General features: G+C 37.9%; 55 protein-coding genes (1 of these 55 only partly in view). 10 read left to right on the forward strand and 45 right to left on the reverse strand.

Annotated elements, in window-relative coordinates:
- The 13 genes from PY093_RS07795 to prfA all read right to left on the reverse strand — a co-directional run.
- A protein-coding gene (locus PY093_RS07795) for an AtpZ/AtpI family protein (protein WP_275645319.1) crosses the window boundary here: on the reverse strand, positions 1-204 show its 5' portion. The gene continues 18 nt to the left of window position 1, outside the view; 204 of the gene's 222 nt are visible here — the first part of the coding sequence; it begins with the start codon at positions 202-204; its stop codon lies off the left edge, out of view.
- Positions 205-616: 412 nt separating this feature from the next.
- On the reverse strand, positions 617-2,863 hold the full coding sequence (locus tag PY093_RS07800) for a S8 family serine peptidase (RefSeq protein ID WP_275645320.1): 2,247 nt from the start codon (positions 2,861-2,863) through the stop codon (positions 617-619).
- A 407-nt stretch (positions 2,864-3,270) separates the two neighbouring features.
- Positions 3,271-3,900, reverse strand: a complete 630-nt coding sequence (upp, locus tag PY093_RS07805; RefSeq protein ID WP_275645321.1) for a uracil phosphoribosyltransferase — start codon at positions 3,898-3,900, stop codon at positions 3,271-3,273.
- Positions 3,901-4,074: 174 nt separating this feature from the next.
- Complete coding sequence (locus PY093_RS07810) at positions 4,075-5,316, reverse strand: serine hydroxymethyltransferase (RefSeq protein WP_275645322.1); 1,242 nt, start codon at positions 5,314-5,316, stop codon at positions 4,075-4,077.
- 409 nt (positions 5,317-5,725) lie between these two features.
- The gene (locus tag PY093_RS07815) at positions 5,726-6,298 is read right to left on the reverse strand and encodes a TIGR01440 family protein (protein ID WP_275645323.1); all 573 of its coding nucleotides are present in this window, start codon (positions 6,296-6,298) and stop codon (positions 5,726-5,728) included.
- Between the two features lie 27 nt (positions 6,299-6,325).
- A complete protein-coding gene (gene rpiB, locus PY093_RS07820; protein WP_275645324.1) occupies positions 6,326-6,769 on the reverse strand; it encodes a ribose 5-phosphate isomerase B in 444 nt (147 codons plus the stop codon).
- Between the two features lie 208 nt (positions 6,770-6,977).
- Positions 6,978-7,430, reverse strand: a complete 453-nt coding sequence (locus tag PY093_RS07825; RefSeq protein ID WP_275645325.1) for a low molecular weight protein arginine phosphatase — start codon at positions 7,428-7,430, stop codon at positions 6,978-6,980.
- A 146-nt stretch (positions 7,431-7,576) separates the two neighbouring features.
- Positions 7,577-8,092, reverse strand: coding sequence for a manganese efflux pump MntP (locus tag PY093_RS07830; RefSeq protein WP_275645410.1), 516 nt, complete (start codon positions 8,090-8,092; stop codon positions 7,577-7,579).
- A gap of 213 nt (positions 8,093-8,305) precedes the next feature.
- Entirely contained in the window at positions 8,306-9,349 is a 1,044-nt protein-coding gene (locus PY093_RS07835; protein ID WP_275645326.1) for an L-threonylcarbamoyladenylate synthase, read from the reverse strand.
- A 240-nt stretch (positions 9,350-9,589) separates the two neighbouring features.
- The gene (locus PY093_RS07840) at positions 9,590-10,039 is read right to left on the reverse strand and encodes a GNAT family N-acetyltransferase (protein ID WP_275645327.1); all 450 of its coding nucleotides are present in this window, start codon (positions 10,037-10,039) and stop codon (positions 9,590-9,592) included.
- A gap of 169 nt (positions 10,040-10,208) precedes the next feature.
- The gene (gene spoIIR, locus PY093_RS07845) at positions 10,209-10,841 is read right to left on the reverse strand and encodes a stage II sporulation protein R (RefSeq protein WP_275645328.1); all 633 of its coding nucleotides are present in this window, start codon (positions 10,839-10,841) and stop codon (positions 10,209-10,211) included.
- 247 nt (positions 10,842-11,088) lie between these two features.
- Positions 11,089-11,958, reverse strand: a complete 870-nt coding sequence (gene prmC, locus PY093_RS07850; protein WP_275645329.1) for a peptide chain release factor N(5)-glutamine methyltransferase — start codon at positions 11,956-11,958, stop codon at positions 11,089-11,091.
- Complete coding sequence (prfA, locus tag PY093_RS07855) at positions 11,958-13,034, reverse strand: peptide chain release factor 1 (protein WP_275645330.1); 1,077 nt, start codon at positions 13,032-13,034, stop codon at positions 11,958-11,960. The genes prmC and prfA overlap by 1 nt, the downstream gene beginning before the upstream one ends.
- Positions 13,035-13,360: 326 nt before the next feature.
- Between prfA and PY093_RS07860 the strand changes: the two genes are divergently transcribed.
- Positions 13,361-13,888, forward strand: coding sequence for a MerR family transcriptional regulator (locus PY093_RS07860; RefSeq protein WP_275645331.1), 528 nt, complete (start codon positions 13,361-13,363; stop codon positions 13,886-13,888).
- Positions 13,889-13,996: 108 nt separating this feature from the next.
- Here the strand turns inward: PY093_RS07860 and PY093_RS07865 are convergent, their stop codons facing one another.
- The gene (locus PY093_RS07865; RefSeq protein ID WP_275645332.1) at positions 13,997-14,449 is read right to left on the reverse strand and encodes a hypothetical protein; all 453 of its coding nucleotides are present in this window, start codon (positions 14,447-14,449) and stop codon (positions 13,997-13,999) included.
- A 233-nt stretch (positions 14,450-14,682) separates the two neighbouring features.
- Here PY093_RS07865 and PY093_RS07870 point away from each other — a divergent pair, with 233 nt between their 5' ends.
- Positions 14,683-15,108 (forward strand): VanZ family protein, encoded by a 426-nt coding sequence (locus PY093_RS07870; protein WP_275645333.1) that lies wholly within the window; start codon positions 14,683-14,685, stop codon positions 15,106-15,108.
- A gap of 109 nt (positions 15,109-15,217) precedes the next feature.
- Here the strand turns inward: PY093_RS07870 and PY093_RS07875 are convergent, their stop codons facing one another.
- The 8 genes from PY093_RS07875 to PY093_RS07910 form a co-directional block, all read right to left on the reverse strand.
- On the reverse strand, positions 15,218-15,841 hold the full coding sequence (locus PY093_RS07875) for a thymidine kinase (RefSeq protein WP_275645334.1): 624 nt from the start codon (positions 15,839-15,841) through the stop codon (positions 15,218-15,220).
- 238 nt (positions 15,842-16,079) lie between these two features.
- Positions 16,080-16,280 (reverse strand): 50S ribosomal protein L31, encoded by a 201-nt coding sequence (rpmE, locus tag PY093_RS07880; RefSeq protein WP_275645335.1) that lies wholly within the window; start codon positions 16,278-16,280, stop codon positions 16,080-16,082.
- A gap of 172 nt (positions 16,281-16,452) precedes the next feature.
- Positions 16,453-17,739, reverse strand: coding sequence for a transcription termination factor Rho (gene rho / locus PY093_RS07885; protein ID WP_275645336.1), 1,287 nt, complete (start codon positions 17,737-17,739; stop codon positions 16,453-16,455).
- Between the two features lie 472 nt (positions 17,740-18,211).
- Positions 18,212-19,174: a class II fructose-bisphosphatase gene (gene glpX / locus PY093_RS07890; RefSeq protein WP_275645337.1), complete on the reverse strand. Its 963-nt coding sequence runs from the start codon at positions 19,172-19,174 to the stop codon at positions 18,212-18,214.
- A gap of 220 nt (positions 19,175-19,394) precedes the next feature.
- Positions 19,395-20,681: a UDP-N-acetylglucosamine 1-carboxyvinyltransferase gene (locus PY093_RS07895; RefSeq protein WP_275645338.1), complete on the reverse strand. Its 1,287-nt coding sequence runs from the start codon at positions 20,679-20,681 to the stop codon at positions 19,395-19,397.
- Positions 20,682-20,959: 278 nt separating this feature from the next.
- Entirely contained in the window at positions 20,960-21,604 is a 645-nt protein-coding gene (gene fsa / locus PY093_RS07900; protein ID WP_275645339.1) for a fructose-6-phosphate aldolase, read from the reverse strand.
- A 209-nt stretch (positions 21,605-21,813) separates the two neighbouring features.
- Positions 21,814-22,677: a class II fructose-bisphosphate aldolase gene (locus PY093_RS07905; RefSeq protein ID WP_275645340.1), complete on the reverse strand. Its 864-nt coding sequence runs from the start codon at positions 22,675-22,677 to the stop codon at positions 21,814-21,816.
- Positions 22,678-23,040: 363 nt separating this feature from the next.
- On the reverse strand, positions 23,041-23,409 hold the full coding sequence (locus PY093_RS07910; RefSeq protein WP_275645341.1) for a response regulator: 369 nt from the start codon (positions 23,407-23,409) through the stop codon (positions 23,041-23,043).
- 192 nt (positions 23,410-23,601) lie between these two features.
- Between PY093_RS07910 and PY093_RS07915 the strand changes: the two genes are divergently transcribed.
- A complete protein-coding gene (locus tag PY093_RS07915) occupies positions 23,602-24,150 on the forward strand; it encodes a DUF2529 domain-containing protein (RefSeq protein WP_275645342.1) in 549 nt (182 codons plus the stop codon).
- Between the two features lie 287 nt (positions 24,151-24,437).
- Here PY093_RS07915 and PY093_RS07920 read toward each other — a convergent pair whose 3' ends face one another.
- From PY093_RS07920 to PY093_RS07960, 9 genes are all read right to left on the reverse strand, one after another.
- Complete coding sequence (locus PY093_RS07920; protein ID WP_275645343.1) at positions 24,438-26,045, reverse strand: CTP synthase; 1,608 nt, start codon at positions 26,043-26,045, stop codon at positions 24,438-24,440.
- A gap of 220 nt (positions 26,046-26,265) precedes the next feature.
- Positions 26,266-26,853 (reverse strand): DNA-directed RNA polymerase subunit delta, encoded by a 588-nt coding sequence (gene rpoE, locus PY093_RS07925; RefSeq protein WP_275645344.1) that lies wholly within the window; start codon positions 26,851-26,853, stop codon positions 26,266-26,268.
- A 588-nt stretch (positions 26,854-27,441) separates the two neighbouring features.
- A complete protein-coding gene (gene icmF / locus PY093_RS07930; protein ID WP_275645345.1) occupies positions 27,442-30,702 on the reverse strand; it encodes a fused isobutyryl-CoA mutase/GTPase IcmF in 3,261 nt (1,086 codons plus the stop codon).
- A 22-nt stretch (positions 30,703-30,724) separates the two neighbouring features.
- Positions 30,725-31,363, reverse strand: coding sequence for a TetR/AcrR family transcriptional regulator (locus PY093_RS07935; RefSeq protein WP_275645346.1), 639 nt, complete (start codon positions 31,361-31,363; stop codon positions 30,725-30,727).
- Between the two features lie 141 nt (positions 31,364-31,504).
- Positions 31,505-32,644, reverse strand: coding sequence for an acyl-CoA dehydrogenase (locus tag PY093_RS07940; protein ID WP_275645347.1), 1,140 nt, complete (start codon positions 32,642-32,644; stop codon positions 31,505-31,507).
- Positions 32,645-32,659: 15 nt separating this feature from the next.
- Positions 32,660-33,799 carry an acyl-CoA dehydrogenase gene (locus tag PY093_RS07945; RefSeq protein ID WP_275645348.1) on the reverse strand — a complete coding sequence of 380 codons (1,140 nt, stop codon included), beginning with the start codon at positions 33,797-33,799 and terminating at the stop codon, positions 32,660-32,662.
- Between the two features lie 57 nt (positions 33,800-33,856).
- Entirely contained in the window at positions 33,857-34,711 is an 855-nt protein-coding gene (locus tag PY093_RS07950; RefSeq protein ID WP_275645349.1) for a 3-hydroxybutyryl-CoA dehydrogenase, read from the reverse strand.
- A gap of 51 nt (positions 34,712-34,762) precedes the next feature.
- Positions 34,763-35,941, reverse strand: a complete 1,179-nt coding sequence (locus PY093_RS07955; protein ID WP_275645350.1) for an acetyl-CoA C-acetyltransferase — start codon at positions 35,939-35,941, stop codon at positions 34,763-34,765.
- A 228-nt stretch (positions 35,942-36,169) separates the two neighbouring features.
- Positions 36,170-38,287: a (Fe-S)-binding protein gene (locus PY093_RS07960; protein WP_275645351.1), complete on the reverse strand. Its 2,118-nt coding sequence runs from the start codon at positions 38,285-38,287 to the stop codon at positions 36,170-36,172.
- Between the two features lie 321 nt (positions 38,288-38,608).
- Here PY093_RS07960 and cls point away from each other — a divergent pair, with 321 nt between their 5' ends.
- Positions 38,609-39,793 carry a cardiolipin synthase gene (gene cls / locus PY093_RS07965; protein WP_275645411.1) on the forward strand — a complete coding sequence of 395 codons (1,185 nt, stop codon included), beginning with the start codon at positions 38,609-38,611 and terminating at the stop codon, positions 39,791-39,793.
- A 60-nt stretch (positions 39,794-39,853) separates the two neighbouring features.
- On the forward strand, positions 39,854-40,807 hold the full coding sequence (gene uvsE, locus PY093_RS07970) for a UV DNA damage repair endonuclease UvsE (RefSeq protein WP_275645352.1): 954 nt from the start codon (positions 39,854-39,856) through the stop codon (positions 40,805-40,807).
- Positions 40,808-41,192: 385 nt separating this feature from the next.
- Here the strand turns inward: uvsE and PY093_RS07975 are convergent, their stop codons facing one another.
- Positions 41,193-41,354, reverse strand: coding sequence for a hypothetical protein (locus tag PY093_RS07975; RefSeq protein ID WP_275645353.1), 162 nt, complete (start codon positions 41,352-41,354; stop codon positions 41,193-41,195).
- Positions 41,355-41,464: 110 nt separating this feature from the next.
- Here PY093_RS07975 and PY093_RS07980 point away from each other — a divergent pair, with 110 nt between their 5' ends.
- Entirely contained in the window at positions 41,465-42,016 is a 552-nt protein-coding gene (locus PY093_RS07980) for a DUF3231 family protein (protein ID WP_275645354.1), read from the forward strand.
- Between the two features lie 58 nt (positions 42,017-42,074).
- Here the strand turns inward: PY093_RS07980 and PY093_RS07985 are convergent, their stop codons facing one another.
- The 5 genes from PY093_RS07985 to speE all read right to left on the reverse strand — a co-directional run bounded on the left by PY093_RS07985 (position 42,075) and on the right by speE (position 46,567).
- On the reverse strand, positions 42,075-42,245 hold the full coding sequence (locus PY093_RS07985) for a XapX domain-containing protein (protein WP_275645355.1): 171 nt from the start codon (positions 42,243-42,245) through the stop codon (positions 42,075-42,077).
- Positions 42,246-42,345: 100 nt separating this feature from the next.
- Entirely contained in the window at positions 42,346-44,010 is a 1,665-nt protein-coding gene (argS, locus tag PY093_RS07990) for an arginine--tRNA ligase (RefSeq protein WP_275645356.1), read from the reverse strand.
- 1 nt (position 44,011) lies between these two features.
- Entirely contained in the window at positions 44,012-44,488 is a 477-nt protein-coding gene (locus PY093_RS07995; RefSeq protein WP_275645357.1) for a YwiB family protein, read from the reverse strand.
- 222 nt (positions 44,489-44,710) lie between these two features.
- On the reverse strand, positions 44,711-45,583 hold the full coding sequence (speB, locus tag PY093_RS08000) for an agmatinase (RefSeq protein ID WP_275645358.1): 873 nt from the start codon (positions 45,581-45,583) through the stop codon (positions 44,711-44,713).
- A gap of 156 nt (positions 45,584-45,739) precedes the next feature.
- On the reverse strand, positions 45,740-46,567 hold the full coding sequence (gene speE / locus PY093_RS08005) for a spermidine synthase (protein WP_275645359.1): 828 nt from the start codon (positions 46,565-46,567) through the stop codon (positions 45,740-45,742).
- Between the two features lie 437 nt (positions 46,568-47,004).
- On the opposite strand from speE, the gene PY093_RS08010 reads away from it, so the two are divergent.
- On the forward strand, positions 47,005-49,080 hold the full coding sequence (locus PY093_RS08010) for a transglycosylase domain-containing protein (protein ID WP_275645360.1): 2,076 nt from the start codon (positions 47,005-47,007) through the stop codon (positions 49,078-49,080).
- 138 nt (positions 49,081-49,218) lie between these two features.
- Here the strand turns inward: PY093_RS08010 and PY093_RS08015 are convergent, their stop codons facing one another.
- The 5 genes from PY093_RS08015 to PY093_RS08035 all read right to left on the reverse strand — a co-directional run bounded on the left by PY093_RS08015 (position 49,219) and on the right by PY093_RS08035 (position 51,525).
- Positions 49,219-49,446: a hypothetical protein gene (locus tag PY093_RS08015; protein WP_275645361.1), complete on the reverse strand. Its 228-nt coding sequence runs from the start codon at positions 49,444-49,446 to the stop codon at positions 49,219-49,221.
- Positions 49,447-49,458: 12 nt separating this feature from the next.
- Positions 49,459-49,701: a hypothetical protein gene (locus PY093_RS08020; RefSeq protein WP_275645362.1), complete on the reverse strand. Its 243-nt coding sequence runs from the start codon at positions 49,699-49,701 to the stop codon at positions 49,459-49,461.
- Positions 49,702-49,728: 27 nt separating this feature from the next.
- Positions 49,729-49,956: a hypothetical protein gene (locus tag PY093_RS08025; RefSeq protein WP_275645363.1), complete on the reverse strand. Its 228-nt coding sequence runs from the start codon at positions 49,954-49,956 to the stop codon at positions 49,729-49,731.
- A gap of 306 nt (positions 49,957-50,262) precedes the next feature.
- Positions 50,263-50,775 carry a YwhD family protein gene (locus PY093_RS08030; protein WP_275645364.1) on the reverse strand — a complete coding sequence of 171 codons (513 nt, stop codon included), beginning with the start codon at positions 50,773-50,775 and terminating at the stop codon, positions 50,263-50,265.
- A 78-nt stretch (positions 50,776-50,853) separates the two neighbouring features.
- Positions 50,854-51,525 carry a site-2 protease family protein gene (locus PY093_RS08035; RefSeq protein WP_275645365.1) on the reverse strand — a complete coding sequence of 224 codons (672 nt, stop codon included), beginning with the start codon at positions 51,523-51,525 and terminating at the stop codon, positions 50,854-50,856.
- Positions 51,526-51,707: 182 nt separating this feature from the next.
- On the opposite strand from PY093_RS08035, the gene PY093_RS08040 reads away from it, so the two are divergent.
- Both PY093_RS08040 and PY093_RS08045 read left to right on the forward strand, forming a co-directional pair.
- Positions 51,708-51,893 (forward strand): 2-hydroxymuconate tautomerase, encoded by a 186-nt coding sequence (locus PY093_RS08040; protein ID WP_275645366.1) that lies wholly within the window; start codon positions 51,708-51,710, stop codon positions 51,891-51,893.
- Between the two features lie 127 nt (positions 51,894-52,020).
- Complete coding sequence (locus tag PY093_RS08045) at positions 52,021-53,322, forward strand: NCS2 family permease (protein WP_275645367.1); 1,302 nt, start codon at positions 52,021-52,023, stop codon at positions 53,320-53,322.
- 481 nt (positions 53,323-53,803) lie between these two features.
- Here PY093_RS08045 and PY093_RS08050 read toward each other — a convergent pair whose 3' ends face one another.
- The 3 genes from PY093_RS08050 to PY093_RS08060 form a co-directional block, all read right to left on the reverse strand.
- The gene (locus PY093_RS08050) at positions 53,804-54,316 is read right to left on the reverse strand and encodes a YwgA family protein (RefSeq protein ID WP_275645368.1); all 513 of its coding nucleotides are present in this window, start codon (positions 54,314-54,316) and stop codon (positions 53,804-53,806) included.
- 63 nt (positions 54,317-54,379) lie between these two features.
- On the reverse strand, positions 54,380-55,684 hold the full coding sequence (locus tag PY093_RS08055; protein ID WP_275645369.1) for an HD domain-containing protein: 1,305 nt from the start codon (positions 55,682-55,684) through the stop codon (positions 54,380-54,382).
- 346 nt (positions 55,685-56,030) lie between these two features.
- Positions 56,031-56,258, reverse strand: a complete 228-nt coding sequence (locus tag PY093_RS08060; RefSeq protein WP_275645370.1) for a YuzB family protein — start codon at positions 56,256-56,258, stop codon at positions 56,031-56,033.
- A gap of 475 nt (positions 56,259-56,733) precedes the next feature.
- Between PY093_RS08060 and PY093_RS08065 the strand changes: the two genes are divergently transcribed.
- A complete protein-coding gene (locus PY093_RS08065; protein WP_275645371.1) occupies positions 56,734-57,399 on the forward strand; it encodes an RsfA family transcriptional regulator in 666 nt (221 codons plus the stop codon).
- Positions 57,400-57,671 lie beyond the last annotated feature (272 nt).

Below are 57,671 nucleotides of genomic sequence, written 5' to 3' on the forward strand. Positions count from 1 at the left end.
GTGTTGAACTAGTCGGAGCATTCCGTAAATCCCAACTGCTAGTCCAAGTAATAGGCCGATAATAAGGAAAAGTGGTTCGGTTTTGATTGTCTGATCCAGCCATCTTCCGAGGAAAATGCCAACGAGTACGGAACCTACCAATTGGGACAGGATACCAGACATAAGCGCGATCGCTTGTAAAGGGTGTTTGTGATTTTGACGCATTCGCTACGTTCCTCGCTTTTGCGTGTGAATGGGTTTTAGGGCTGTATTAGAGAGTATAGCTACTAGTCTTAAATGCATAAGTTTACTTGATAGTTTCCAGATACATTAGCCTTGTTTTAGTTATCAGAAAATACCGAATATAATGGATGATACCGCACTTCGTAGCTCTTTTGAAAACCCTATCATTATACCCTTGACTAGCATACAATAGGCACTTATTAATGTCAATGCGTTTACAGTGAAAAACATCACAAACAATTTCATTGTTTTTATGGTAATATTTTTGGTTAACAAGGTGGAGGCATTGTAAACTCAATATATATTCCACCTTGAGAAACCTAGATACAGATGTAACGCTGTAATTTACAAATTCATCATTCACAATTTGTTCACATTTTACTCGCTTTTTCACTTACCCTGGTAGGTTTATTTCACTATCAATTACAATATCTACCTCTACCGTATCTTCTTGTCCTTCTTTTCTAGCAAAGACAATGGCTTTATAAATTCCTTTAAGCCCAATATCCTCTTGGGTGATTTCTTTTTCTATTACTCCTCTTGGCACATCTTTGGCCCAATCTAAGAAGGTAATAAACCTTAGCGTATCTGGATCATACAGTGCAATACCATATTCTTCAGCACCTCTTGGCAAAAAGAGCTCATATTTGAAGGTATCTGGTTTATCTCCTGCACCAAATTGAAAGCCCATTACTCTTGGATAATCTGGCTCCTCGATCACAAACATATAAGGAATTTCAATTTTATTACTCCCCTCCATTAAAACCAGCCTACCATGATGCAGACCAGCTCCAATTACGCTTGGTGTGATATCTTGTGTTACTGAAATAACTTTTTTCTGCTTTGGACCAACGTATAACGAGTTTGGAAGCTTCCATTGCAAACCATTTTGTTGTTTTGGTAGTTTAAAACGATATTGTTTTGTTTCGGAAGATTGATTGTCAATTGTGACTTTCATACTTCGTTCAGTTCTAATATCCTCTTGATGCAGCATTCCAAATGCAAAGGAGCTTGGATACACTAATGACTCTGCTTCAATTGCTTCCTTCAGTTGAATTCTCCCTGCACCCTGTTCATAGGGTTTGTATTCTTGTTTTTTTTCATCAACAAGTATTTTCGCAGTATTCATTAATGCGGCTTTTACTTGTTCTGGTGTCCAATCAGGATGTGCTTGTTTAATTAGCGCTGCTGCACCTGCAACATGTGGAGCCGCCATACTTGTCCCTTGTAAGGCAAGATAGCCATTTGGGACGGTACTGTCTATCGCAACACCTGGTGCTACGACATCTGGTTTGATATCCCACGTTTGGGTTACAGGACCTCTTGAGCTAAACGCTGCTAGTTCATCGACATGTTCAAGGTATTCTGTACGAATAAAATTATTTTCTGATGATTCAAGTTGCTTACTCAGCCATAGTCCGTCTTCTTTTGAAAGGGAGGCAACCGGAATATCAAGCTCTAATTCTAAACTGCCTGCAAATTCACCTTCAACATTATTATAAATTAAAACCGCTTTTGCTCTGTTTTCCTTTGCATGTAATGCTTTTTCGGTAAAAGTGATCTTACCTCTTTCTAACAGCACAATTTTATCCTTTACATCTACAAACTGTTCTCTTTCACCAATTCCCGCTGGAACTACTTCATATTCACGTTGTAAATCCCAGGGACTTGCATTTTGCATAGGCGTTAGATTGATTTTCCGCGCTTTGGCTCCTATTTGTAAAAAAGGAACCTTAATTGGAGGAGTAGATGCCCCAACTGAAATCGCTTTTGAAGATGTACCCGGTGAGCCCACTGTCCATACTTCTGGACCTGAATTCCCACTCGATGTAACTGCAATAATCCCTTTTTCAACAGCTTTATCTAATGCAATACTCGTTGGCCAATCAGGTCCATTTATTGTGTTTCCTAACGATAAATTGATTATATCGACTTTATCCTTAATTGCCTGTTCGATTGCTGCAATAACCTGTTCTGAAGTACCAACCCCACCAGGACCTAATGCTCGGTAGGCAATAATTTCCGCATCCGGAGCAACACCCTTTAGTTTTCCATCAGCAGCAATGATTCCTGCTACATGTGTTCCATGGAAGGTTTGCAGATCTGCCTGTCCCTTTGTTTCCATTGGATCATTATCACCATCTACTAAATCAAAGCCTCCATGATAATTATTCTTTAAATCAGGATGGTTGTAATCAATCCCTGTATCGATGACACCGACCTTGATTCCTTTACCAGTAATTCGTTCATTGCTTTGATCAAATAAACCTCGAATCTTATCTCCTCCGATAAACGGAACACTTTCATCAAGAGAGACTTTGTAGGTAGATACTGGAAAACTTTGCTCAACACCCGCTTCCTTTTTTAGTTTTTCGATATCTGAACGCTTACCGTAAACAGAAAAACCGTGAAATGCAGTATCGAACACTCTGTTTATTTTGATCAGGGGATAATGACGTGTGGTCGTCTTGACAAGTTTCGATAGATTGGATTCCTCAGTCATAATTATTGAACTAATCTTTTCTGATTGTGAAAAATGAGGAAGCTCCGGTCGCTGCGGAAATATAGCAGCAGCTTCTGCATTGATAGGAATAGTTATCCAAAGTAAACAAAGTAAAAGTAATGTAAATCTATTTTGCATCTAAACACCTCAGTGTTAGCGTCTCTCAAACGATGGTGTTTTATTATTAAGAAATTTGATGGTTCTTTAGTTGAAAATATGTCGCCTATATTCCAATATCTTGAAATACATGTCTATTTTAAATTATAAATTCCTAAACAATAAGAAAAGCGCAGGGCGCCCGCCTTTTGGCGCATCGATTAAAACCCGCCACGTCCTGTGGCGAACATCGACATCAGCACATCCTATGCAAGTCAAGCATAAGACGAGCCCTGACTGAAGGCGTTTTTTACCTTCGGGCAGGGATTGTCTTATGACCTCGGGTCCGATGGCGCCCGGAGCTAGACACTAAAACTAGTTACAAACTTTTATACTTTCTTATCTTTTTAAAAAGGCCTAATCCGCTTTTCGGATTAGACCCTTCATCATTATTTAGTTCCAAATAAACGATCACCCGCGTCCCCTAGTCCTGGGACGATGTAGCCATGGTCATTTAAGTTTTCATCAAGTGCAGCAATATAAATATCGATATCTGGATGCGCCTCTTTAACTGCTTCTACACCCTCTGGCGCTGCAATTAAGCACATGAACTTAATATTTTTCGCACCACGTTTTTTTAGTGAATTTATAGCTTCTACTGCTGATCCGCCCGTTGCAAGCATTGGATCTACAACGATAAAATCACGTTCTTCTACATCAGATGGTAATTTCACATAGTATTCAACCGGCTGTAATGTTTCAGGGTCACGGTATAATCCGATATGACCTACTTTTGCAGCAGGTATTAATTTTAGAATTCCATCAACCATTCCGAGTCCTGCACGTAGAATTGGGATAATTCCAAGTTTTTTACCTGCAAGAACTTTTGATTTTGCAAGTCTAACCGGTGTTTCAACTTCTACTTCTTGAAGAGGCATATCTCGCGTAATTTCAAATGCCATTAAGCTAGCTACTTCATCGACTAATTCACGAAACTCTTTTGTTCCAGTATTAATATCACGTATGTATGTCAGCTTATGCTGAATTAGTGGGTGATCAAACACAAATACTTTTCCCATCCTTGTAACCTCTCCTTTTGGACCATGCTATTCGAACGATTCTTAACACCTCAATAGATTTTACAGAAAAAGTGGTTCATGTTCAAGCCAAGACATTAAATTTGCTAATTTCTACATATTTAAAGACAAAATGAGGGTCAAACAATTGTAGTCTGACCCTCTTAGTGTTGGCTATTATAACTCTTTATATAATGTGAAATCCTTTGTTAAAGCTTCTACACGTTGTTTTGCTTCTGCAAGCTTTGACTCATCTTCAACATTTTGCAATGTAAAAGCAATGATTGAAGCAATTTCATCCATATCTTCTAGACCAAACCCGCGACTAGTAACTGCCGCTGTCCCAATTCGAACACCACTAGTTACAAACGGGCTTTCTGGATCAAATGGAATCGTATTTTTATTTACAGTAATGCCTACTTCATCAAGAACATGCTCAGCTACTTTACCTGTGATGCCCATAGATCGAACATCCACTAACAATAGATGATTATCTGTACCATCTGAAACAAGGTTTAAGCCTTCTTTTTTCAAGCCTTCTGCTAAACGCTTGGCATTGTCGATGATATTTTGTGCGTATAGTTTAAAGTCGTCTTCAAGAGCTTCACCGAATGCTACAGCTTTTGCTGCAATTACATGCATCAGTGGTCCGCCTTGGATTCCAGGGAAGATTGACTTATCGATTTTCTTTGCATATTCTTCCTTACAAAGAATCATCCCACCACGAGGTCCACGAAGTGTTTTATGTGTTGTTGTCGTTACGAAATCTGCATATGGAACCGGGTTTTGATGGAGGCCAGCTGCAACTAGACCTGCGATATGAGCCATATCAACCATCATATATGCTCCAACTTCATCTGCAATTTCTTTAAAACGTTTAAAATCAATTGCACGAGGATACGCGCTTGCACCTGCAACAATTAATTTTGGTTTATGTAATCTTGCTTTTTCAAGCACGTCATCATAATTAATTAGATGTGTCTCTTGATCAACACCATATTCAACGAAGTTGTACTGAATACCACTAAAGTTAACTGGGCTTCCGTGAGTTAAGTGACCACCATGTGATAGATTCATCCCGAGTACCGTATCGCCTTGCTCTAAAATCGTGAAATAAACGGCCATATTCGCTTGTGCACCAGAGTGCGGCTGTACGTTTACATGCTCAGCTCCGAAAATTTCTTTCGCTCTGTTGCGTGCAATGTTTTCAACAACATCAACATACTCACAACCACCATAATAGCGACGACCAGGGTAGCCTTCAGCATATTTATTTGTTAAAACGGATCCTTGTGCCTCCATTACGGCTTCACTAACAAAGTTTTCTGAAGCAATAAGTTCGATCTTCGTGCGTTGTCTCCCTAACTCATCTTGAATAGCTGCAAAAACGCTTTCATCCTGCTGCGATAAATGTTTCATTGGAATCCCCCTTTATATCATTAAGCTTTTAGTGTATCTTTGTACTTTTCCTGCAAATTCTTCTTCATTTTAGCACTTTCCCAAGGTTAGAGGAAGGGATAGTCAGAATTATTTATCGGGATTCGTAGATTACAAAAACGGCTTGGACGAGTATTCTGGTAGTTTTGACTAGTATTTTAGCGATACAGGCTGGTATTTTATGACTATCGGCGAGTATTTTCAAAATTAGACGAGTATTTTGGTGTAATAGGCGAGTATTTCAATTTATTGGAAATAAACTTTCGGAGTTACTGTTGATTTTCACCTCATCTAGGGATAACGATGGTATTTGGTCAATGTATTAGTAACAATCTTGCAGAAAAGAGCCTACATAATAGAAAAAAATCCCCAAGCAAAGTGAGGATTATGTTCAACAAGTATAATTTTCTTCTTTTTCATCATAAACAGCTCTGGCACCACCGATAAGTTTTGGGCGTGTTTTGGCCAATGTGACATGAGCATGGCCAACCTGTTTAACTGTGCTTCTTAATGGCACGGCGACATGTTTTAAATGCATGCCTATAAAGGTATCTCCAATATCGATACCAGCATCAGCTTTAATAAACTCAACGACAACAGGGTCCGTAAAATTGTGATAAGCATGTGTTGCCATTGCTCCTCCTGCAGAACGTACAGGTGTAACCGTTACGATATCATATTTTTTCGCTCTGGCAGTCTCACGTTCAACAATCAATGCTCGGTTTAAATGCTCACAACATTGGAACGCTAGCAGCACACCAGTTTTTTCTTGAAGCACTTTCACTTCGTTAAAAATCATCGCTGCAACTTCCATTGTTCCTGATGTGCCTATTTTTTCACCAATCACTTCACTGGTGCTACATCCAATTACAAATAAATGATCATTTGACAAGGTCGCTTGTTCACTAAAATCCGCGAGTACTTTTTCTAACTGTTGTTTCCACAGTTCTATATCATTAGCCACTCCGCAATCTTCCTTTCACGAAACCTCTTAGCTATTTTTTTCATATGTCATCATTTTATTAACTCGCTTTTCATGTCTGCCACCTTCAAACTCGGTTGTTAGCCAGATTTGCGCAATATCACGTGCTAATCCAGGACCTATTACACGCTCACCCATTGCTAAAACATTGCTATCATTATGTTCACGAGTTGCTTTTGCACTAAATGTATCATGGACAAGCGCACAACGAATGCCTTTAACTTTATTAGCAGCAATGCTCATGCCAATTCCAGTTCCACAAATTAAGATGCCCCGATCCACTTCACCATTTGCAACCTTTTCGGCAACAGGTACAGCATAGTCTGGATAGTCGACCGAGGTATCGCACTCACAACCAAAATCAATATATTCAATTTCCATTTCATCCATTAATTTTTTTATTTCTTCACGAATGTTTAAACCACCATGATCAGAAGCAATAGCTACTTTCATTAAAACACCCTCCGTTTGCACATTTTTACCCATTTTATCATTTCAAGTTCTTAAAAACTATTGTTAATAACGTCTATTTTTGTAGGCTCTTGTAACAATAGGTCTGACCATATAAAAAATGAATTACTTAATTTCTGCCTTGTCATCATTTTTCATATGGTAGAGACATCAATCTTTCTGAAAAAGGCATTACTATTACCCGATTTGTTCATATTTTTTTTAGTTTTATTAGTAATCTTTCAATCAACTGATTAAGCTCCTTATAGGTGTCACGATATATCGGCAACGGACCGCCAAATGGATCGGTAATATCACTATCTAACCCTACTTGTCCATCTCCAACAAGTTCTTTAAGTGTAAACGTTTTACTTAACGCTTGTGGAAAACGCTCTAGAATTAATGTTTTATGACTTGTTGTCATCGTTAAAATATACGTCGCCCAATCGACCTGTTCTCCCGTGAGCAATGAAGACTGATGGTTAATCGGTATTCCTTCCTCAGTTAGGACTTTTTGAGTATTTAAAGAAGCCTCACTAAGGTTATCGGCAAACATGCCTGCTGATTTCGCGGCAATATCAGAGTGTTGTTTACTTTTAAGGATCGCTTCTGCCATTGGGCTCCGACACGTATTTCCTGTACAAACAAATAAAATGTTAGTCATTAGCTTCCTCCTTACTACAATAGCTACCGTTTTATTTTTCCATTTAACCAATATTATAAAACATATAAAAACATATACATAGCGGGAACAGAAATAAAGAGCCGGAAAACATCTCCCGACTCACAAAAATGTCATAAGGTATTATTTTAAAAAGGAAGGAGTAATTTTATCCCAAAAGCTAGTAGAATACTTCCTCCTAATGCCTCGCTATATGACCCAAACCAGTTTTGAGCTCTTCTTCCTAATAATAAGCCAATCCAAGTTAAAAACATACTTACTATACCAAACATAAGAATTGTTATAACCGTGCGTGCACCATATATACCTAAGCTTAAACCAACTGAAAAGCTATCTAAACTTACACTTAAGGCGAAAATAAATAACCCAAACCCCACTGGAGTAATCATTCTTGCTTCTTCTTCTTTAAGTGAAGACCTAATCATTTGAAACCCAAGTAAAAGTAATAAAATACCACCTGCATAGGTTGCAATCATACCAAATTGGTCTGATAAAAATCTTCCTATTATCATCCCTGTTAAGGGCATCCATACATGGAACAATCCAATTATAAGGCCTATGTAAAATATTTGTTTAAGACGTAATTGAATAAGACCCATCCCAAGGCCCACAGAAAAAGCGTCCATTCCTAATGCAAATGCCATTACAAATAAAGTTAAGAATTCTCCCAGAACACTTGCCACCCACTCCTACCTCCTCGGACTCGTCTATTTTCAATTTATGCACGTCCAACTAAAAATAGACTTAGAAAAGAGTTAGGTCTTATTATGGTAGAAAAGTAACAGAGCAAAGAACAGACCAAAATTAAAAATTAGAACAAAAAGGTTGGCGTCAGACTCTGCCTGATACCAACCTCTTTATTCATGAATAACTTCGTTTCCTGCAGCTTTTAACAGGCGGTTCATGATTGCCTGTCCTACACCATCCTGTGGAAAACTTTCGCTATAAATGATATCCACACTTTTTTCATCAAATGTGCGTAATACATCATAGAGCTGACTTGCTACACTCGGTAAATCCGCTCTTAATCCACATACTAGAGTAGTGTCCGCTTGGTAGGAATCCTTGGTTTCCTCTGTAGCAAGTACACCGACTCTTAATCCAGCCATTTTCTGTTTATCAACAAGCCGCTGTAGAAATTGTGGACTACCAAACACAACCGTTAATGGAGACTTTGGTGCATAATGAGTATATTTCATGCCAGGTGACTTAGGTGCTTGTCCCTCTTCAAATAATGAATGGTCAATGGAAACTTGCCCAATTACCGCCTCCAACTGTTCCTTAGTTACACCACCTGGACGTAAAATAACTGGAATGTCCGCAGTACAATCTAATACAGTCGATTCAAGCCCAACTCCAGTTGAGCCTCCATCAATGATAGCTGAAATTCTACCATTTAAATCAGTAATAACATGTTTTGCTACGGTAGGACTAGGTTTACCAGAAAGGTTTGCACTTGGTGCCGCAAGTGGAAGATTTGCAACTTTGATTAAGGCAAGCGCAATTGGATGATCTGGCATTCGAACCGCTATTGTTTCTAATCCAGCAGTTACTTTTTCCCCTACAGCTCCGTTCTTTTTCTTCAAAACAAGTGTTAGCGGACCAGGCCAAAATTCCTTAATTAATACATCAACGAATTCTGGAATATCCACAGCTATGTTAGTAAGTTGTTCTGAATGTGCGATATGCACAATAAGAGGATTGTCACTTGGACGTCCTTTAGCCTCAAAAATCTTAGCAACTGCTTCATCTGAAGATGCATTTGCCCCCAATCCATATACTGTCTCAGTCGGAAATGCGACAACCTCATTATTGGAAAGAAGCTTTGCCGCTTCAATAATCTGTGGATTACTCTCTAACTGTTCATCAAAGTTATTCACAACCCATATTTTTGTATCCATAAAGCTTACCTCCTGTTGAAAAACCGCTTTATAGCGCAATAATGCTAATAATATCACACTTTAACTATCACTGAAGTATAATTTACTGTAGGACGCAAAACAAGCCTTATCCACAAATTGTGGATAAGGACTCGTAAACAGTGGATAACTTTGGGGATTATTGAACTAACTAAGGGAAATTTGTTTTTTATGGCCCTCATCGAAAAAACGGGATAAGCACCGTTTTATAATGTGGATATCTTACCTTAGACTTGTTCTCATGAAGATAGAGTTATCCACATCTCCTAATACATGTTGGAGATGCTGGGACACTTTTAAATGATCTGGCAGCTCGTCCTTACCAATCTGATCAAAGCCAAGCATCGTAAAGAATTCAACTGAAGCTTGTTTATTTGTTGCTAGATAAAGGTTTCTCAGCTCCTTTTGTTTTGCAAGAGATAGAATTCCTTTAAACAAAGCTAGAATCTGAGGCTGCTCTAATTTAGGGCTAATGACTAATGAACGAAGTAGTCCATCTTCATTTACTCTCTCAATTCCTAGTGTTGCTATCAATTTCTGGTCCAAATCTTCCATAAGAATAAAATTATCCACAGTCGGATCAACGCCATCTGAATTCACATTTGCTTGTCCTAAAAAGTCCTTTAGACGGCTTATATCATTTTCATTCGCTATTTTAATTTGCCCTAACACAGGTCCACCTCATTTTTTAGATTTTCTATTATCTAATCTATGAGGGAGGATAAAAAATAGACCATTTTAGAGGTTATTCTTAAAAGATAAGAAAGTTTGTACCTAGTTTTAGTGTCTAGCATCAGGCGCCTTGCGTTTTTCTTAATTTAGTAGATAGACTTGACGTTTATTATCTAAACAATGATGTAAAGAACTCTATGATAAAGAATTTAACCTTCACCTCTTCTTTTTCATCTTCTACTACTAGATTATCGCCATCTTCCTTTTGGTTTTCATTTGCAGGCTGTGTGTCTACTGCCTCGCCGCTTGAGAAGTCTAGGAAACATAATGGTGGGAATAGCACACACCACCAATTTGCACCTTTCCCTTCACCTAAAGTGATTAGAATCGCTTCATATTCACCAGCAGGATAAATAAAGTTTCCATAAAGCTTTGTCGGAAATTCGACATTACTATCAAAATCTACTGTGTAGGTTTGATCAACTTTTTCTTCTACTAATGTTCTTTCTACTACTGCTTCAATATCGCTCAAACGGCTTTTAATTAACTCTCTTGCTGCTTCAAGCGATGTAAGTTCTTCAACCCATTTTGTGATTTCCGCATTAACTTCATCACGAATCTTTCTTTTTAACCTTTGATCTTTTTCAGAGTCACTATTACCAAGAATACGCAAACGGATAGCTTCATCCGGAATGACTACTGGACCACTAGCCTCTGCTGACAGTCGGTCACTATATAAACCTACATTAGTTCCAATAAATAATAATAGAATATAAATGATGATTACGATTTGATTTTTCATTTTACTAGCACCGCCCCTTCACTAAGACAGTCTAGACAAGAGATGCTAATCTTAAACTAGTAAAATCAAAAAAATCTAGTAATCTTTAATTTATCCCATGATTAACGCGCAGTAAAACCCCAATCTCAAACTTAGGGAAGTTTAGGTGGGGGATTGAAGAAAAAACCCACTGATTGAAGGTTCACTTATAGATGATAGAATTGCTTGTAAAAAGGGGGAAAGCGCCTTTAGTTCGATTGACGCTTTACTAAAATCCTATCTCCGCAAACACCATTCGATCCTTCCCATTAATATCATTCATTACTTCAATTGTTGCTAACGGAAAGGTCGCAGCTAGCATATCTGCAACTGCCTGACCCTGGCCAACACCGACTTCAAAGGCCACCACCCCTTTTTCGTTAAGTACCTGGGGAATTTCAATCATAAAGCGGCGATAAAAATCCAATCCATCCTTCCCGCCAACTAATGCACGAATGGGTTCATGATCTTTTACCACTGTGGATAGTGTTTCAATATCTAGATCAGGAATATATGGAGGATTTGATACAACGATGTCAACCTTCTTCTTGCGCATAATCAAAGGCTGTAATAGATCACCTTCATAAAAATGAACTTTTGCATGTAGACGTTCTGCGTTTAGTTTTGCCACTTCAATCGACTCTTTTGCGATATCAACCGTACACATTTCTATAGCAGGATTTTCTAAAGCAAGTGTGACCGCAATTGCACCACTTCCAGTTCCGACATCAACCGCAGATACTGTTTCACCGTCTACATATAACCTTTTTACTCGCTTAAGAACACCTTCAACAAGCTCTTCTGTTTCAGGACGTGGAATAAGAACTTCTGTATTCACCTTAAATGTACGACCATAAAAATCTTCAAAGCCGATGATGTATTGAACAGGTATTCCATCGATATGTTTTTTTACGTCACTAATAAATTGCTCAATAATGCTAGGTTCAATGTCTTCACGCAGGCTTGCCAATAAACTGGAACGAATCATTTTTAAATGATGACTTAGTAACAGTTCGCCAACGTTTTCATCTCGGTTAGAGTTGCGTAAACAAGAAGAAGCCCAGTTTAGGGCTTCATACACTTTTGAGAATTGCTCCATTACTCAGCTTGCTCCATTCGATATGCCTGATCTTCCATGATTAAAGCATTAACCACTTCATCAAGCTTTCCTTGTAAAATTTGATCAAGTTTTTGAATCGTTAAGCCGATTCGGTGGTCAGTTACACGGTTTTGCGGGAAGTTATATGTTCTAATACGTTCAGAACGGTCTCCAGTACCCACTGCTGATTTACGAGTTTGATCATATTCTGCTTGAATTTCACGGTTGATTTTATCATAAACCCGAGCACGCAGTACCTTCATTGCTTTTTCTTTGTTCTTAATTTGAGATTTTTCATCCTGACAAGTTACAACAGTGTTTGTCGGCACATGTGTTAAACGAACAGCAGACATCGTTGTGTTTACACTTTGACCACCAGCTCCACTTGATGCATACGTATCTGTACGGATATCCTTTTCGTGGATTTCAACTTCTACTTCTTCTGCCTCTGGTAAGCAAGCAACTGTTGCAGTAGAAGTATGGATACGACCACCAGATTCTGTTTCAGGTACACGTTGCACCCGATGGGCACCATTTTCAAATTTTAACTTTGAATACGCACCTTTACCACTGATCATGAAAATGATTTCTTTGTACCCACCAACACCTGTTGAGTTGGCATCAATTACCTCTGTTTTCCAGCCTTGTGCCTCAGCAAAACGACTGTACATTCGATATAGATCGCCCGCAAATAATGCAGCTTCATCTCCGCCTGCCGCACCACGAATCTCCATGATAACGTTTTTATCATCATTCGGATCTTTCGGTATCAGAAGTATCCGCAATTTCTCACTAATTACTTCAAGTTGCTCCTGTAATTCTGAAAGTTCTTCCTTAACCATCTCACGCATATCAGCATCTAACTTTTCATCAAACATAGCCTTTGCATCTTCGATTTGTTCCTTAATTGATTTATACTCTCTAAATACTGCTACAGTATCTTGTATATCTGATTGTTCTTTGGAATATTCTCGTAATTTATTATTGTCATTTATGATATCGGGGTCACTTAACAATTGATTTAGTTTTTCATAACGAGCCTCAACAGCTTCTAAACGATCAAACACACTATTCACCTCTAATTTTAGTCCATAACATTCTAATTATAGTATAGGTTATGCAAAGCGTCAAAGCAAATTGTAAGAAAAGCGCAGGGCGCCCGCTTGTCACCCCAAAGCTATATTTATCATTATTCTCCATAAACAATCGACACCTTATTTAGTTATTTGTAAGAAATCTTCTTTCTTTGCCGAATAAGAACTAGTTTTGTCTAATAGGAAGGATTGGTTAAATAAATGGAGAAACTCTACTTTAACAATTGTTCAAAAAGCTCGGATGGCGTTTTTGTTTCATAATACGTATGCGTTTTGGACGAGCATTGTAAGAATAGGGGAGTGGTTTTATGAATACAACTACACTTGCTAAAACATTAGGTGTTTCTACTAAGACAATTCATAGGTGGATAAAGCATTTTAATCTTACATGCAGAAAAAATGAAAACGGGCATTATATTTTCGATGAAACGAATCTCGAGTTCTTCGCACATATTTGCGAGCAAATGAGGAGTGGGATTCCGGTGAGTGAAATGAACGTGAAAGCACCTAGAAGGGGGATTTTTAAAAGCATGAATACACCAATTGAACAACAACCCACCCAGAAGCAATTTGCCTCTTTACTTGAACGGATTGAGCAAAATGAACGCAAAATTGAGGATAAAGCAAGCGAAGTCGTGTCCTATCAGTTATTGCAACAACGGCGAGAAATTGAAGAGCTTAACGAAAAAATAAAAGCATTAGAGGAGCAGTTTCACAAGCTCCAAACCGAAAAAAATACACGTGAGTTTAAAAAGGATCTTCCTTTACTTCTTGATAATGACTTGCCAAGACAAAATAAAGTAAAGCGCAAAGGGATTATCGGATTATTGTTTTAACAAAAGTGGGGCTCGCCCCACTTTTTATATCGCTTGTCTAGCCCAGGGCGCCCTGCGCTTTTCTTAATTTATTGTAATTATTGCTCCGATTTCCCTGCGCATTTTCATTTAATCTCCATCATGTATCTTCAAATGTATATCATAACGAGGCATCGCTTTAATAAGTGTGCGATGGAGATCTTTTCTTACCACTTTCTTTTCTTTGTCTGAAAATTTTTCCGTTGTATGAACCGTTACCCACGCATCTCGTCCGTTTACAAACACTGACCCTGGTTGAAATTCAGTGTAACGTTGGATCACTTGAACAATTTTTTCTTGATCATCACCAATGTCTGGTCGATCTTCCGTTAAATCAATAAAGTTGGGATTAGTGTTAATGCTATAATCTCTGTTGTCGTCATCCCTTAGGTTTCTTTCATAAAAGCCGTTATTCTCATCATAGTCCATTAATTTAGCACTATTTCGATCTTCAGATTGAGCTTGAAGTTCATTGTTAGGACCCCCGTTACATGCCGATAAAAATAGCACGGCAACCACCACAGGCAGAAATCTTTTTATCAATAAAAACACCTCCTGCCCTTATATTTCCCTCACAGCATTGTTTTATGAAGTCTTGATTTTTTTCCTTACTTTAAAATAAAACTCTAAAAAAGTTGTACAAGCTTCATGAATTTATAAAACAATCTACCTCGTCCGATTATTTCATTTCTGGGTCAAGTTCTTTAGAAGGATTTATTTACAGAAAACATTTTGTTACAATTACACTTCAAACAACTTTAAAGGATGTTTTTATTTTGTTAAAAAGGAATACTGCCTTACTTCTTTTTGGTTCTTACTTGCTTATCTTGCTATACTCGATGTTTTTTGGTTTTTCACGTACACAAAGTCCAATTTACATGTATAATTTTATGCCCTTTAGTACTGTGAAAAATTATATTATTCATTATGAATATTTCCCTTTCTCAACATGGATCATTAATTTAGCCGGCAATATAGGTGTTTTTATTCCGTTTGGAATATTTCTTCCACTATTGTTCCCAATTTTAAGAAATATTTTCCGCTTTATTATTATTTTTATTATCGGTATTACAATGATTGAAAGTATACAATTAGTCAGTAAACGAGGAAGTTTTGACGTAGATGACATTATTTTAAATACAGTTGGCGCTTTGATAGGTTTTATTGTTTATGTGGGTGTAAAAAAGAAAAGCAATGCTTAAAGCATAAATCAAGTCGGCTATGGCAATTGTTTTTTTGTTTTTTTGAAGGTGAAAACGTTTAAATCATTTATTCTAAATACCAAAAAACGCACAACCAACGAGGTGTGCGTTAATAAGTTGAAGTCGTATTTTTTTTAGAGAGGATGTCAGTTATGGGTTTACCAGGTACTTCATGATGATGACGACATCTTGGTTCATAGGATTCAGATGCACCCACAAGGATGATAGGATCATTATAAGAAGCCGGTTTTCCATCAATTAGACGTTGCGTGCGGCTAGCTGGAGACCCACATGAAGTACAAACTGCTTGCAGCTTTGTTACAGATTCCGCGATTGCCATTAAGGCAGGAACCTGTCCAAATGGTTCACCGCGAAAGTCTTGGTCCAATCCTGCTACAATTACACGGTGACCTTGATTAGCTAAAATTTGAACGACGTCTACTATTTCGTCATCAAAAAATTGAATTTCATCAATTGCGACAATATCCGTAGCTACTATAACTTGTTGTAAAATATCAATTGACGCTTGAACTGGTTTAGCAGTAACGGTCGTTCCATTATGTGATACAACACTTTCTTCGCTATATCGATTGTCGATTGCTGGCTTAAATACCTGAACATTTTGTTTCGCAAACTGTGCACGACGTACTCGTCGGATAAGCTCCTCTGATTTACCCGAGAACATACTTCCACAAATTAGTTCGAGCCAGCCACTTTGGTTCATTATATACATGAAACGGCCTCCCCTTCCTCGGCTTCATTTTCGAGTTTGACCGCATTACGCGTTAGCTAGGCAATAAAACTTTGATTAAACTCTTATACTTACCATATATTAAAAAATTCAGCTTACAAAGTAAGCCTAATTAAAAGTTTTAAAATTGTATGATATAAGGATAATGACTAAGTAAGATCACTTTTTAGCAAAAAAAAGCAGGCAAGATAGTGAAGAACTTGCCTGTTTTTTAAACGGTTTACTTAATACCGTATTTTTTGTTGAATTTATCTACACGTCCACCTGCATCAGCAAACTTCTGACGGCCAGTATAGAATGGGTGACACTCAGAACAAACCTCAACCTTTACTTCGTTCATTACTGAACCAGTTTCGAATTCGTTACCACAAGCACATTTCACCTGAACCTTTTTATAGTTAGGATGAATTCCTGTTTTCATTCTTCTCATCTCCTTCCGCCCTGAATCATCTGAAACAGAGTTATGTTCTAGATTATACTCGGCGATTACTCGCTTTTCAATCTTAGAATCACATATGAAAAAATTATAACAAGGGTTGGGTTGTTTTGCAACTTAATCCTTGTATTGCTAAATGTTAACTTTTAGGAAATCGTTAAACTTTTCTTGTCGCAGTAGGCGTCGGCGTTTTCTTTTCGACTGTTAACAGCTCAAAGAATTCTGCATTTGTTTTAGTTTGCTTCAGTTTACGAATAAGTTTATCTGCAAAATCAGGAGTATCTGACATTGTTTTGCGAATTGCCCAAAGTTTGTCAAGATGTTCCTTAGGTACAAGTAGCTCTTCTTTTCTAGTTCCAGACCTGCGAACATCGATTGCAGGGAAAATACGTCTTTCCGCGAGTGCACGGTCTAGATGCAATTCTAAGTTTCCTGTTCCCTTAAACTCTTCATAAATAACATCGTCCATTCTTGAACCGGTATCAACAAGGGCAGTAGCTAAAATTGTTAAACTTCCGCCTTCTTCAATGTTTCTTGCAGCTCCGAAGAATCGTTTTGGACGGTGGAATGCTGCTGGATCGATACCTCCTGAGAGTGTACGACCACTTGGTGGAATCACTAGGTTATAGGCACGGGCAAGACGAGTAATACTGTCCATTAAAATAATAACGTCTTTCTTGTGCTCTACTAGGCGCATTGCTCGCTCAAGCACAAGCTCGGCCACTTTTATATGGTTTTCAGGCACTTCGTCAAATGTCGAGCTAACTACATCACCTGCAACAGAACGTTCAATATCTGTTACTTCCTCTGGACGCTCATCGATTAATAATACGATTAGTTCAGCTTCTGGATTATTTGTTGTAATACTGTTCGCAACTTCCTTTAAGAGCATCGTTTTACCTGCTTTTGGCGGTGCAACAATTAATCCACGTTGCCCAAAGCCTACAGGTGCAATTAAATCCATTATTCTCGTTGATAATTGATTAGGTGTAGTTTCAAGGATGATTTGTCGATCTGGATACAATGGAGTTAAGCCTGGAAAATGTACACGTTCCTTAGCCGATTCAGGATCATCACCATTTACTGCTTCAACATGAAGCAATCCATAATAGCGCTCGTTTTCTTTTGGTGGACGAACCTTTCCTGAAACCTTATCTCCATTTCGTAGGTCAAAACGACGAATTTGCGATGCTGAGATATAAATATCCTCAGAGCTAGGGGAATAGTTAATTGGTCTTAGAAAGCCAAAGCCTTCTGATTGAATAATTTCCAAAACACCTTCCATAAACAATAGTCCATCTTGCTCTGCACGTGCTTTAAGAATTGCAAATATCAGTTCTTTTTTTGATAATTTACTGTAATATGAAACCTTAAATTCGCGTGCAAGCTCATAGAGTTCCTTGAGCTTCATGTTTTCTAAACTTGAAATTGTAAAAATACTCATTACGACACCACTCTTTATCTTATATAATATTTTTTTAAAATGCATTACTAAACAAGGCACTTTTCTTTTCAAAGGTTCTAAGAAGCAACAATATTTACAAAAAACACCAACTAATAAACAGTAAAAAGTTGCTGGCGACAAATTGTCAACCAACATCCCCCCATATATGATTACTAACAGTTTAGTGAGAATTGATATGGATGGAACAAAAGAAGATAGTGAAGGTTTACTAGAAGTACGAGCTATTAAACTTAATGGCACAATTTTAGAACGCTTAACATTGTAGAAGCAATACTTTATTGTACCCTCTTTCTCTATTTTTAATCAACCCTTTTTTTAAAAGATAAGAAAGTATAAAAGTTTGTACCTAGTTTTAGTGTCTAGCGCAGGGCGCGCCCCTGCGTTTGTAGATAGATTACTAACGGCATTAGCAACCATCAGAAGGATAGTCTAACTGATGGTTGCTAATACTTTAGCGTATAACTAAATTAGGTTTTTTCTTTAAGCTATGGCGACCATCAATAAATCTCACTGTCCCTGATTTTGCACGCATTACGATTGAGTGAGTTGTTCCGATTGAGCCTTTAAATTGCACTCCACGTAAAAGCTCACCATCGGTTACCCCAGTCGCTGCAAAAATCGCATCATCGCCTTTTACTAGATCTTCCATTAGAAGGATTTTGTTTACATCTAAGCCCATTCTAATACAACGCTCAAGTTCTTCATCATTTTGAGGGATTAATTTACCTTGTATTTCACCGCCTAAGCATTTAAGCGCAACTGCCGCTAACACCCCTTCAGGTGCTCCGCCTGATCCAAATAAAATATCTACTCCAGTATGATCAAATGCTGTATTGATAGCACCAGCTACATCACCATCATTAATCAACTTTATACGCGCGCCTGCTTCGCGAAGTTGAGCGACGATATGATCATGTCTTGAGCGATTTAATACCGTTGCAACAACATCTTCAATGTCTTTATTTTTTGCTTTTGCGACCGCTCTTAAATTATCTATAATAGGAGCATTAATATCAATTAAGCCTACTGCTTCAGGACCAACAGCTATTTTATCCATATACATATCTGGCGCATGGAGAAGGTTTCCATGGTCTGCAACAGCAAGAACAGCTAAAGCATTCCAGCCTCCAGAAGCAACAATATTTGTTCCTTCTAGTGGATCTACTGCTACATCAACACGAGGACCATAGCCTGTCCCTAATTTTTCACCAATGTAAAGCATAGGTGCTTCATCCATTTCCCCTTCACCTATAACTACCGTCCCTTTCATCGGTACAGTATCAAATACATCTCTCATTGCAGAAGTTGCTGCTTCATCAGCCTCATCCTTTAAGCCTCGTCCCATCCAACGCGCTGATGCGAGTGCTGCACCCTCTGTGACACGGACCAATTCCATTGATAAGCTTCTTTCCATTATGTATTTCCTCCCCCATGTAAACGATTACTAGTATCTATTCTACCTTAAAACTCCCACTTACTCGAGAAGTGGGAGCTTTTTTTCTATACTCGGTAGTAAAACCACCATTTTTTTGTTTCTAACCCTGGGCGCCTTGCACTTTTCTTAAAAGATAAGAAAGTATAAAAGTTTGTACCTAGTGTTAGTGTCTAGCTACGGACGCCCTGCGCTTTTCTTATTATGAATTCTGTAACTGCTCTATTTCTTCTTTTGTCATTTTTTCACGCCAAATCGTTGCCCCGAGTCCTGTAAGCTTTTCTACAAGATTACTATAGCCCCGGTCGATATGCTCTAGGCCTGTAACTTCAGTGACACCTTCTGCCATCAAACCAGCTACAATAAGAGCGGCACCTGCACGAAGATCACTTGCTTTTACTTTTGCACCTTGTAATTGAACAGGACCGGTTACAATGGCCGAACGACCCTCAACCTTAATTTGAGCATTCATTCTACGTAACTCATCAATATGCTTAAATCTAGCCCCATAAATCGTATCTGTTACAACACCAGTACCATTTGCTTTTGTTAAAAATGAAGTAAACGGCTGTTGGAGGTCTGTTGGAAAACCAGGATAGACGAGGGTCTTAATATCTACCGCTTTTAGCTTTTTTGTACCCCTTATTAAAATTTGATCATCGTTTGTTTCAACAGTAATACCCATCTCTCTAAACTTAGCGATTAGAGATTCTAGGTGAAGAGGAATCACATTATCAATTACAACATTTTCTCCCATCGCTGCACCAATAATCATGTATGTTCCAGCTTCTATTCTGTCAGGAATAATCGTGTGTTGACAGCCTGTTAATTTATCAACACCATCGATCCGGATAACATCTGTACCTGCTCCTTTAATTTTAGCGCCCATACTTGATAAAAGTGTTGCCACATCTATAATTTCTGGTTCTTTAGCAGCATTTTCAATAATAGTCTGACCCTTTGCACGTACAGCAGCAAGCATGATATTGATTGTTGCTCCAACACTTACAACATCTAAGTATATTCTTGCCCCACGTAACTCATCAGCCCGTAGGTAAATAGCTCCCTGCTCATTGGTTACCCTTGCGCCTAGTGCCTCAAAACCTTTTATGTGCTGATCTATTGGCCGAGGTCCTAAGTGGCAACCACCTGGCAAGCCAATTACAGCTTTTTTAAATCTACCTAACATAGCTCCCATTAAATAATAGGACGCTCTAAGTTTTTTAACTTTACCATTTGGTAGTGGCATGGAAACAATATTACTAGGGTCGACAATTATTTCATTTTCCTTCAAAGAAACCGTTCCTCCGATTTCCTCAAGTAAATCACTTAACATTTGAACATCCGAAATATCAGGCAAACCTTCAATTTTGACTGGAGATTCTGCTAAAATTGTTGCTGGAATAAGAGCTACAGCACTATTTTTCGCACCACTTATTCTAACAGTTCCATTTAAAGGGTATCCGCCTGCAATTTTTAATTTTTCCATATTAGTCTCCCTTCTAGCGAAGATGACTGGTGAATCAGGTTCTTAATCTGCATGCGACTAGCTTTATAAAAAATTATCACCTGTAAGACCCCGGGTAAGTATTACGTTTAATCGTAATACTTTTACACTTCACTTAAAAGTTGGAATATTATACCATAACTGAAAATCATAGCTGTACAAGTATTAATTCCTAGTTTACACGAAAAAGTGAAAATCATGTATGGAAATGAAAAAAAAATCATTTTTGTCCTTTAGTCCTATATACTTTTTCAAAAAGACTATTTTTGACGATTATTCCAGTCTTCTAAAAATTTCTCAATGCCTTGATCGGTTAATGGGTGATTAAATAGTTGTAAGATTACTTTGTAAGGCACCGTTGCGATATGGGCACCACGCATTGCAGCTTCTGTAATATGGAGAGGATGTCTAATGGATGCAGCTATTATTTCAGTATCTATTCCATGGACGTCAAAAATCTCTGAAATTGTTGATATTAGGTCTAAGCCATTGTGGCCGATATCGTCTAACCTACCCAAAAACGGTGATACATACGACGCACCTGCCCTAGCGGCTAAAAGAGCTTGATTAGCTGTGAAAATGAGGGTTACATTGGTTTTTATACCTTTTTCTTTAAAGATTTTGACAGCCTTTAGTCCATCTGGTGTCATTGGTACTTTAATCGTAATATTTGGGGCGATTTTTGCTAATTCTTCACCTTCTGTAATCATTTCCTGCCATTTTGTTGCAATAACTTCAGCACTTACAGAACCGGATACTACCTCAGTAATTTCTTTTAAGCGATCTTCAAATGAGATATTTTCTTTTGCTACTAGACTTGGATTTGTAGTTACACCAGCTAATACTCCTAAGGAATGCACTTCCTTTATTTCATTAAGGTTTGCAGTATCGATGAAAAATTTCATATCTTTTCCCTCCATAATGTAGTTTAATGGCGAATATTGACGTTTTACTCATTAAAACCTAAGAAAAACCGCCGTTGTTAGTTTACTGCATTCATGCAAATGCGAATAAACTATGCACTATGTGCAGGTGGCGGTTTTTCCTTTAGAATGAATCCCTTTATAGAAACAGACGTATCACGCCTAAAAAAGTTTCAGGGGCCCCTATAAGCTTATGCCTTTTGAGAAGAACCAAATTCACGCATTTTCCCTTTTACTGTTTCTTTAATAGCATCACGAGCAGGTCCTAAGTATTTACGTGGATCATACTCATTTGGTTTTTCAGCTAATACTTCACGAACAACCTTAGCTGATGAGATTTGATTTTCGGTATTCACATTAATTTTTGCAGTACCTAGAGAAACTGCTTTTTGAATATCTTTTGTCGGAATTCCAGTACCACCATGTAGAACAAGTGGAACACCTGTTAATTCCATAACTTCTTTCATTCGATCAAATCCAAGGTTTGGTTCACCTTTATATGGTCCGTGTACGGATCCTAAAGCAGGTGCAAAGCAATCTACTCCTGTTTCACGAACTAATTGATCACACTCAGCAGGAATAGCATAAGCAGCATTAGCATCATCAACAATTAAGTCATCCTCTTGGCCACCGATACGACCAAGTTCTGCTTCTACTGATACACCGTGAATATGTGCAAGCTCAACAACTTTCTTAGTGATTGCAATATTCTCTTCAAGGGGGTGGTGTGAACCATCTATCATAACTGAAGTGAATCCAGCATGTATAGCTTGGGCACACTTTTCAAAGCTTGAACCATGATCTAAGTGAATTGCTACTGGCACTGTAATTTTATAATCATCCATAAGTGCTTTAACGATTGCAACAACTGTCTTAAATCCACCCATATAACGTGCTGCACCTTCTGATACACCAAGAATAACTGGCGAGTTTTCCTCTTGTGCAGCTTGTAAAATGGCTTGTGTAAACTCAAGGTTATTTAAGTTAAATTGACCAACTGCATATCTTTCTGATTTCGCTTTGTTTAGCATCTCTTTCATTGAAACTAAAGGCATATTATAAATCCTCCTTATGTACATATAGTGACTACTATTCTAAAAGCTCCTAGTTCATAGGATTGCCATATAAAATAAATGATATGTATTTATGACAAAGAGCAATTTGCCATCAACTTAAGCCATTTCTTTAGTTTTTAAATTTTCAGAAAAAACCTAAGTTAAAATAAGACTATGTTATATGTCAATCTACCTAAAATGTCGCTAAATCTTTTAGAATAGCTGATTACAGTACATAGCATACCAACTAAATTTCAATACCGCAACAGTCTACCCTTATGCTTTTATTATCTATAACGACCTTATGCAAATGTAAGCATTTACAAATCGCTATTAACTTTTTCCGACATTTAAACACCACTCTTATGAGCTTACTTTTACATGTTTTTTAACAGCTTCACGAATCTCATCAATATCAAAAGGTTTCGCAAAGTGGGTAATTGCACCTAAATCTTTTGCTTCTTGAATCATGTCCAATTCACCATAAGCAGTCATGATAATGACACGAATGTCCTTATCAATGGCTTTTAATCGTTTCAGAATTTCTATCCCGTCCATCCCTGGAATTTTCATGTCAAGTAACACTAAGTCAGGTGAATGCTTTTCAACTATATCAATTGCTTGATATCCATTTGCAGCTTGAAACGTTGCATATCCTTCTTTTTGAAAAACTTCATTCAATAAAATACGAATTCCGTACTGATCATCAACAATTAATATTTTCTCTGACATCTGTTACACCTCTAATTTAGATTGGATTTGCTATCTTCGGAGTTTTCTTTAACTACCTATATTCTACTTTCTTGTATCTTTATCCTTCTTTCTACAAAAAGAGGTTATCGACAAATTTCACCCAAATTCGATTTTCCGATATAATCGTATAATATAGCTAGTTATTTAGGAAATAAAAGGAGTAGATATTACATGATGAAGATCTTTACAACTCAGTTGCAAGGATTATTAACTAAGATAACAGAGCAAGAGCAGCAAAATATTGAGGATGGTGCCAGGCTGCTTGCTCAGGCTGTGATTGGTGAAGGGACTATATATGTCCATGGGATAATGGAAATGGAAGCTATTACACTTGAGGCTACAATTGGAGAAGAGCCCATACATTCGGCCGCACGTCTAATAGATGATACTAATATAATGGCAGATCTAATAGGTGTTGATCGCGTACTACTTATTTCTCGTTTTTCGACAGATGCAGAGGTAATTAGCCTAGCAAATTCACTGGTCGCTAGAGGCACACAGGTAGTCGGAATTTCAGCTATAAACAAATCTAATGAAGCCACTTCTTTAGAACAGATTGTAGATATACATATTGATAGTAAATTATTAAAACCGCTTATTCCTGATGACGATGGGAGTCGCTATGGTTTTCCTTCCATCATGACTGCTCTATTTGCCTATTATGGCTTAGCCTTTTCAATAAAAGAAATGGTAAAAGAATATTTGGAAGATGAATATTAAAATAAGATATCGTATACAACCAAGAAGCCTAATGCGACTGTGCATTAGGCTTCTTTTTGTTTAAAGGTAAGTAAGTATAAAATTTTTACCTAGTTTTGGTGTCTAGCTCCAGGCGCCATCGGCCCTGAGGTCATAAGCCAATCCGTCCGGAAGGTAAAGAAGAACAACCTTCCAGCCGGCTTGTCTTATGCTTGAATTGCACAGGATGTGCTGTTGTCGACGTTCGCCACAGGACGTGGCGGGTTTTAGTAGACTTTCCTCGAAGCGGGCGCCCTGCGCTTTTCTTGTTAAATTTGTTCAGCTTGTACAAGGGAGGCACGAATGAACTCACGGAACAAGGCTTGAGGTCTTGTTGGACGAGACCTAAACTCCGGATGGAATTGTGATGCCACAAACCATGGATGATCCTTTAACTCGATTATTTCAACAAGTCTTCCGTCTGGACTTGTCCCAGAGAAGATAAAGCCTTTTGCTTCCATCGCTTGACGGTAGTAGTTGTTGAACTCATAGCGGTGACGATGGCGCTCATACACTACTTCATCCTGGTATGCTTCATACGCTTTTGTTCCTTCTGTTAGCTTACAAGGGAACAACCCAAGACGGAGCGTTCCACCTAGATCCTCAACATCCTTTTGTTCAGGAAGAAGGTCAATGATTGGATTCGTTGTTTCTGGGTTAATTTCAGCAGAATGAGCATCTTTCAAACCAAGAACGTTACGAGCAAATTCTACAGATGCAAGCTGCATTCCTAGGCAAATACCTAATAGAGGAGTTTTACTTTCACGAGCAAACTGCATAGTTGCAATCTTGCCTTCGATTCCGCGGTCACCAAAGCCACCCGGCACTAAAATTCCATCAACATCTGCTAATAGTTCTGAAGCATTTTTAGCTGAGATTTCCTCTGAATTAATCCACTTAATAGCAACATCAGAATCAAAGGCATAGCCAGCATGGCGTAAAGCTTCAACAACTGAAATATAGGCATCTTGTAATTCAACATATTTACCTACAAGTGCGATTCTTGTTTTCTTAGATAAATGCGTTACCTTTTCTACCAGCTCTTTCCACTCAGTCATATCAGCATCTTTACATGTTAGCTTTAAGTGTTCACATGTAATTTGATCAAGATGTTGGTCTTGTAATGCTAGTGGAATGCTATAAAGTGTATCTGCATCACGTGATTCTATAACTGCTTTTGTATCGATATCACAGAAAAGCGCAATTTTATCTTTCATATCTTGGGAAACTGGCTGTTCTGTACGTACAACAATTACATTGGGCTGAATTCCTAAGCTGCGTAATTCTTTTACACTATGTTGTGTTGGCTTGGTTTTCATTTCTCCCGCTGCTTTAATATACGGAATAAGTGTGCAGTGAATATACATGATATTGTCACGGCCGATGTCACTTTTGATTTGGCGAATCGCTTCTAGATATGGTAGTGACTCGATATCACCAACAGTACCACCAATTTCTGTAATAACAACATCTGCGTTTGTTTCACGTCCTGCTCGGAATACTCGTTCTTTTATTTCATTTGTAATATGTGGAATGACTTGAACTGTACCACCCAAATAGTCTCCACGTCGTTCCTTTTTCAAAACAGTAGAATATATTTTCCCTGTTGTTACGTTACTATATTTATTTAGGTTGATATCAATGAAACGCTCATAATGCCCTAGATCTAGGTCTGTTTCTGCACCATCATCCGTTACAAAAACCTCACCATGCTGGTACGGACTCATTGTACCTGGGTCGACGTTAATATAAGGGTCAAATTTTTGAATCGTGACATTTAACCCTCGATTTTTTAATAAACGACCTAAGGAAGCAGCTACAATACCTTTTCCTAAAGACGAAACCACACCGCCAGTTACAAAAATATATTTTGTCATCGTTTTTCCCCCTTGAAATTCCTATGTATTATTTAGAGTTTGCTCAAAATGATCTAAAAACATTTATTTTGGATGAATGTATAAAAGTACTAACAAACAAAAAAAGCTCCACTTACACAGTTAAGGTAAGGGGAGCGGTTCATTTATAGTCATAAAATAATTCTATTTAAAGAGCCCAAAAAGTATTCTACATAGTTCGATTTAAAAAGTCAAGTTGCTTTTAGTTTTCTTCTTCATCTTCATCTATGTCTACATCATCAACCTCTAAGTCGTCATCTTCGTCTAAATCTTCATCTAGATCCTCGTCTAAATCTTCATCTAGATCAGCTACTTCTAAATCATCCTCAAGCAAATCATCATCATCATCGTCATCGTCGTCATCATCGTCATCTATACTATCTGAATCATCATCAAGATCATCAATATCATCAAACTCTAAGTCATCTTCATCAAGTTCATCAAAATCAACTAAGTCTAAATCTTCTTCGTCAACTTTCTTCTTACCTTTTTTCTTTTTAGGCTTAGCTACAACAGGAACCTCTTCATCAATTTGCTCATATGGATACCAACTTCTTAAACCCCAACGGTTTTCTCCAAGAGAAATAAAGCGACCGTCAAAATTTAAGTCAGTGTAAAATTGTGCGATTCTTTCTTGTAATTCTTTGTTAGACATGCCTAGTTTTTTCACTACTTGATCTACTAAATCTTTAAATGCAATCGCCTCTTTTTTAGTATGAAAAATTACTGTAGCAAGCTCAAGCATTGACATTTCTTTTATTTGTTCTGGTGAGTATTGCTCTAAATTCATGTAAGCACTCCCTTTCTATGGTACATAGCGAATATATAAGTACAACATTATGTAGTAACTGCGGATGTATATGAGCATGTCCATTGGGTTTTCACAATTGGAACATAATCCCTCTAAAATACATACCATTCATTATAAACAAAATCAACCAGTTTATGCTAGGTTATTATAAGTAAAGTTTAAAAAAAAGCAAAAAACAAGTTACATTGTTAGTGAGCAACTCATAAATGGACTATAACTTAAATATAACATTTTCACAAGGTAAGAAAAGCGGAGGGCGCCCGCTTACCGGCGCGTCGATTAAAACCCGCCACGTCCTGTTTCGATCATCGACATCAACCACCCTGTGCAAGTCAAACATAAGACGAGCCCTAACTGAAGGCGTTTTTTGCCTTCGGGAAGGGATTGGTTTACGACCTCAGGTCCGATAGCGCCTGGAGCTAGACACTAAGACTAGGTACAATTTTTATACTTTCTTATCTTTAGAAAAAAGGACAGACCACTCTGCCCTTTTTTGTTTATAGCTATTTAAAGCGCGACGGGCGCTTTTCTGGTTGGGGCCTGTCTAGCTCCTTACGCATTTTTAGTCTACATATTCCGTCTATACTGACCGCCAACCTCGTATAGTGCATGGGTGATTTGTCCAAGACTTGCGACTTTTACTGTTTCCATTAACTCTTCGAAGATGTTTCCATTGTTAATGGCTGTTTGTTTTAACCTTGTAAGTGCCACATTCACGCTATCTTTGTTTTGCTCCTGGAAGCTTTTTAGGTTCTTGATTTGTAATTCTTTTTCTTCCTGTGTTGCCCTAGCCAACTCGATTTCATTTTGTTCTTCTTCAGAAGGTGGGTTTGGGTTTAGGTAGGTGTTGACCCCAATAATCGGAAGCTCACCCGTATGCTTTTTCATTTCATAGTACATTGATTCGTCTTGAATTTTTCCACGTTGGTACTGAGTTTCCATTGCACCTAGTACACCACCACGGTCATTTAAGCGTTCAAATTCTTGTAGGACCATTTCTTCAACAAGATCTGTTAGTTCTTCCACCACAAATGAACCTTGTAATGGATTTTCATTTTTCGCAAGTCCATGCTCTTTTGTAATAATCATTTGAATCGCCATTGCACGACGTACCGATTCCTCTGTTGGGGTTGTAATTGCTTCATCATATGCGTTTGTATGAAGTGAATTACAATTATCCTGCAGTGCCATAAGAGCTTGTAAGGTCGTACGAATGTCATTAAAATCAATTTCTTGAGCATGTAAAGAGCGTCCTGATGTTTGGACATGATATTTAAGCTTTTGACTACGTTCATTTGCTCCATATTTATCTCTCATTACAGTTGCCCAAATTCTTCTAGCCACACGACCAATTACCGTATACTCAGGATCGAGTCCGTTGCTAAAGAAGAAAGAAAGGTTAGGTGCAAAATCATCAATATTCATTCCTCGACTTAAATAGTATTCTACATAGGTGAAACCATTTGATAGCGTAAACGCTAATTGAGAAATCGGATTGGCACCTGCTTCAGCAATATGGTAACCAGAAATAGATACTGAATAGTAGTTTCGTACTTTATTGTTGATAAAGTATTCTTGAATATCACCCATCATCCGAAGCGCAAACTCAGTTGAGAAAATGCATGTATTTTGACCTTGGTCTTCTTTTAAAATATCAGCTTGAACGGTACCACGAACGGTTTGTAATGTTTTCGCTCTTACTTCGTGGAACTCCTCAACCGTTAAAATGCGGCCAAGTTCAGTTTCTCGCATTTCAACCTGTTGTGTAATCGCCGTATTCATAAACATCGCTAAAATAATCGGCGCTGGACCATTGATTGTCATCGAAACGGATGTCGATGGTGCACATAAATCAAAGCCATTATAAAGCTTTTTCATATCATCTAATGTACAAACACTTACTCCACTTTCCCCAACCTTGCCGTAGATATCAGGGCGGTATGCAGGGTCTTCACCATATAACGTAACAGAATCAAAAGCAGTACTTAGTCGTTTCGCATCATCATCCTTTGATAAATAGTGGAAGCGTCTATTTGTTCTGTCTGGTGTACCTTCGCCAGCAAACTGCCGCTTAGGATCTTCACCTTCACGTTTAAACGGAAACACGCCAGCAGTATATGGGAATGAGCCTGGTACATTCTCTTTATAAACCCAACGTAAAATTTCTCCTAAATCCTTGTATCTTGGCAAGACAACTTTCGGGATATTTAACCCTGATAAACTTTTTGTTTGTAAAATGGTAATGATCTCTTTGTCACGTACTTTTGTTACAAACTTATCTTTTGAATACATATCCTTAAGCTGATCCCATGAATCTAATATGCGTTTGGATTCATGTGTTAATTTCGTTTCATAGCTCGCTTTAAGTGCGTTTAGGGTTTCTAGTACTGATTCGTTATGATCTATTTCTACCAAACTTTCAATCGTTCCATTGATTTGGAATAGTTTACGAGCGACTTCTACTTGTTCCTCAGCTTTTTTATGGTATTTCCTAACTGTGTCAGAAATCTCTCGTAAATAATAACGACGGTCATTAGGAATGATGACATTTTGTTTTTCTACATCTGTTGTTTTTTCAAGTGATGTCGTCCAGTTTGTATTCGCTTTTTCATTTAGTAATTCAACTAAGTTCACAAACAATGTGTTTGTTCCAGGGTCATTAAATTGACTTGCGATAGTACCGAACACCGGCATCTCTGAAAAGTCTTTTTCAAAAAGGAGACGACTTCTTTGGTATTGTTTTTGAACTTGACGTTTTGCATCCTCAGAACCTTTTCGCTCAAATTTATTGATAACAATAAGATCAGCAAAATCGATCATATCAATTTTTTCAAGCTGTGAAGGTGCTCCGAATTCACTTGTCATGACATACATAGATAAATCACAGATTTCTGCGATTTCCGCATCACCTTGACCAATTCCGCTTGTCTCAACAATAACCAAATCAAAGCCTGCAGCCTTCGTTACTGCTATCGCATCCTTAATCGCAAGGGAAAGCTCTGTCTTTGAACCTCTTGTTGCTAAGCTTCTCATATAAACGCGTGGTGAAAAAATCGCGTTCATGCGAATACGGTCCCCAAGTAAAGCTCCACCCGTTTTTTGTTTTGTCGGATCGACAGATAAAATTGCTACCTTCTTTTCAGGGATTTCATTTAAAAAGCGACGAATCAGTTCATCGGTTAATGAACTTTTTCCAGCTCCACCCGTTCCAGTAATCCCAACTACTGGGACATTTTTAACAAGCTCTTTCACCTTATCCATTACACTTTCAGCCGTTGCGGCTACTTCACTTGTTACATCTATCTGATTTTCAGCCACTGTAATTAACTTTGCGACAGCTTGATAGTCTCCCTGTTCAAGACGATCTATTTGCTCCCCTACATTTTTAGGTGTCGTAGAAAAATCACATTCTTTGATCATGAGTTGAATCATGCCTTCTAGACCGTACTTTCGACCATCCTCAGGTGAAAAGATACGAGCAATACCGTATTCATGTAGGTCCTTAATTTCACGAGGAATAATAACCCCACCACCGCCACCATAGATACGAATATGTGTCGCACCACGTTCTTTTAAAAGATCATACATATATTTAAAATATTCGACATGTCCACCTTGGTATGAAGAGATCGCAATTCCTTGAACATCTTCTTGAATCGCTGCATTTACCACTTCTTCAACTGAGCGGTTATGACCTAGGTGGATTACCTCCGCCCCATTCGCTTGAATGATTCGACGCATAATATTAATCGATGCATCATGTCCATCAAAAAGACTAGATGCCGTTACAAATCGAATATGATGGTTTGGACGATACTTTTCTTGCATATAACTCATCCTTTCTACTAGCCTATTTTTCAACGATAGCTTCCTTGTGTATCCCTTTTAAAAGAAGCGATGTTTGAAGCCCTATATACTCGTCTAATGTATAAAGCTTTTGAAGTGCCCAACGGCGAAAGCCCCACATTTGACCTTGAACATAAATATTATGGGCAATCAAATTGACTTCACGTTTTTCCAATTGAAGTTCACCCGTTTCGATACAGCCTAAAATGACACTTTCAAACATTGCTACCATTTCAAACTCTTTTTTTAAGACATAGGGCAAAGCATCCTTTGAAAGCGATTTTGCTTCTTGGTACATAACTAGGACTTCAGCTTGCATTTCGTCCATTACTCGAAAATAGTGTGCAATTGCAAGCTTTAAGCTTTCTATACTTCCTTGATTCGTATCAATATCCTGCTGCATTCTGTCTCGAACCTGATCATAAATGCTGTCACAAACTAAGTAGAGAACATCTTCTTTTTTACGAATGTATTCATATAATGTTCCGATGCTAAAGCCCGCTGCTTTAGCTATTTCTCTCGTTGTTGTCCGGTGGAAACCTTTTTCTTTAAAAAGGGTAACTGCTCCTTTAATCATCTGATCCCGTCTTTTTTTTATTAGGCGCTCATCTTTTACAGAAGCAGGTACTTCGCGTTTTTTCATTTCACCACTCCATTACTTGAAGTGAGAGGATTAGGCATTGTATAAAAATTCATATTAGGACCTTCTCCAAACCTCTAATCTTCATATATTGCAAATAGAAGCTTCGACATGTACTTGGTACTTGTCGATTTTTCTTAAATCTTATTTCGTAATCATTCTTGAAATAACTAGACGTTGAATTTCTTGAGTACCTTCATAGATTTGAGTAATTTTGGCATCACGCATATAACGTTCTACTGGATAATCCTTTGTATAACCATAGCCACCGAATACTTGAACCGCCTCAGTTGTCACCTTCATAGCTGTATCCCCAGCTAGTAATTTAGACATTGCCGATTCTTTTCCATATGGTAGGCCCTCTGACTCTAACCATGCAGCTTGATAGGTTAATAGTCGAGAAGCTTCGATTCCAGTCGCCATGTCAGCAAGTTTAAAGCCGATTCCTTGTTGTGCTGCGATAGGCTTGCCAAATTGTTCACGCTCTTTTGCGTAATCTACTGCCGCATCTAGCGCGCCCTGAGCAATCCCTACTGCTTGGGCAGCAATTCCGTTACGACCACCATCTAATGTCATCATCGCCACTTTAAAACCTTCCCCTTCGGCTCCAAGAAGGTTTTCTTTTGGTACGCGGCACTCTTCAAACATGATTTCTGTGGTTGGGGATGAACGAATCCCTAGTTTCTTTTCCTTTTTACCAACTGAAAATCCTGGGAAATCACTTTCAACGATAAATGCTGATGTCCCTTTATACTTTGAAGTTGGATCTGTTAAGGCAAAAACCACATAAATATCAGCAATCCCACCATTTGTAATAAAAATCTTTGAGCCATTTAAAACGTAATCATCACCATCAAGTCTCGCAGTTGTTCTCATTCCACCAGCATCTGAGCCTGAACCTGGTTCAGTTAAGCCGTATGCACCAATCTTCTTGCCTTCTGCCATTGGTCTTAGGTACTTTTGCTTTTGTTCTTCATTTCCAAATTTAAAGATTGGCCAGCCAGCTAATGATGTGTGGGCTGACAAAGTTACACCCGTTGATGCACATACGCGGGATAGCTCTTCAATTGCGATACAATAGGCTAAATAGTCACTTCCGATTCCACCGTACTCTTCAGGCCAAGGAATCCCTGTTAATCCTAGTTCAGCCATTTTGTCAAAAATTTCACGGTCAAAGCGTTCTTCTTCATCACGCTCTGCGGCTGTTGGAGCTACTTCATTTTTTGCAAAGTCACGGACCATTTTTCGAATCATTTCATGTTCTTCTGAAAGTTTAAAATTCATTGTGTCGTTCCTCCATTATTTTAAAAGGTGTTTGCTAATCACTATGTGTTGTATTTCGCTAGTGCCTTCGTATATTTCACATATTTTTGCATCACGGAAAAAGCGTTCAACAGGATATTCTTTTGTATAGCCATATCCCCCGTATACTTGGATGGCTTCTGTAGCAACGTCCATTGCAGCTTTGGAAGCATACAGTTTTGCCATTGATGCTTCCTTGCCACAAGGAAGATTGTTTGTACGTAAATATGCAGCCCGGTAGACTAATAGTTTGGCAGCTTCAACACTTGTTGCCATATCAGCAAGCTTAAAACCAATTCCTTGCTGAGCAGCGATTGGTTCTCCAAATTGAACTCGTTCTTTTGCGTAATTTACTGCATGCTTAAGTGCTGCCTCAGCAATTCCCAGTGATTGTGCCGCTATCCCAATTCTGCCAATATCTAAGTTTGATAACGCAATTTTAAAACCTTCTCCTTCTTCACCTAGTAGGTTCTCGACTGGGACTTTTGCATCTTCAAAGGTTATTTGAACCGTTCTTGATCCATGAAGACCCATTTTATGCTCATCCTTGCCGATAATAAAGCCTGGTGTACTTTTCTCTACAATAAATGCCGATACACCCTTACTACCTTTTTCTTCAGGGTTAGTCCTTGCAAAAACGATATACGTATCTGCTTCACCACCATTTGTGATAAATACCTTTGAACCATTTAATATATAGTGATTCCCTTGTTTGACTGCCTTTGTTTTCAGACTAGCGGCATCTGAACCTGCACTTGGTTCTGTTAAGCAAAACGCCCCTAGATATTCACCAGACGCTAGCTTTGGCACGTATTTTTGCTTTTGCTCTTTTGTTCCAAAGTAAAGAATCGGGTTTGTTCCCACTGAGGTGTGTACAGACAAAATCACCCCGATTGTTGCACTAACTTTAGATAATTCATGAATGGCGATGATGTAAGAAGTAAAGTCCATCTTAGAACCACCCAGTGTTTCAGGGGTAGTAATCCCCATTAAACCTAAATTTGCCATCTTCGCGAGAATTTCTCTAGGAAAGTGACCGTTTTCCATTTCTTCAATATGCGGAGCAATCTCTTTTTCGGCAAATTCGCGAACCATCTTTCTCATTATTTCTTGCTCTTTTGTAAAACGGAAGTTCATTGTAAGCCTCCTCTTAGATGTATGGATGGGTGATTCATCTAGTAAAACGCTCGTGTTTTAAGCCCCATACGAGTAGAAGCCACGACCTGATTTCTTACCTAGCCAGCCTGCTTTTACATATTTTCTAAGCAATGGGCATGGGCGATATTTGTCATCACCAAAGCCTTCATGTAGGGTTTCCATAATATAAAGACATGTATCAAGTCCGATAAAGTCAGCTAAAGTTAATGGTCCCATCGGGTGGTTCATCCCAAGCTTCATTACTTCATCAATGGCTTCAGGTGTTGCAACACCTTCATAGACAGTAAAAATCGCTTCATTGATCATCGGCATTAAAATTCGATTAGAAACAAAGCCTGGGAAATCATTCACTTCAACTGGTACCTTGCTTAATTTTTTCGTCATATCTTCAATAACATCATATACTTCATCACAAGTAGCTAAGCCACGAATGATTTCTACTAATTTCATCACTGGAACTGGATTCATAAAGTGCATACCAATTACTTTTTCCGGGCGATTTGTGGCTGCAGCTATTTCTGTAATCGGTAGTGAGGATGTGTTTGTCGCTAAGATAGTAGTCTGCGGTGTAATTTGGTCTAATTCCGCAAAAAGCTTTGTCTTAATGTCCATGTTTTCGATTGCCGCTTCAATTACAAGGTCAACATCACTAGCATTTTGTAAGTCTAGTGAAGGTGTAATTCTGTTTAAGGTAGCCACCATCTCCGTTTCAGTCATGCGGCCCTTATCCACTTGGCGTGATAGGTTCTTATTGATAATTCCAAATCCTCTATCAAGAAAGTCTTGCTTTATATCATGTAATTTCACATCATAGCCAGACATTGCACAAACTTGGGCAATTCCTGAACCCATTTGACCCGCACCAATCACCATTACTTTTTGAACATTCATTGCTATTACCTCCTGTATTTCGACATGTACCAGGTACATGTCGAATCGCTTTTATACTTGAACCATTATCGCATCGCCCTGGCCGCCACCACTGCAGATTGCTGCGATTCCGGTGCCTCCGCCTCTGCGTTTTAGTTCGTGGATAAGTGTAATAATGATACGGGCTCCACTTGCTCCGATTGGGTGACCTAATGCTACTGCACCGCCATTAACATTTACTTTTGTAGGATCTAAATCTGCAATTTGACCGCTTGCAAGTGCGACTGCAGCGAATGCTTCATTCACTTCAAAAAGATCGATGTCAGCAACTACTTTACCCGTTTTCTTTAAGAGCTCATTAATGACTAGACCTGGTGTTTTTGGGAAATCCTTTGCCTCAACAGCAATGGCAGTATGGGCAACGATGGTAGCTAACGGTTGTTTTCCTTCTTTCGCTGCACGTTCTTCGCTCATCAATACAAGTGCTGCAGCTCCATCATTGATTCCCGGAGCATTTCCAGCTGTAATTGTGCCATCCACATTAAACACAGGCTTCAATTTTGCTAGCTTTTCAAAGGATGTATCTTTACGAGGTGCTTCGTCTTGATCAATACGTGTTACCTCACCTTTACGCCCTTTTATTTCTACCGCAACAATTTCTTCAGCTAATTTTCCTGTTTCGACTGCTGTAACTGTACGTTGATGGCTTGTATATGCCCACTCATCCTGAGCTTCACGTGTAAGACCTAACTCTAAAGCCGTTTCATTTCCGTATGTTCCCATGTGAACGCCATTGAAGCTACATGTTAATCCATCATGAACCATTAAATCTTTCACACTAGCATCTCCCATTCGAAGTCCAAAGCGTGCTTTTGGCAAAATATATGGGGCATTACTCATTGATTCCATCCCACCAGCGACAATTATCTCTTCATCACCAGCACGGATAATTTGATCAGCTAATGTAACACTTCGAAGGCCAGAGGCACAGACTTTATTAATTGTTTCTGTTTTTACTTCCCACGGAATTCCTGCATGTCGCGCCGCTTGTCGTGAAGGTATTTGTCCTTGTCCTCCTTGTAAAACAGATCCAAGAATGACTTCATCGACATTAGCAGCCACAACTCCAGCACGAACAAGTGCCTCTTTAACTGCAATACCACCTAATTCAGAAGCTGTTAATGAGCTAAGTGAACCACCTAATTTTCCAAATGGTGTACGCACACCGCTTAAAATAACTGTTTTCCCCATATTCCTACCTCCCATTAAATTTAAGTTGATTTCTATTTTAAGCGCTTACAAAACTATGACTGAACGCTCGCTCGATTTTTGTCCAATGAAGGAGGTGTACAATCTTCTACGTTCGTACACCTCGACTCATTTTTTATGCGTTCTACCACTCTATTATTCTATTTTACTGCAAAAATTGGAAAATTTGAATACTTAATTTTCATTAAAATCTAATAAATTTGTGCTGGTTTAAGAAGCAAGTCCTTTTGTTTCACCAACTACTGATCGCTCTAAAAGTTCAGCAATATCATAGGTTCCAACTTCTTCTTCAACTTCCTTCGCCTTTGTTCCATCACTTAACATCGTTAAGCAGTACGGACAGCCAGAGCTAATAATGCTTGGTTGAACCGCTAAAGCCTGTTCTGTTCTTGCAACATTTATTCGGCTTCCTGTGTCCTCTTCCATCCACATTAGTCCTCCCCCTGCTCCACAGCACATACCTGTTTCGCGGTTACGTTCCATCTCAAGTAGCTTTACGCCAGGAATTGCTTTTAGGATATCACGTGGCTCCTCATAAACCTCATTGTATCTTCCTAAGTAACATGAATCATGGTACGTGATCGTTTCATTCACTTCGTATTTAGGAACGAGTCTACCTTCCTTCACAAGCTTTGCAAGTAGTTCGGTGTGGTGGTAAACTTCAGCTTGCAAACCGAAATCAGGGTATTCATTTTTGAATATATTGTAAGCGTGTGGATCAATCGTTACGATTTTCTTCACTTCATTTTTCTCAAATTCAGCGATATTATTTGTTGCTAGCTCTTGGAATAAAAATTCATTCCCTAAACGACGCGGTGTATCACCCGAGTTCTTCTCCTTATTACCAAGAATTGCAAATTTAACTCCAGCCTCATTTAATAATTTAGCAAAAGATAATGCAATTTTTTGGCTTCGATTATCGAATGCACCCATAGAACCAACCCATAATAGGTATTCAAAATCTTCTCCAGCTTTTTTCATTTCTTTCACAGTTGGTACAACCACATCTTCACGAACTTCACGCCAGTTTTCTTTTTCTTTACGGTTTAATCCCCATGGATTTCCTTGGCGCTCAATGTTTGTCATCGCACGTTGTGCATCTGGGTTCATTTTTCCTTCTGTTAAAACAAGATAACGACGTAGGTCGATAATTTTATCAACATGCTCATTCATGACTGGACATTGATCTTCACAGTTACGACAAGTCGTACATGCCCAAATTTCTTCTTCTGTAATAACTTCACCAATTAAGCTTGGATTGTAAGCCATTTCTAATGTTGCAGCTGTTTCCTCAGCACCTTTTCCTGCTGAAGCTAGTGCTAGTTGATTCCCTTTTGTGTTTGAAAATGCAACAGCCGGTACCCATGGTGCTCTAGATGTAACAACCGCACCTTTTTCAGTTAAGTGATCACGTAATTTTAAGATTAAATCCATTGGTGATAACATTTTACCTGTACCTGTTGCTGGACACAAGTTTGTACAACGTCCACATTCCACACAGGCATATAAATCAACTAACTGTGTTTGTTTAAAGTCTTCAATTTTACCAACACCATAGGATTCTTGACTTTCATCTTCAAAATCAATCTTTTCAAGTTTACCAGGGTTAGATATGCGTCCAAAAAATACATTGACTGGTCCTGCAATTAAGTGTGCATGCTTAGATTGTGGTACATACACAAGGAATGTTAATAAGAACAGCAAGTGAATCCACCATGAAATGTAAAACACTATGATTGATGCAGTTTCACCAATCCAGCCTAGTATAAAAGCAAATCCAGAAGCGATTGGCTCACTCCATGTTAACTCTTCACCATGCCATACAATGCCCATTCCATTTCCTAAAAGCACTGATAACATTAATCCACCAATGAAAAGTAGAACTAGTCCTGATTTAAAGCCTCTTTTTAAACGAACTAATTTTTCAATATAACGACGGTGGAAAGCCCACACAACCGCTACTAAAATCATAAACGTAACGATTTCTTGGAAGAATGTAAATGCTGGATACAAAGGTCCGAGTGGAAGGTGAGACCCAGGCACTAATCCTTTTATAATGAAATCAATTGCACCAAACTGAACTAATATGAAGCCATAAAAGAACATAACGTGGATTGCACCACTTTTTTTATCTTTTAAAAGCTTTTTCTGGCCAAATACATTGACCCAAACCTTATCTAGACGCTCTTTGAATTTACGATCAAATTCAACCTTTTTACCGAGCTTGATATATTCCATTCTTGTCTTAATTAAGTAGATAAATAAATATACTGCGTAAGCGGTTACAGTTAAGAATGCAATCAAATTAATAACTAATAAAGTACCCACTATATCATGCCCCTTTCAAAAATAAGTCTTAAGATATACCCCGATCCAAAAAATGAATAATTTAGGCAGAATTGCTTATTCAAAAGTAGAAATTGCTTTCGAACATTTCAAAAGAAATTAATATTCTGACTTTACTTCCTATATCCATTATATTATGAATGAGCATTCAGTCAACACATTTATGCAGAAAAAATCAGGAAAAATATTTAAAATAACCCACCTACTCATTTCTCTCTAAAGAGATTAAAATATTTTTTCGGTATTTAGTCTACACTAATAGAACCTACTGAGAGGGGTTGCAAACATATGACACTAACTGTTGTGGTATTTGTCATACTACTGATTATATTCTTGTGGCTCCGGATTGATTACAAGCTTGGACGTAAAAATCACCTTAATAAGGTAAACAAACGTGAATATCCTTTACGAAAAAGCAATATAAAATTGTTCACGAATGGCAATGAACTTTTTGAAAACTATTTTAATGAATTAAAGAATGCAAAAGACCATATACACATTATATTTTACATCGTAAAGGATGATGAAATAAGCACAACCTTCTTAAACTTATTGCAAAAGAAAGCACAAGAGGGCGTAGAGGTTCGACTATTGGTTGACTGGGTCGGTAGTAAAGTTTCAAAACAAATGAGGAAAGAACTGAAAAAAAGCGGAGTCCATTTTCAGCTTGGTCATAAACCTAGATTCCCCTTTTTATTTTACACATTAAATGCTAGAAACCATAGAAAAATTACTGTTTTCGACGGGAAAATTGGTTATGTTGGTGGCTTTAATGTTGGTAAGGAATACCTCGGAAGAGATCCAAAGTATGGCTTTTGGCGGGATTATCACTTAAAAATTGATGGGGAAGGTGTTCAGGATCTTCAAAAACAATTTTTATATGATTGGAGCGATGCAACAAATGTTGATTTGTTTGCAAATCCTATATTCTTTCCGCCATTACCAGCCGGACAAAGTAGTATGAAAGTAGTACCAACCGATGGGGCATACTTACAAAGTCATTTTCTCGAGCTAATTAACACTGCTAAAAAGGAAATTACCATTGGTTCACCATATTTTATTCCAGGGGCCAAAGTTATGAATGGCTTATTAGAGGCTTTAAAACGAGGCGTTAAAGTAAATGTATTAATCCCAAACAAGGCAGATCATCCTTTTGTAAAAGATGCTGCATATCCTTATTTTTCCCCTTTAATGCAAGCTGGTGCACGAATCCTTATGTACCTTAAAGGTTTTTATCACGCAAAGGTATTTATAATAGATGACATCATGTGTGATATCGGGACGGCCAATTTTGATAAACGTAGTCTCTATTTAAACCACGAGATTAATTGCTATATTTATGATCCATTTTTTATTCAACATGTAAAAGGAAAAATCCATGAAGACATCGCTAGTTCTACTGAATTAACATTAAATGATCTCAAAAAACGCACATTTTTACAAAAAAGCAAAGAGTCAATTTCAACTTTATTATCACACTTTTTATAATATAGGGTCGTAGCAAGACCCTTTCTTTTCCATTTTCATGACAGGAGGAATTTATGATAGATGAGAATACGGTTTGGTTATGTTTCTACTGCTTTGTCACTTTGGGACTGTTCACCTTCCAAAACGATGACTTTTACAAGATGGAAACAACTCGAGAAAAGTGATCGAGAGCAAAAGTTAAAAGAAATAACGAAACATAATCTTAAAAGTACGCTTCGAATGATTTATTATAATCTTTCACATGAACTTCATTTGTATCGAATGTCTTCTTCCATTGTACCCTTGGCCACACATCCTGAGGTCATGTGGGATTTCCAGTCTATTTTCAAGCGAGAGTTAGCTGAAATTGGGAGATTAGTAAAAATGTTTCATCTACGCGTAAGCTTTCACCCAAACCAATTTACTTTGTTCACTAGCGACAAAGAGCATATAAGTGATAATGCTGTTACCGATATGAAATACCACTATCATTTATTAGATGGAATGGGTCTTGCCAACCAGTCAAATATCAACATTCATGTAGGTGGTGCGTATGGAGATAAAGCTGAAGCTGTTAAAAGGTTTCATAGGAACATTAAAAAATTGCCTGAGAATGTAAAAAAGCGAATGACGCTTGAAAATGATGATAAAACCTATACAACTGAAGAAACACTTGACGTTTGTAAAAAGGAAAACATCCCAATGGTCTTTGACTATCATCACCATCAAGCCAACCTTGGAGCTACAGGGCTAACCGAACTATTACCTAGTGTGTTTTCAACATGGGACCACTTTGACATCATTCCAAAAGTACATATTTCTTCACCTAAATCAGAAAAAGAATTTAGAAGTCACGCTGATTACGTAGACTTGGAATTCATTTTACCTTTTCTAAAACTAACAAAAGAACTAGGTCAAGATTACGACATCATGATTGAAGCAAAACAAAAGGATAAAGCATGTCTTCAGTTGATTGAAGACATCTCAAAAATTCGCGGTGTTAAGCGGATTGATGGCGGGACTGTTGAGTGGTAGCTGACATGTCTAGGGACTCTTCAGACAGTTGATGAGCAAGGAATTAGTATTGAACAAATTGAATCAAATGCACATATTCCCGGGATTTCTGCACATATTATATGGATTTTTGCACTTAATCCATCAGTTTCCGCACATAAACTGTAGATTTCTGCACATAAATCGGAAGAACTTGCATATATTTCCAAAACAATTCCAATTCAACCTTCATAATTAAGTAGTAATATCTATTTAACAAGGTATCCAAGTATGAAAAGCGCAGGGCGCCCGGAGCTAGACGTAGATAGACAAAGACACGAGGTTATACACAACCTTACAATTTTGTAAATTCCTAAACAATCAAAAAAGTGGATGTCAGGCATCACTTACCCCGACATCCACTTTCTTAATCCTCCATAAATTGGCGTGCGTAATAGATTGATTCCTCATCTAACCCCTGTTCATTGTCAATATCCTGTAAATCCTTTTGTCTTTTATCGTCCGCAACTTGGAAGGAGCCTGAAATGTTTCGAGCTCTCTCCTCCTGTTGTATTGTTTTTTTAGTCATAACAACCCCCCTTTAGTAGAGTTAATTTAGTTTACCCTTCATTAAAAATGTAAATCGGGCTTATATTATTTTTTCTTGGGTAAATTAATGGGGAAAGGAGTGGAAATTAATTGGGAAATCCCATTGAAGCAGCATGGAATTTTTTAAAAACACGTGTTGATGATGAACCAAAATCACCATTACACGTTATTGAAGTTGGTGATTGCTGGAAGTATCTTGCTACCCTTGAAGAATTTATTCGCTATGAAGAGATTGGCTTAAATACAACAGTAGATGATGAAGTGAGAGAAATGTTAACAGATGCAGTAAAAATGTGTGAATCACAAGCTAAGCGGATGAGTCAGTTTATGACTAAAGAAGGCATCTCTCTTCCTGATGTGACACCTGCAAAACCAGATTCCCAGCCAAATGCGGTTCCTCTAGGCGTTAAATTAACAGATGATGAAATTACAAATGGAGTAGCCTTTAAGCTTGTGATTCTAATGACAATGTGTGGAAAAGGTCAAGCTGACGTTATTCGTAATGATTTAGGGATGCTATGGATTGAATTTTACACCGAAACCGTTACATTTGGAGCTACACTTAAAACTCTCATGAGAAAACGAGGCTGGATTAAAATCCCACCTTACTATTATCCAGCAGGGATGCCAAATAGGAACTAAAATCGGTAACGCACATATAGGACAATAAATAAATAATGGGACAAGAAACTGTCCCTCTTTATTTAGCAAACATTGGTGCAATCATTTGAAATAGCTTAAACCCAAGATAAACCCCAACAATCCCTGTTACACCCGCAAGCGCTGGCGGTGCAGGGATTGGTAGCTTCAATAGTGCAAATAAAAACCCTACAATTATACCTGTTAACAATGATAAAATTACTTCTTTCATCTTTAAAAAACCTCCATATGGATAGAGTCTATTTTGTTATTTTGACCAATAGAAAGGCCCTCTACTCCTATTCAGTGAGTGAGAGGGCTTGGGATATGATTTACATTTTTTCTGGAGCTGAAACGCCAATTAATGCTAATGAATTTTGTAAAGTAATTTGAACAGCCTTCATTAAAGCTAAACGTGCTGCTGTGCGCTCAAGGTTCTCTGTATCTAACACCTTCTCAGCATTGTAGAAGCTATGAAGTGTTGAAGAGAGTTCCATAATATAATTGGTAATGCGATGTGGAAGTCGTTTATCAGCAGCTTCTGAAACGGCCGCAGGGAACTCCCCAAGTTTCTTTAATAATTCAACTTCTTTTTCGGTATTTATTAAATCAAGCTTAGTTCCGTAAGAAATACCCATTTCTGCACCTTGACGAAGCATACTACAAATACGTGCGTGTGCATACTGTGCATAATAAACAGGGTTTTCATTTGACTGGGAAACTGCTAAGTCTAAATCAAAGTCTAAATGGGTATCAGCGCTTCTCATTGCAAAGAAATAACGAACCGCATCAAGCCCTACCTCTTCAATTAAATCGCGCATCGTTACCGCTTTTCCTGTACGCTTACTCATCTTCATCTTTTCACCATTTTTATATAGGTGCACAAGCTGAATAATCTCTACTTCCAATGTATCTGCACCATAACCAAGAGCTTGAATGGCGGCTTTCATACGTGGAATATACCCATGATGATCGGCACCCCAAATGTTGATTAGCTTTTCAAATCCACGCTTAAGCTTATCTTGGTGGTATGCAATGTCAGGGGTTAAGTACGTATATGATCCGTCATTTTTAATTAAAACGCGGTCTTTATCATCACCAAATGTAGTTGAACGGAACCATGTCGCACCATCTTCTTCATAGATGTGCCCCTTCTCACGTAATGCCCCAAGTGCATCGTCAATTTTACCATTATGATAAAGAGTTGTTTCTGAGTACCACTCATCAAATTCAACTCTAAATTCTTGTAAATCTTTTTGAAGCTTGGCCATTTCATATTTTAGACCATATTCACGGAATAATGCTAATCGCTCTGTTTCCTCTACATTTACATATTTATCACCGAACTCTTTAGCAAGCTTTGCACCTATACCGATAATATCTTCACCTTGATACCCATCTTCTGGCATAGACTTATTAAGACCCAGTGCTTGGAAATAACGTGCTTCAACTGATAATGCTAGGTTGTTGATTTGGTTACCTGCATCATTGATATAGTACTCCCTCGAAACATCAAAGCCTGCTTTGGCCATAATATTACATAAAGTGTCTCCTACCGCAGCTCCACGCGCATGCCCTAAGTGCAGATCACCTGTTGGGTTTGCAGATACAAATTCAACCTGAACCTTTTTATTATTACCTAAATTTGTCTCGCCATAGTGAGGTCCAGCTTTTAATATAGTAGGAACTAATTCCGCTAGATAGCTATTATTCATATAAAAATTAATAAATCCAGGTCCAGCTATTTCTATTTTTTCGATAGAAGCCTTTGATTTATCAAAATGATCTACAATTTCTTCTGCTATCATTCTCGGTGCTTTCTTTGCTACTTTAGCTAGCTGCATTGCCATATTTGTTGCATAATCACCATGTGCTTTTTCCTTAGGCAATTCTAATACGACATCTGGAATTTGATCCTCTGTAGCTAGGCCTGCCTTGACAACAGCATCCTTCACCTCGGTTTTTAATCGCTCTTTTACTTGATCAACTATGTTCAAGTTATTTCGCCTCCTCATATGTAATCGTCATTGTATATCTGCCAACCTTGTCTCCCTGCATCTGAAGTAGGTATGCAAGAAAAAGGTTGCCTTTTCGATGAGAATGTTTAGATGGTTTAAATTCAATATTATTTGTATCAGTAAGTAATTCAAAACTACCATATGGACTTTCATAGCTTCCAATCGCTTGTTTACCTTTTATGAAAACCTGACGCATTTTTACTGCACCAGAACGAAGAATAAGTACTCCATGTGAAGATATTTTTACAATCGTATTGACGTCTCCAGCCTCTTGTCGCTCGGTAAATCGAAGAAAAGTCGCATCATCTTTTATGTAGTATTGACCATTTGCTTCAATTGCAACATGTTGTTTTCTATTATCTTGCCGAATTTCCGTTACTAGCTTAACTTTGATTGGGTGTCCAGCTGCTAGAGATTGATCCACGAAAAATTGCACTTCCTTATATGTAGGTTTCATTTTTTGACAACTCTAACTTACTCCCGGGGGTCATGCCCACGTGGTTTACGGGCTACTTCCATAACTTCATTAGTATAATCATTCTGCTAGAAAACTTCAATGTTTGCGGCCAGATTGTTAGAAAGGAGTCGATTTTTTTAGGGAATACCGGGGAGCCGACTAAGAACGGCTAAAAAAATACCAAACAAGCATGATTAACAGTCCTGTTTGGCGTTTTATATTCTATTTAACCCATCCTAACAGCATTTCACGGATTAGTTTACTTGCTGTGTTTGCTGTTTGCTCTGATGGGTCATAGATTGGTGCTACTTCAACTAGATCGCAACCAACCACAAATACATTAGATCTTGCAATTTCATGAATGGACGCCAACAGCTCTTTAGATGTAATTCCACCTGCATCCACTGTTCCTGTACCAGGTGCATGTGCTGGGTCAAGGACATCTATATCAATTGTTACATAGACAGGACGACCTGTTAATGTTGGTAAAATTTCCTTTAATGGTTCTAATACCTCAAACTTAGCAATGTACATTCCCACCTCTTTTGCCCACTGAAATTCTTCTTTCATTCCTGATCGAATTCCAAATGAATATACATTTTGCGGACCCATAAGTTCACACGCCTTACGAATTGGAGTGGAATGAGATAATGGCTCCCCTTCATACTCCTCACGTAAGTCAGTATGGGCGTCCATATGAATTACCGCTAGGTCAGGATACTTTTTATACATCGCTTTAATGACAGGCCATGATACTAAATGTTCTCCACCCATTCCTAGAGGAAATTTATCACTCGCTAAAACTCCATCAACAAATCGCTCAATTTCATCGATGCTTTTTTGAGGATTTCCAAAAGGAAGTGGAATATCACCTGCATCAAAGTATTTAACATCCTCCAAATGACGATCTAAATATACACTATATTCCTCTAGTCCAATTGAAACTTCACGTATACGCCCGGGGCCAAATCGTGAACCAGGGCGAAAGCTTACTGTCCAGTCCATTGGCATTCCGTAAATGACTGCCTTGCTTTCCTCAAATGAAGGATGACTTTTAATAAATACATTACCTGAATAGGCTTCATCAAAACGCATTTCGATCCCCTCCGTTTTTGTTAAAAAATAAGAATGTATATGTTTCTTATCCTGCTGACGCCACCATTGGGCAATCAGTGAGCGCCCTGTGTTTTCCTCTACCATATGTAATAGGCGCCTAACCAAAGGATTGGCGCCTATTTTAAAGTTGAAATCTTATTTTACTAAATCAGCAACAAACTTAGGTAATACGAAAGCTGCTTTGTGTAGCTCCTTAGTATAATACTTTGTTTCAATTTCATGGAAACGGTCTTCGCTTACATCTAGTGGATCATGCTTTTTTGAGCCAATCGTGAACGTCCATAAACCACTTGGGTATGTTGGGATGCTTGCAATATAAAGACGAGTTATTGGAAAAATTTCTTTTACATCACGCTGTACATTTGTAATTAGTTCCGGAGTAAACCAAGGGTTGTCCGTTTGGGCAACAAATACTCCATCCTCTTTAAGAGCTTTTGAAATTCCAGCATAAAATCCTTTTGTAAATAAGTTAACCGCAGGACCTACTGGTTCTGTTGAGTCAACCATAATAACATCATACACATTTTCACTTTTCGCAATGTGCATAAAGCCATCATCCACTTTCACTTCAACACGAGGGTCATCTAATTTACCTGCAATTTCAGGAAGAAACTTTTTAGAGTACTCAATTACTTTTCCATCAATTTCAACTAATGTCGCTTTCTTTACACTTGGGTGTTTAAGGACTTCACGGATAACACCACCGTCTCCACCGCCAACAACCAATACATTTTCAGGATTTGGGTGTGTAAATAACGGGACATGGGCCACCATTTCATGGTAAACGAACTCATCCTTTTGAGTTGTCATAACCATCCCATCAAGGATCAGCATGTTTCCAAACTCTTCTGTTTCAACCATATCCAACTTTTGAAACTCTGTTTGTTCTGTATGTAATGTTTGTTTAATTTTAGCCGTAATTCCAAAATTCTCAGTTTGTTTTTCTGTAAACCATAATTCCATTTCTGTAACTTCCTTTCTAAAAAAATAACCAAAGACTTATCTACGGTCATTCTTCCTGCAATTTATTTTTAGAGTACCCTAAGGCATTCATTTCAAAACGATAATTTACAAATACATCACCCTACAACATAGCGCTAAATAATGCCATTATTTCCCTTGAATTCCATAATTCAAAGCTAACGAAAAAAGTATAGAGGAAACTAGCAAAAATGTAAAGAAAACGATAGTCATTCAAAGATTTTCGACACTTCTTTCACTTCCGACTATTCACTAGATTTTTTTTACTGGAAAACGTTTAAAAAGAAGTGAATAGCCTAATACTGTGGTATGGAGATCGTTTATTTAAAAGTAAACGCATACCCTGCGTTTTTAAATTTAATTTTTGTATCTAGCCCCGGATGCCACCGGCTCGAGGTTTTAAGTGGAGGTGAAATCAGTTGGAAATCATTACAAGTGATCGTTTGAAGAGTACAATAAAATATCTTCGTGCGCTTTTTATTATTGGTCTTATCCTATCAATCTTTTTAATGCTATTTTTTATCGGTATTTTATCCTATGCAAAAACAAAGGGTGCACCACCGTTAGCAGTTCCACAAACGACGCTATTTTATGCTAGTGATGGATCAATCATTGGTGAAAGTCACCGTGGTGAAAAGCGCTATTGGGTTCCTTTAACTGATATTGCACCTGCAGTTATAGATGCCACTATATCAATTGAAGATCGAAACTTCTTTTTGCATAATGGATTTGACTATAAACGGATAGTAGCAGCAGCGCTTGCCGATATAAAAGCGATGGCAAAGGTACAAGGTGCCAGTACCATCACACAACAATATGCCCGCAACTTATTTTTAGAGCATGAAAAAACATGGAATCGAAAAATAACAGAGGCACTTTATACAGTAAGATTAGAAATGAACTATAGTAAAAAAGAAATCTTGGAAGGTTACCTAAATACGATTTATTATGGCCATGGAGCATATGGTATTGAAGCTGCTTCTAATTTCTATTTTGGAAAGTCTGCAAAGGATTTAACATTATCAGAAGCTAGCATGTTAGCAGGTATCCCTAAGGGACCTAGCCGCTATTCACCATTTATAAATAAAGAGAAAGCAAAAAGTCGTCAATTGGATATCCTCCAATCGATGGTAACAAACGGCTATATTTCAAAACGGAAAGCTGACGAAGTCTATAACACAAAGCTATCCTTTATAACTAGTGACGATGTAGAGAGAAATTATGTCGCTCCCTATTTTCAGGATATTGTAAAAAAAGTACTTCAGTCACAAACAAACATAGAGGATCGTGTAATTGAAATGGGTGGGTTGCGGGTATACACAACCCTTGATCCTAAGCTTCAGAAAATCGCTGAAGAGCAAATGAGCAAAGTGATCAATCCTGAGTCAAACATTCAGCTAGGTTTCATAGCAATGAATCAGTATACAGGGGAAGTTAAGGCTCTTATAGGCGGAAGAAATTACGAGGATAGTCCATTTAACCGAGTAACTCAAGCGCAAAGGCAGCCTGGTTCAACCTTCAAGCCATTTCTCTATTACGCAGCCTTAGAGAATGGTTTTACCCCCTCTACTGAACTAAGAAGTGAGGTCACGACATTTCGTTATGATGAGGGCAATAGCCAATATACACCACAAAATTATAATAATTATTATGCAAATGATCAAATCACACTAGCACAAGCTTTGGCACTTTCTGATAATGTCTATGCTGTAAAAACGCATGTGTTTATTGGAGAAAACGACCTTGTGAATACCGCAAAGAAACTCGGTATTTCAAGCAAACTAGTAAACGTACCCTCCCTAGCATTAGGAACGTCTAGTGTTAAGGTCATTGATATGGTTAATGCGTATAGTATTATTGCTAATGGTGGAAAAAAGGTGGAGCCAATCTTCATTAAAAAGGTTGTTGATCATAAGGGTGATACTATTTATGAAGCCAAATCAGAGAACCAACAAATACTAGATCCAAACCTAGCATTTGTGACGACACATATGATGACAGGAATCTTTGATGAAAAGCTGAATGATTATACGCGTGTAACTGGTCAAACAATTAATGATAAGCTTACCCGACAATACGCAGGGAAGACAGGTAGTACACAAACAGACAGCTGGATGATTGGCTTCTCTCCACAGCTTACTGCTGGTATTTGGACTGGTTATGATCGGGATGAGAAAATAACTCTGACTGCAGAAAAATTATACACAAAACAGATTTGGGCGAATTTCATGGAAGAAGCCCACAAAGGACTGAATGTACTAGCCTTTAAGCCCCCTGATGGAGTTAAAGGCGTCTATGTAAACCCAGACAATGGAAAATTAGCTACCGAATCGTGCCCAGTTTCACGGCTAACCTATTACGTAAAAGGTACTGAACCAACAGAATATTGTACGGACCACCTAGATAATCAAATAACAATTGAAGAAGAAGAGCAACCTTTAGAAGATAAGAACAAGGATAAAGGCTGGTTCAAGAGGATATTTGATTGGTTTTAATAGACAATAACAAAAAATATTATTTGTGATTGGTGCAAAAAAATGAGTCAAAGAAAACAATTGGGAGGTCCTTACAAAAAACTTTTGAATAATGGGGCATAGCAGTTCTTCTTATTTTATTAAATTCCAAGTGAATAACTATAGACTGGTTGGCGAGGGCATCTGATAGCTCTTTTTGTTACCGTTTTCTATTTTTTTCACGATTTCGGGCATCTGATTGCCCTTTTGATTACCGTTTTTTATTTTTTTCACGATTTCGGGCATCTGATTGCCCTTTTGATTACCGTTTTTTATTTTTTTCACGTTTTCGGGCATCTGATTGCTCTTTTGGTTACCGTTTTTTATTTTTTTCACGATTTCGGGCATCTGGTTGCTCTTTTAGTTACCGTTTTGTATTTTTTTCATGATTTCGGGCATCTGATTGCTCTTTTGATTACCGTTTTCTATTTTTTTCATGATTTCGGGCATCTGATTGCTCTTTTGATTACCGTTTTCTATTTTTTTCATGATTTCGGGCATCTGATTGCCCTTTTGATTACCGTTTTCTATTTTTTTCATGATTTCGGGCATCTGATTGCCCTTTTGGTTACCGTTTTCTATTTTTTTCACGATTTCGGGCATCTGGTTGCTCTTTTTTGTTACCGTTTTCTATTTTTTCACGATTTCGGGCATCTGATTGCTCTTTTGATTACCGTTTTCTATTTTTTTCATGATTTCGGGCATCTGATTGCCCTTTTGATTACCGTTTTTTATTTTTTTCACGATTTCGGGCATCTGATTGCCCTTTTGATTACCGTTTTTTATTTTTTTCACGTTTTCGGGCATCTGATTGCCCTTTTGATTACCGTTTTCTATTTTTTTCATGATTTCGGGCATCTGATTGCTCTTTTTTGTTACCGTTTTCTATTTTTTCACGATTTCGGGCATCTGATTGCTCTTTTTGTTACCGTTTTCTATTTTCTGCGTGATTTCGGGCATCTGATTGCTCTTTTTACCGTATTCTATTTCTGATATCATCAAAAAATCCCAGGAGCAATGCTCCTGGGACTTTTTGTGTCCTAGCTTCAGTGAGTGTTAGACACTGTAAATTTAGTTTACTTATTTTATTAAAAAAGCTCAAGTCCCACACAATTTGTTCACATAAATGTCACAAATTGTTACAAAACTCTAAATTGACACCAACTATTCCTTTACTTCTAATCCTTTTTTCAGTTCATCAGTAGACCGATTCCAAATTCCTTCATCATGTTTTTTCAAAAAGGTCGAAAGTAGCTTTTTAGACGGATCATCCATGTGATCAACGATGATTTTTCTTTTTAATGATTTATCCATAAAGTTCACATGTTCCGGTAATGATTTATAGCCACGGCGAATTTCTCTATCCACTGTCATTTCACAAGCAGTAACACCTGCATAGTAACCGCCTTCTTTTGTTCGGTCGATGGTTACCCATACGAGCCAAAACGGTTTTGCATTTGGGAAGCCCTCCTTATTTGGTAAGAACTTAATCCCCTTTTCAACTACACTTCTGCCATGCATTGCACCGATATCAACGAATACATCTTCATTTTCGATATCTATAAAAACGGGAGAAATGTTTTCTAAGCTAAGCGCTCCCCCACCATATCCACCATGACCATCAGTAGGATCATTCTTGATGATATTAAAACCTATATTTTTTTTCTTTTGTTCCATGAACTCATACCTCCTACTTTCTTAATTACTTTCCCATAATACTAACATATTGTATGAAAAATCTACTTTTGAAATAACTTATAAACCAAAAAGCGGCCTAAAAATCCCTTGTAATATATTAATTACAAAAGGTATGACCTTGCTAAAGATTGGTTGAATCGTATACTGATCAAGTGGTGTTATGACTAAAATCAGAAAAATGATTATTCCATAACTTTCATATTGTGTCATTTTTGCTCTAAGGTTAGCTGGTGCTAAGTCCTCTAAAATTCGGTATCCGTCTAGTGGTGGAAATGGCAATAGGTTAAAGACAAATAACAGAACATTTAAGTACACAAGCATCTCAAAGAACATAATTACTCCATCCTGTACTGTCGGAGTCATTGATCCTAATAGTCCGGTCTTTACAAGTAAAAATAGCAAGCTCAATCCAATTGAAGCAACAATTAAGTTACTGATGGGTCCAGCAATTGAAACAAGCACACCCGCTAGCCTTGGACTTTTAAAGAAAAAGCGGTTAACAGGAACTGGTCTTGCCCAACCAAACCCAGCAATGAAAATTAGGATCGTACCAATTGGATCTAGGTGGGCTAGAGGTGATAGTGTTAGTCTACCTTGATTTTTAGCTGTTGGGTCTCCGAATTTATAGGCAACAAAGGCATGGGCGAATTCATGCACAGTGAATGCAATAAGAAGCACTGCAACAACATATGGAATTTGTTCTAATGGAAAAGCTAAAAATTGTTCCACATTTTTTCCCCTTTAAGTTATTTTTTTCAAAACATTTCATTTTCCTTTATTTCCTATATAGTATCAGTATACAATAATGATGTAAGAAATTAAAAATACGTTTACTGACCAAACGTATTTTTACATAAGGTTTTAAAAAACAATAAACGCCATTAAATGAGGTAAGATAAGGAGAGGTCAACATGCCGTACGTTACTGTAAAAATGCTTGAAGGTCGTTCTGAAGAACAGAAAAGAGCGCTAGTTGAAAAAGTAACAGATGCTGTTTCAGAAACAAGCGGAGCACCAAAAGAAAAAATTACTGTTTTTATTGAAGAGATGTCTAAAAATCATTATGCCGTAGGTGGGAAACGCCTTAGTGATCAATAAGCAAGTTTTGGGGAAGCCTAGGAAAAGGCTTCTTTTTTTCGGATAAATTCATTGCATTTAGTCATTAAAGCGAATATTATAGTAGAGGTGTGTTTAAATCGTTCGTATTTATTGGAGGTTTTCTTAAATGTTTAAATTGGCTGAACATCATACAAATGTAAGAACAGAGGTTATTGCTGGTATTACGACATTTCTAACAATGGTTTATATCGTTATTGTAAATCCAGTTATTCTCTCAGATGCTGGTGTACCGTTTAATCAAGTTTTCACGGCAACCATTATCGCTACAATTATCGGGACACTATGGATGTCGTTGTTTGCTAATTATCCAATTGCAATTGCACCAGGAATGGGGCTTAACGCATATTTTGCATATTCCGTTGTAGGTGGGAATGAAAACATTTCCTATCAGGTTGCATTTTCGGCCGTCTTTCTTGCTGGTATTATATTTGTTATCTTATCACTAACTCCTTTTCGTAAAAAATTAATTGAAGCAATACCGGAGAATTTAAAGCATGGAATAACAGCTGGTATTGGTTTATTTATTGCATTTATAGGTCTACGTTTAACTGGAATCGTTATAGCACACGAAGCAAATCTAGTAACACTAGGGGATCTTCGTGATCCTTTAGTTGTCTTAGCCTTGGTTGGACTGGCAGTTACACTTGTCTTAATGTCTCTAAATGTGCACGGCGCTCTTTTTATAGGGATGCTGATAACAGGGGGCATTGCATTTTTAACTGGTCAATTAGAATTTAACGAGGGCTTTGTTTCCCTTCCAACTTTATCTGAGGGGTTTATCATTGCAAATCCATTCACAGCATTTGGTGATGTCATTCAGTATGGACTATATGCTGTTGTTTTTTCATTCCTATTAGTCACTATTTTTGATACGACAGGAACAATGGTTGGAGTTGCTCAACAAGCTGGCTTGATGAAAGGCAACAAAATGCCACGCGCTCGCCAAGCTTTGCTTGCTGATTCTGTTGCGACAACGGCTGGAGCTATGTTTGGTACAAGTCCAACTAGTGCCTATATCGAATCATCTGCTGGTGTTGCTGCTGGTGGAAGGACTGGCTTGACAACATTAACTGTTGCGATTTTATTTGGAGTTGCAGCTTTCTTCGGCCCTCTTGTAGGGGCAGTTTCAGGGATTTCAGCGATTACAGCACCAGCTCTAATCATTGTAGGGAGCTTAATGATGGGAAGCATTGCTCACATCAAGTGGAATGAATTAGACGAAGCATTCCCGGCATTTTTAATTATTTTAAGCATGCCTTTAACATCAAGTATCGCTACTGGTATTGCATTAGGGTTCATTTCATATCCATTAATGAAAGTAGTTAAAGGGAAATGGAAAGAAGTTCACCCACTTGTTTATTTATTTGCAGTCTTGTTCTTCTATCAATTAGTATTTTTACCACATTAATAAGAAAAGCGAAAGGCGCGCCCGCCTATCGGCGCGTCGATTAAAACCCGCCACGTCCTGTGGCGAACATCGACATCAACACATCCTGTGCAAGTCAAGCGTAAGACGGTTTATTCAAGAAGGTGGTTTTTCCTTATTAAAGGGATTGGCTTATGACCACAGGAATGATGGCGCCATACAAAAAGGAGTTATTTGCAGCAAAGTGCAAATAACTCCTTTTTTATCCCGCATTAACGGGCATTAAATCGCCCACTTTAAAACATAGAGAATACGAAAAAGTTTAAATGGGGAAACCAAAGGGAATCGTGTTCTACCGAGTGCTTTCTTCTAAAAGAGGAATAGCCCTCGGTAGAACGGGATAGCTAAAGGGATGTTTCAAGTAAGGCGTAGCCGCACAGGACGTGCGTGCCCCCAGAGTTATAAGGTCAACTAACCCACAAAGTGGGGGATGAACGAAAACCCCCACTAAGGGAAGTTTCCTTTATGAACAGATTACTTGTCCTCGGAGCTTTTCGATATAAGCATACGCCTCAGTAATTTCGTCGGCTGTGTACCTTTGCTTACTCTTTAGCGTTTGAATTTTTTCTGCGACCTCAGCTTTATCGAGATTTTCAAAATAAAGAACGGTCGAGACTAATTCTAGGAAACGCGCATTTTGTTCATTTAAATCCACTATACATTCCTTTAGTGGAGGCATATCCTCTAATTGGTAGTGACTTAAAAACTGCTCTCCTGTTTCAGTTAATGTGTAACGGTATTGAAAATAGCCACCTTTTTTCTCTTTAATCTCATCTAAAAAGCCTAAGTTACATAGTTCCTCTACTCGTAATGTTAGTTCCTCAGAATATGGACCATAAAAATGAAAATCATACCTTTCATAAAAAGGAAAATTTACTTTTTTTGCTATATATATCATTTTCTGAAGCTTTTTTCGACCGATTATTTCCCCAGCCTCCGAAAATGCCTTCATAATTTTTGCGTGTTCAGTTAACAAAGCCCCGTCACTCCCATTTAAAAAATCCAATTTGCAAGTTATGTACATTGATTCCATAACTTATTATTCAATCTCAAGTAGTTCTTGTATTTTTTTCTTTATATTTCGCTTAGTTGATAAATCCTTAATAAAATCTAGAGGAAAGTATAATTTATGGTCAGTCCGTCTTTTACCAGAAATGGCATCGACAATGTCAGATTGTCGTGATAATTCACGTAATTCTCCATTTGGCATTTGTAAATGAATTGGCAATCTCTCTTCTTCTTCACCCGGACGATAGAAATCATAGGGTAAATCGGAGGAAGAATCAACAACCAAATAATAATCAGGATCGATACCCGCCTTTTTAAATAAGCTTGTAAGCTCCATCAGCTTCATCATTTGCTCATTATTTGGACTAAATTCTGCATATTGAAATAAGTTACGGTTAATAAATCGGCGACATAAGTCACTTAAAATAGGGTCAGCTTCTTCCTGCCACGCTTGAAAATAATATAAAATAATTGATTCATCTAATTTTAAGTAATCTTGTAGGTTAAGTTCATCTTCGAACAACGAGTAAAAATGTATGGGTTGTATTTTAAAAGAGTAGTATTCTTGGTGAAGTTTTTTAGCTCGATGAAGAATTTTAGTCAAGATCACCTCTGCACTTCTTGTGACAGGGTGGAAATATACTTGCCAGTACATTTGGTAACGGCTCATAATGTAGTCCTCTACTGCATGCATGCCACTATTCTTGATGACAACCTGATCCTCCTGTGGGCGCATGACACGTAAGATGCGTTCCATATCGAAATGTCCATAGCTAACGCCTGTATAGTACGCGTCTCGTTGTAGATAATCCATGCGATCGGCATCAATTTGACTAGAAATCAAGCTAACGACAAGCTTATTTTTATAGGTTTTAGCAATGACCTCCGCCACTTTCTTAGGAAATTGACTTCCCATTCTCCTAAGGACTCCATTGACCTCGGTATCACCTACTAGAATACTCTGAGTAAAATCTTCGTGATCAAGATGAAACACTTTTTCAAATGAATGTGAAAAAGGACCATGGCCTAAGTCATGAAGTAGTGCTGCACAAAGACATAATAACCGTTCCTGATTATCCCAATGTGGTTTGTCCTTAAAGCCATCATCAATAATTCTTCGGACAATTTCATACACACCTAATGAATGATTAAATCTACTATGCTCCGCACCGTGGAACACAAGATAGGTTGTACCAAGCTGACGAATTCGACGAAGTCGTTGGAACTCCGCTGTCGCAATTAGATCCCAAATCAGCTGATCTTTAACGTGGATGTAACGGTGGACAGGGTCTTTAAATACCTTTTCTTCACTTAATTTTCCATTGGAATTTGTCATGACTGTAACCTCTTCCATCTATAGCTTGTTATCTATTATATAGTTTAATGGTAGTAAGAAAAGCGCAAGGCGCGTCGATTAAAACCCGCCACGTCCTGTGGCGCACATCGACATCAGCACATCCTGTGCAGTCAAGCATAAGACAAGCCGGCTGGAAGGTTGTTCTTTACCTTCCGGACGGATTGGCTTATACCATAGAGCCGATGGCGCTCGGAGCTAGACACTAAAACTAGGTTCAAATTTTTATGCTTTCTTATCTTTTTTAATAAAACCCATTTTCGAACAAAATTCGCCATCAAATTTTTCAATAAAAAATCACCTCTTTTTTGAAATTAAAGGCGATTTTTTAGTTCTTGTTTAGCTTCTTATCTATTTTTTCGATCAGCTCATCTTCATTAAGTGCTGACAAAGGACGATTGTTTACAAACGCAAACGATTTTTTTCTGCCCGGTCCACAATATGACTGACAGCCAATATCAATTTTAGCGTTTGGATCTATTGTTTTAAGACGAGGAAGCAATGTTTTAACATTAGTTGCCTGACAGTCATCACAAATTCGAAATTCATTTGTCATACCGTTACAAATCCTTTCTTCTTGGAGGCATTAAATGGCTCACCACATAAGGTTTGCTTTGCCTATTACAAGGGTAATTATCACCCATTAACCTCTTGATCCGCTAAGGGGTATTTTACAATTTATCGACATTCTTTGCAAGTATCCGTAGCCAATTCCAAAAAAAGACTGTAGTTACTTTGAATATTCCATCTGATCTTGGTGTCTAGCTCCAAGCGTTATCGGCCCTGGGGTCATAAGCCAAAACCTTCAGAGACAAACGCCACCTTCTTCCATTGGGATTTGCTGACTTAGTAGTTCGCCACAGGCGTGAGTGTTGCTAGTCAGACGCTTTTCACCGGATATCAAATTAAATCTAGTATCCTTTTAAGGTTTTTAGTATAAACATTGATTCTCTTGGAAATGATAGTAGTAAAGAAAGCAATGATTGCTTAATCATGCAACCAAACTATATATAAATTGGGAGTTGAGTATAATGAAAGAAAGACAAGATGCTTGGTCAGAAGAAAATGATTTATTGTTGGCAGAAACTGTACTTAGACATGTACGTGAAGGTAGCACACAGTTAAATGCATTTGAAGAAGTGGGAGACCGTTTAAATAGAACATCTGCTGCTTGTGGATTTCGATGGAATGCAGTTGTTAGACATGACTACGAGAAAGCACTTGCACTGTCAAAGAAACAGCGTAAACAAAGACAACGAGCACTTGGACAACAACAGCCTGTAAAAAAGACCTTACTCTATACACCACCTGCAACAGTACTTGAAGAGTTTGGATCTTCGCTTACTGAAACATTTGAAACTAGTGAGCCTGCAAAACAAAATAATGCTCCAGTTTCAATTGAGCACGTAATCTCTTTTTTACATTCATTAAAAGGTAGAAACAACAATACAGAAACATTATATAGAGAGAATGAGAGATTAAAAAGAGAAAATAACGAGATGATCAAGCAAAATGAAGAGCTTATGAAAAAGGTGTCTAAGCTTGAGCAAAGTGCCGTCTCTATTCAAGAGGATTACGAAACATTAATGAAAATCATGAATCGCGCGAGAAAACTAGTCTTATTTGATGAAGAAGAGCGTCCTGCCACAAAATTTAAAATGGACCGTAATGGTAATTTAGAGAAAGTCGCTGAATAATTTTTGGTGCATGCGCCACTTTACTATATTGAGACGCTTGGGTAAGTAATCTGCCTGGGCGTTTTTTGAGTGTGTTTAGGCGTTTGCACATATTATCGATCTTTTTGGCACATAAACGTTGATTTTCCGCACATAATTCGTTTGTTTTGTCACTTATTTGATTAGTTGGCGCACACAATTCGTAAAATCGCGCACGTATTTCCTTATAATCGGAAATAAAGCTAGTCTTTTATTTATTAAGTATGTCTGAAAAAACAGGTAAAATAGTATTT

It is taken from the genome of Cytobacillus sp. S13-E01 (genome assembly GCF_029193815.1).
In the GTDB taxonomy this organism is placed as follows: domain Bacteria; phylum Bacillota; class Bacilli; order Bacillales; family Bacillaceae_L; genus Bacillus_BV.

Coding starts and splice junctions, on each gene's coding strand:
- PY093_RS07800 (WP_275645320.1), bottom strand. CDS start 2,863: ATGCAAAATAGATTTACATTACTTTTACTTTGTTTACTTTGGATAACT.
- upp (WP_275645321.1), bottom strand. CDS start 3,900: ATGGGAAAAGTATTTGTGTTTGATCACCCACTAATTCAGCATAAGCTG.
- PY093_RS07810 (WP_275645322.1), bottom strand. CDS start 5,316: ATGAAACATTTATCGCAGCAGGATGAAAGCGTTTTTGCAGCTATTCAA.
- rpiB (WP_275645324.1), bottom strand. CDS start 6,769: ATGAAAGTAGCTATTGCTTCTGATCATGGTGGTTTAAACATTCGTGAA.
- PY093_RS07825 (WP_275645325.1), bottom strand. CDS start 7,430: ATGACTAACATTTTATTTGTTTGTACAGGAAATACGTGTCGGAGCCCA.
- PY093_RS07830 (WP_275645410.1), bottom strand. CDS start 8,092: ATGGCATTTGCATTAGGAATGGACGCTTTTTCTGTGGGCCTTGGGATG.
- PY093_RS07835 (WP_275645326.1), bottom strand. CDS start 9,349: ATGGATACAAAAATATGGGTTGTGAATAACTTTGATGAACAGTTAGAG.
- spoIIR (WP_275645328.1), bottom strand. CDS start 10,841: ATGAAAAATCAAATCGTAATCATCATTTATATTCTATTATTATTTATT.
- prmC (WP_275645329.1), bottom strand. CDS start 11,958: ATGGAGCAATTCTCAAAAGTGTATGAAGCCCTAAACTGGGCTTCTTCT.
- PY093_RS07860 (WP_275645331.1), top strand. CDS start 13,361: ATGAATACAACTACACTTGCTAAAACATTAGGTGTTTCTACTAAGACA.
- PY093_RS07875 (WP_275645334.1), bottom strand. CDS start 15,841: ATGTATATAATGAACCAAAGTGGCTGGCTCGAACTAATTTGTGGAAGT.
- rpmE (WP_275645335.1), bottom strand. CDS start 16,280: ATGAAAACAGGAATTCATCCTAACTATAAAAAGGTTCAGGTGAAATGT.
- rho (WP_275645336.1), bottom strand. CDS start 17,739: ATGAGTATTTTTACAATTTCAAGTTTAGAAAACATGAAGCTCAAGGAA.
- glpX (WP_275645337.1), bottom strand. CDS start 19,174: ATGGAAAGAAGCTTATCAATGGAATTGGTCCGTGTCACAGAGGGTGCA.
- PY093_RS07895 (WP_275645338.1), bottom strand. CDS start 20,681: ATGGAAAAATTAAAAATTGCAGGCGGATACCCTTTAAATGGAACTGTT.
- fsa (WP_275645339.1), bottom strand. CDS start 21,604: ATGAAATTTTTCATCGATACTGCAAACCTTAATGAAATAAAGGAAGTG.
- PY093_RS07905 (WP_275645340.1), bottom strand. CDS start 22,677: ATGCCTTTAGTTTCAATGAAAGAGATGCTAAACAAAGCGAAATCAGAA.
- PY093_RS07910 (WP_275645341.1), bottom strand. CDS start 23,409: ATGTCAGAGAAAATATTAATTGTTGATGATCAGTACGGAATTCGTATT.
- PY093_RS07915 (WP_275645342.1), top strand. CDS start 23,602: ATGATGAAGATCTTTACAACTCAGTTGCAAGGATTATTAACTAAGATA.
- PY093_RS07920 (WP_275645343.1), bottom strand. CDS start 26,045: ATGACAAAATATATTTTTGTAACTGGCGGTGTGGTTTCGTCTTTAGGA.
- rpoE (WP_275645344.1), bottom strand. CDS start 26,853: ATGAATTTAGAGCAATACTCACCAGAACAAATAAAAGAAATGTCAATG.
- icmF (WP_275645345.1), bottom strand. CDS start 30,702: ATGCAAGAAAAGTATCGTCCAAACCATCATATTCGATTTGTAACGGCA.
- PY093_RS07935 (WP_275645346.1), bottom strand. CDS start 31,363: ATGAAAAAACGCGAAGTACCTGCTTCTGTAAAAGATGAGCGCCTAATA.
- PY093_RS07940 (WP_275645347.1), bottom strand. CDS start 32,644: ATGAATTTTAAACTTTCAGAAGAACATGAAATGATTCGAAAAATGGTC.
- PY093_RS07945 (WP_275645348.1), bottom strand. CDS start 33,799: ATGAACTTCCGTTTTACAAAAGAGCAAGAAATAATGAGAAAGATGGTT.
- PY093_RS07950 (WP_275645349.1), bottom strand. CDS start 34,711: ATGAATGTTCAAAAAGTAATGGTGATTGGTGCGGGTCAAATGGGTTCA.
- PY093_RS07955 (WP_275645350.1), bottom strand. CDS start 35,941: ATGGGGAAAACAGTTATTTTAAGCGGTGTGCGTACACCATTTGGAAAA.
- uvsE (WP_275645352.1), top strand. CDS start 39,854: ATGAGAATACGGTTTGGTTATGTTTCTACTGCTTTGTCACTTTGGGAC.
- PY093_RS07975 (WP_275645353.1), bottom strand. CDS start 41,354: ATGACTAAAAAAACAATACAACAGGAGGAGAGAGCTCGAAACATTTCA.
- PY093_RS07985 (WP_275645355.1), bottom strand. CDS start 42,245: ATGAAAGAAGTAATTTTATCATTGTTAACAGGTATAATTGTAGGGTTT.
- PY093_RS07995 (WP_275645357.1), bottom strand. CDS start 44,488: ATGAAACCTACATATAAGGAAGTGCAATTTTTCGTGGATCAATCTCTA.
- speB (WP_275645358.1), bottom strand. CDS start 45,583: ATGCGTTTTGATGAAGCCTATTCAGGTAATGTATTTATTAAAAGTCAT.
- speE (WP_275645359.1), bottom strand. CDS start 46,567: ATGGAATTATGGTTTACAGAAAAACAAACTGAGAATTTTGGAATTACG.
- PY093_RS08015 (WP_275645361.1), bottom strand. CDS start 49,446: ATGCCCGAAATCGTGAAAAAAATAAAAAACGGTAACCAAAAGAGCAAT.
- PY093_RS08020 (WP_275645362.1), bottom strand. CDS start 49,701: ATGCCCGAAATCGTGAAAAAAATAGAAAACGGTAACCAAAAGGGCAAT.
- PY093_RS08025 (WP_275645363.1), bottom strand. CDS start 49,956: ATGCCCGAAATCATGAAAAAAATAGAAAACGGTAATCAAAAGGGCAAT.
- PY093_RS08030 (WP_275645364.1), bottom strand. CDS start 50,775: ATGGAACAAAAGAAAAAAAATATAGGTTTTAATATCATCAAGAATGAT.
- PY093_RS08040 (WP_275645366.1), top strand. CDS start 51,708: ATGCCGTACGTTACTGTAAAAATGCTTGAAGGTCGTTCTGAAGAACAG.
- PY093_RS08045 (WP_275645367.1), top strand. CDS start 52,021: ATGTTTAAATTGGCTGAACATCATACAAATGTAAGAACAGAGGTTATT.
- PY093_RS08055 (WP_275645369.1), bottom strand. CDS start 55,684: ATGACAAATTCCAATGGAAAATTAAGTGAAGAAAAGGTATTTAAAGAC.
- PY093_RS08060 (WP_275645370.1), bottom strand. CDS start 56,258: ATGACAAATGAATTTCGAATTTGTGATGACTGTCAGGCAACTAATGTT.
- PY093_RS08065 (WP_275645371.1), top strand. CDS start 56,734: ATGAAAGAAAGACAAGATGCTTGGTCAGAAGAAAATGATTTATTGTTG.